The organism is uncultured Tateyamaria sp., from assembly GCF_947494755.1.
In the GTDB taxonomy this organism is placed as follows: domain Bacteria; phylum Pseudomonadota; class Alphaproteobacteria; order Rhodobacterales; family Rhodobacteraceae; genus Tateyamaria.
In genome coordinates, this window is sequence record NZ_CANLVZ010000007.1 from 111,474 (window position 1) to 169,144 (window position 57,671).

Here is a 57,671-nt window from a genome sequence, read left to right on the forward strand (position 1 = left end):
GAGGGTGGGATCGACGCTGAGCCCCGCCTCGGCCAACGCGCTGACATAGCCCTCGCGGCGACGGATCGCGAAATCAAGCGTCTCCTGACCGTTGATCAGGCCTATACGGCTGTGGCCAAGCGAGACGAGGTAGCGCGCAGCATCCTGAAACGCACGGCGGTTGTTCACATCAAGCCAAGAGTAGTCGAGGTCGGTGCCCGTTGAGCGCCCGTGGACCACAAAGGGCAGACCGATTTCGGTGAGCAGCGGCAGGCGCGCATCGGAATTGCGCGGCGCATGGACCACCAGCCCGTCGACCGCACCGCGGGCCTGCAAATTGCGGTAGGTGTCGGACTCATCCTGTGCGCCGACGCGGGTCATCATCATGTCATACCCGTGGGCGGCGTATGTCTCGCCCGCGCCAGCCATGAAGTCACCAAAGATCGGATTCACCATTTCACCCGAATCGTTCACCGAAATCACATGCCCGATACAGCGGCTGTGACCCGTCGCCAGACCCTGCGCGCGGGTGTTCGGGCTATAGTTGTGCGCTTGGGCGGCGGCGATAACCCGCGCACGCGTCGCCTCGGACACCTCTGGATAGCCGTTCAGCGCGCGACTGACAGTTGTCTGGCTGATCCCCAGAAGGTGAGAGAGTTCCTTTAGATTCACAGTAATTCCGGTTATAAGACGCGCGTATTCCACGCGACGCTACCCAATGCGAGGGCTGGCGTCAAAACCTTCACAGCGTTTTCCAATGCGCTTTGGAAAAATACGCGCCAGAGTCGCACAACGTTTGACAGACGGGGTTTTTTCAGCGACCGTTGCGCCATTCCAAAGCGCTTTGACATGAGAGCGCTGGCGACGGTGCACGCATCGATCGACCTTGGACACGAATGGGAGGAAGACCAAAATGACAAAGACACTTCTGGCCAGTGCAGCCGCACTGGCTATCACAGCTGCGTCGGCACATGCTGACGGCCACCTGACGTTCGCCCCCGGCGAAGGCCCCTTTAGCTGGGACAGCTATAATGCGTGGGCCGAGGGCGCCCCTGACCTGAGCGGTCAGACCGTCACAGTGTTCGGCCCATGGCTGACACCTGAGGACGGATACCTCAACAACGCGCTTGCCTATTTCGAGGAAGCCACCGGCGCTGACGTGATCTATACTGGCTCTGACAGCTTCGAGCAGCAGATCGTGATCGACGCCGAGGCCGGTTCGGCCCCAAACATCGCCGTGTTCCCGCAGCCCGGTCTCGCGGCTGTTATGGCTGGCAAGGGCCAGCTGCACCCCCTGCCCGACGGCAGCGCGGACTGGGTCAATGAAAACTACGCGGCGGGTCAGTCGTGGGTTGATCTGGGCACCTATGCGGATGCCGACGGCAACGACCAGATGTACGGCTTTTTCTACAATGTGAACGTCAAGTCGTTGGTCTGGTACAACCCCGAGAACTTCGAGGATGCCGGTTACGACATTCCCGAAACCATGGAAGATCTGAAAGCCCTGACAGACCAGATCGTCGCCGATGGCGAGACACCCTGGTGCATCGGTCTGGGTTCAGGTGCCGCGACGGGCTGGCCAGCGACCGACTGGGTCGAGGACATGATGCTGCGCACCGTGGAACCCGAAGTCTATGACCAGTGGACCACAAACGAGATCCCGTTCGATGACCCACGCGTTGTGGCCGCCATCGAAGAGTTCGGCCACTTTGCCCGTGACGACGCGAAAGTATCTGGCGGTGCAGGCGCTGTTGCTTCGACCGACTTCCGGGACAGCCCCAAGGGTCTCTTCTCGTCGCCCCCACAGTGCTACATGCACCGTCAGGCCTCGTTCGTGCCCGCGTTCTTCCCGGAGGATGTTGAATTCGGTGTCGACACCGGCTTCTTCTACTTCCCCTCCTACGCGTCCAAAGACTTGGGCAACCCGGTTCTGGGCGGCGGCACGTTGATGGCGATCACCGACCCATCCGACGCCACAAGCGCGCTGATGGAGTTCTTCCAACTGCCCCTCAGCCACGAGATCATGATGGCGCAGACCGGCTTCCTCACCCCCCACAAGGGTGTGAACACCGAAGCCTACAAGGACGACACGCTGCGCGCATTGGGTGACGTTCTGCTTGGCGCGACCACGTTCCGCTTTGACGGGTCCGACCTGATGCCAGGCGGCGTTGGTGCAGGGACGTTCTGGACCGGCATGGTTGACTACACCGGCGGCAAAGACGCTGCGGCTGTGGCCAGCGACATTCAGGCCAGCTGGGACGCCCTGAAGTAAACGCGACCACTCGCGAAAAAGACCGATCAGCCCGCATATTCCGCGGGCTGGTCCAAGACCACAAGGCCACAAGGTCGTAAAAAGACCATCAGGTCTCTGGCAAGGGAGACGCGCCATGAACCCCGCACTACTCGGTTTAATTACAATCATCGCCGGCGTTGGCGGATGTATTGGTTATTTCTATCTGTCCAACCAGTTTCTGGACAAAGTCCTGTTCCCCGCGAAGGGGCCGAACGCCGGGCAGAACATCAACCGCGCCAATATGATCCGGCCCTGGCTGTTCCTGTTCCCTGCGCTGTTCGCCCTTGGCCTGTATCTGGCCTATCCGGTGTTCGAAACGCTGCGCCTGTCGCTGACAGACCGGGATCAGGGTGGTGCGTTTGTGGGTCTTGAAAACTATCAGCAGATGTTCTCTGAACCGAAATTCTGGGAAGCACTCAGCAACAACATGCTTTGGCTGATCGTTGTTCCCGCTGCGGCCACCGCCTTCGGCCTGCTGGCCGCGCAGCTGACCGACCGCATCAAATGGGGATCGGTCGCGAAATCCCTGATCTTTATGCCCATGGCGATCTCGTTCGTCGGTGCGGCTGTGATCTTCAAACTGGTCTATGACACACGCCCCGTGGATCAGAACCAGATCGGCATCCTGAACGCCGTGTGGTTGCAGTTTGAGGGGGGCGTTGGGTCGTTCCTGTTCCTCAAGGCGCTGCCTGCGCTGATCCTTGCGTCATTCGCGGGCATCGTGGCCTATGTCGGCTGGATTTTCATTCAGCCCATCGCCAACCGCAATGACGAAGGGGGCGGAGTCGGCTTTGTCCCCTTGCGTCTCTTTGTCGGCGTCGCCGCGCTCTATCTTGTGTGGCTGTCCGTAAAATCGCTGGCGGGCCTGTTCGTCTTTAACTTTCCTTACGGTGAGCCGCAGACCTGGCTCACGATCCCCTTCTGGAACAGCTTTTTCCTGATGGTCGTGCTGATCTGGATTCAGACAGGGTTTGCCATGGTGATCCTGTCCGCCGCCCTGCGCGGCATCCCCGAGGAAACCATCGAGGCCGCCATCGTGGATGGGGCCAACCCGTTGCAGGTGTTCTTCAAGATCAAAGTGCCGCAGATCATGGGCACCATCGTGGTGGTCTGGACGACGATCACGCTGGTCGTGCTCAAGGTCTTTGACATCGTGTTCGCCATGTCCAACGGGCAGTGGGAAACACAGGTTCTGGCCAACTACATGTACGACAAACTGTTCCGCGCCGATGAATGGGGGGTTGGGTCTGCCAGCGCGATCATCATCATGCTGCTTGTGTCGCCCATCCTGATCTGGAACGTCTATAACGCCCGCAAGGAGATGAAATAATGGACAATATCGCTGGTTCCAAATCATCCCTTGGGTGGGTTGTTCAAATCTGTACCGTCCTTTTGGTCGCGCTTTGGATCTTCCCAACCGTCGGATTGCTGGTCTCGTCCTTCCGGACGGCTGACCAAATCTCATCGTCGGGCTGGTGGGCGGCGCTGTTTCCGTCCGAGCAATCCCAACGCTACCGTGTGGCCGACCCGGACGAAAACCGCAGCAACGTCGACGGCGTCTATGTTGTCGAGGGCAACTTCTTTGCCGAAAACGGCGGCGGCGGCGATATCAAAAGCTGGGGCACATCCAGCCGCGAGATTGGCGCATATGCGCCCGGCGAAGTCGCCGACCTGGGTGATGGTGAGACGTTCAGTGTGGATGCCGAAGGCAACTATGTTTGGACCGGTAATGATGAACAGATCAGTGGTCGGGGCCAGCGCGCCTTTGTGACGGCGGTATCCCCACCGGAATTCACCTTCGAAAACTACAAGACCATCCTGTTTTCTGGCACCGCCGGGGACAATATGACCAAGGCGTTTTTCAACACGCTGACAGTGACGATCCCCGCGACGGTCATCCCGATCGTGGTGGCGGCCTTTGCAGCCTATGCGCTGGCGTGGATGGACTTTCCGGGGCGTGCGCTGCTGATCGCGATCATCGTCGGGCTGCTGGTTGTGCCGCTGCAACTCGCACTTATTCCGCTGCTCTCGCTGCATGTGGGCATCGGAATCGGCAAGGGGTATCTGGGCACCTGGCTTGCCCATACGGGGTTCGGCTTACCGCTCGCGATATATCTCTTACGCAACTACATGGTGGGCTTGCCTAGGGACATCATCGAAAACGCCAAGGTGGACGGGGCGACGGACTTCCAGATCTTTACCAAGATCATCCTCCCACTGTCGTTCCCGGCCTTGGCGTCCTTCGCGATCTTCCAGTTCCTGTGGACTTGGAATGACCTGCTGGTGGCCAAAGTGTTCCTGATCGACTCGACGGGGCAAACAACGGTGATGACCGACCAGATCGTGAACCTTCTGGGCACACGCGGAGGCAACTGGGAAATCCTTGCCACGGCGGCCTTTGTGTCGATCGCGGTGCCGCTGGTCGTGTTCTTTGCGATGCAAAAGTATCTGGTGCGCGGTCTGCTGGCCGGCTCTGTAAAGTAAACTGCGGAAACTAGGACCGTAAGATGAATACGAAAGCGGACTTCGATATGGGCACGACCCTTGCGGCGGACAAAGACTGGTGGCGTGGGGCCGTGATCTATCAAATCTACCCCCGCAGCTTTCAGGACAGCAATGGGGACGGCATTGGCGATCTGAACGGGATCACCAGCCGCCTTCCTTACGTCGCCTCTCTGGGCGTCGACGCGATCTGGATTTCACCCTTCTTCACCTCGCCCATGAAAGACTTCGGCTACGACGTCAGCGATTATTGCGGCGTTGATCCGATGTTCGGCACGCTGTCGGATTTCGATGCGATGGTGGAAACGGCCCATTCGCTTGGGGTCCGGGTGATGATTGATCTGGTGCTGTCCCACACGTCGGACCAGCACCCGTGGTTCGTTGAAAGCCGGGCCAACCGCGACAATCCCAAGTCGGACTGGTTTGTCTGGGCCGAGCCAAAAGACGACGGCACGCCGCCAAATAATTGGTTGTCGATTTTCGGCGGCTCAGCGTGGCAATGGGACGCGCGGCGCGAGCAATATTACCTGCACAACTTCCTTGTGGAACAGCCCGATCTGAACTTTCATTGCCCTGCTGTGCAGGACGCGCTGCTGGATGTGGTCCGGTTCTGGCTGGATCGGGGTGTGGACGGGTTCCGGCTCGATACGATCAACTTCTATGTCCACGATCAGGAATTGCGCAGCAACCCGGCCCTGCCCAAGGAGCAACGCGACGCAACCATCGCGCCAAGCGTGAACCCCTACAATCACCAACTCCACGTCTATTCCAAGAATCGGCCCGAAAACCTAACCTTTCTGGAACGCTTCCGCGCTGTGCTGGATGAGTACGACGCCACCACGGCTGTCGGCGAAGTGGGCGAAGCGCAGCGCGGGCTCGAGATCATGGGCGAATACACTGCAGGCGATGACCGGGTGCACATGTGCTATTCCTTCGAATTTCTGTCCGGCACGGCCCCAACGGCCGAGCGATTTGCCAAGGTGCTGCACGATGTCGACAAACACGTATCGGACGGATGGGCCTGCTGGGCCTTTTCCAATCACGACGTGGTGCGTCATGCGAGCCGGTGGAACCTGAGCGATCCTGCCAAGCGGGCCCTGTGTACGTTGCTTTTGTCGCTGCGCGGCTCTGTCTGCCTCTATCAAGGCGAGGAATTGGGGCTGAACGAGGCCGACGTCGCCTTTGAGGACCTCCAAGACCCGTATGGCGTCGAATTCTGGCCCGAGTTCAAGGGCCGCGACGGGTGCCGCACCCCGATGGTGTGGGAAGCGTCGAACCAGAACGCGGGCTTTACCAGTGCGACGCCCTGGCTGCCCATCAGCACCGAGCATCTGCATGCCGCCGCCGGGGTGCAGGAACACGATCCTGCCGCCTTGCTGCACCACTACCGCAAGGCTTTGAATTTCCGGCGGACGCATCCGGCGCTGATCAAGGGCGCGCATGAAAAAGTCACCGCGACCGGATCGGTCCTGCATTTCACCCGGACGCACGGGGATCAGACGATCTATTGTGCCTTCAATCTCAGCGACGATGTGGTCAGCCATGATATGCCTGACGGCAATTGGGTGACAATCGGAGCCGAACTTGGCAGCACGCAACCGGGCATCGACGGCAAACTTCACTTGGGCGCGTGGCAAGTGTCACTGTCGCTGAAAACGTAAGAGACAAAGGAACGACGCCCGACCCAGCGGGCGTCTTTAGGGAGGGACAACAATGGCTGATTTAAAACTCACAGATGTCGGCAAGACGTATGGGGGCACGGTCAACGTACTCAAGGATATCAATCTTGACATCACCAAGGGCGAGTTGATCGTCTTTGTCGGCCCGTCAGGCTGCGGCAAGTCCACGCTGCTGCGCATGATTGCAGGTCTTGAAAGCATCACGGACGGCACGCTCGAGATCGACGGCACGGTCGTCAATGATGTCCCCCCTGCCCAACGCGGCATCGCCATGGTGTTCCAGTCCTACGCGCTGTATCCGCACATGACGGTGCGCGACAACATGACGTTCGCGCTGAAACTCGCCAAGAAATCCAACGAGGAAATCAACGCCGCCGTCGAAAAGGCCGCGCGGATCCTACAATTGGAACCCTACTTGGACCGCCTGCCCAAGGCACTGTCCGGTGGGCAGCGTCAGCGTGTCGCCATTGGCCGCTCGATTGTGCGGGATCCCAAGGTCTATCTCTTTGACGAACCGCTTTCGAACCTTGATGCGGCCCTGCGCGTTGCCACCCGGATCGAGATCGCGCAGCTGAAAGAGTCGATGCCCGACAGCACCATGATCTACGTCACCCACGACCAGGTCGAAGCGATGACGCTGGCCACCCGCATCGTGGTTCTGGCCAACAAGGGGATCGCGCAGGTGGGCTCCCCCCTTGAGCTTTATGAACGGCCCGAAAACGAGTTCGTGGCACAGTTCATCGGGTCCCCTTCGATGAACCTGTTGCCGGGTGAGATCGTCGAAACCGGCCCTATGACCAAGATCAAGATGGATAGCGGATTGATGATGACATCCGCCGTGCCCACGACGGATGCGGACAAGGGTTTGAAGGTCAATGTGGGCGTGCGTCCAGAGGACATGACTGTGACCACAAGCGATGACGCCGTCTATGAGGGTGTGGTTGATTTCACCGAAGCGTTGGGCGAGGTTACGATCCTCTATTTCCATGCCGAGGGTCTGGCAAATGCGGTGCTGGCCAAGATGCCGGGCATCCACCAGAACCTGCGCGGTCAGACGGTCAAGGTCACGGCAGCACCGGACAAGGTCCAGTTGTTTTCCAACGGGCAGTCGCTTTACTATCGCTAAGTCGGCAAGGCGGACAACACGTCCGCCTTACGCCCAGATCTCAGGCACGCGGCATCTGCGCAGATGATCGGCCCAGCAAGAACTGACTGATCATTGGCCCAGCCGCTGCGCCGATCCCCCGCGCATCCGCCCCGATATTTCCAGCAACCGTGACAGGCGCGATCAGTCCGCGCATGTCTTTGGTCTGAAGGGCTGTGCGCGTCATATCGACCAGCCGGGTCCGTATGTCAGCAGGCAGCGCGCCGTCGATCACAACGGCTTCGAAATCCATCACCGCACAGGACGACACCACAGCCCATGCCAGCCCATCGGCGGCCTGTTCCAGCCAAGGCTGCACATGGCTCTCAAGGTGAGACCAGTCCTGCGGCTGCGCCCAAAGCTGGCGGGGGTCTTGCCCGGCCCGCTCCAACCGCCCTTCAAGCGCGTGGATCGACGCAAGATCAATCAGTTGAGCGGGTTGGCTTTGCAAATCGGGCACGGGCATCGACCCAAAGGCGCCCGCATTGTCCTGATTGCCCTGGAACACTGCGTGATCCAGAACGATCCCGCCCCCGATGAATGCACCAACGTAAAAATAAACATAGTCCCGATATTCCCGCCCGATCCCAAACACATGCTCGGCCCGGCAGGCGGCGGTTGCGTCGTTGACCATGTGCACGGGCAGCCCGGTGATCTGCGCGGCTTGGACAGCAAAATCCGCGTCTTTCCATGCGGCAAACAGATCAGCAGGCGCGCCAAGCAACTCGTGCCAATGCCACAATTCGAACGGGGCCGCGATGCCGATACCGGACAGCCGAGCGCGCATGTCCTCGGACATCTTACTGATCAACGTCGCAAACCCGTCGCGCAGAAATCCGAACACGGTGTCGGGCAGCGGATAGTCATAGGTCACGCGCACTTGGTGGCGAATATCGCCCAGCATGTCGAGCACCACCATATCCGCACTGCGCCGTCCCACCTTGAGGCCAAGGGTAACGACCCCATCGGGGTTCAGCGCAAAAGGAACAGATGGCTTGCCCACCTTACCCTTGACCGACGCGCCGCGGCGCAACAGGCCATCATGTTCAAGCTTGCGCAGGATCACCGAAGCGGTCTGTGGTGACAGCCCCGTGCGACGGGCCAGATCACTGCCTGGCAGCGCGCCATTGCGCTGCAACACCGACAGCATCAGCCGCTCGTTATAGGCCCGCACACCTGTCTGGTTGATCCCCCCCGACAGGCTGCGCACATGATCCGCAGTCACGATGACATCTCTCCTTACCAGCATAATGCCGCCTGTGATTAATAAATCAAGTTGAGTTATTAATTGACAGGTTCACAGAATCGCGTTTCCCTAAGGGCTGTTGGCAGGGGCTTGGCCCGTCTGCCGCAAAATTCTTTGGGAGGACACTATGAAAAAACTGCTTTTGAGCACTGCTTTTGCCATCTCCGCCATGGGTGGCGCTGCCTATGCTGATGGTCACGCCGTTTCCGCGTGCCTGATCACCAAAACTGACACCAACCCGTTCTTTGTGAAGATGCGCGAAGGCGCGACGGCCAAAGCCGAAGAGTTGGGCATCACTCTCAATTCCTATGCCGGCAAGATTGACGGCGACCATGAAACCCAAGTGCAGGCGATTGAGACCTGCATCGCCAATGGTGCCAAGGGCATCCTGATCACGGCCTCTGACACAGCTTCGATTGTGCCTGTTGTACAGCAGGCGCGCGATGCCGGTCTGCTGGTTATCGCGCTCGACACACCGCTCGAGCCGATTGACGCGGCCGACATGACCTTTGCCACCGACAACTTTCTTGCCGGTGAGTTGATCGGTCAATGGGCCGCTGCGACCCTGGGGGATGCGGCCGCGGACGCCAAGATCGGCATGCTTGATCTGGCCATCAGCCAACCCACTGTGGGCGTGCTGCGTGACCAGGGCTTTCTGACCGGCTTTGGCATTGACGTCAAAGACCCCAGCAAGTGGGGCGACGAGGATGATCAGCGCATCGTGGGCAACGACGTAACGGCCGGTAACGAGGAAGGTGGCCGCCGCGCGATGGAGAACCTCTTGGCCAAGGACCCTTTCATCAACGTTGTCTACACCATCAACGAACCTGCCGCTGCGGGGGCCTATGAGGCGCTTAAAGCAATTGGGCGCGAGAATGACGTGCTGATCGTGTCCGTCGATGGCGGCTGCCCCGGTGTGCAGAACGTCGCTGATGGCGTAATCGGGGCCACATCGCAGCAATATCCGCTGCTGATGGCCTCGCTCGGGATCGAGGCGATTGCGAAATGGGCCGAAGATGGCGAAAAGCCGACCGCGACAGACGGAAAGGACTTCTTTGACACGGGCGTGGCCCTCGTCACGGACAAACCTGCCGATGGGGTCGAAAGCATTTCGGTCGCCGAAGGCACTGACCGGTGCTGGGGGTGACACCCTGAACCAGCAAAGCTGGCAAAAGCCCTGGCGGGGCGTTTGAGGGTGCCACGAGCGGAGCCCTGAGGCCCGCTCTTCAGCACAACTCATCGGGGCAGGTCCATCACCTGCCCCGTTTCTTGACCTTCGGGAGGGGACCCAGATGTCGAATTCGGACAATTACGAATCCGCCGCCACCACGGCAGATGCGCGCGTCGCAGAATTTGCCGACACGCGCACCGGGCTGATCGGACGGATGCAGCACACCCTGCACCAGACACCGTCGCTGGTGCCGCTCATCGTGTTGGTCTTTTCGGTCGCATTGTTTGGTATCCTGCTCGGATCCCGCTTTTTCTCGCCCTTCGCGCTGACGCTGATCCTGCAACAGGTGCAGATCGTGGGCGTGCTCGCAGCGGCACAAACGCTTATCATCCTAACGGCAGGCATCGACCTTAGCGTCGGGGCCATCGCTGTGCTGTGCACCGTGGTGATGGGCAAAGCCTCGTTCACCTATGGCGTTCCCCCCGCTATCTCGGTCGCCATCGGGCTGACAGTTGGCACCACTTTGGGGGCCATCAGCGGCTGGCTTGTCAGCCGGATGAAATTGCCGCCCTTCATTGTCACTTTGGGGATGTGGCAGATCGTGCTCGCGGCCACCTACCTTTATTCAGCCAACGAAACCATCCGCTCACAGGATATCGAGGCGGAGGCCGCCTTCCTCCAATTCCTTGGCACAAAACTGCAATTCGGCGGGGCCACCTTTACCCTTGGGGTCATCCTGATGATCCTGCTGTTCATCGGATTGGCCTATGCGCTGCGCTCGACCGCGTGGGGGCGGCATGTCTATGCGGTGGGCGACGACCCCGAGGCCGCAGAACTGTCGGGCGTCGACGTTCACAAGACCTATATGAGCGTCTACATGGCCGCCGGTCTGATTTGTGGCCTTGCAGGGTGGGTGATGATCGGGAGGTTCGGCTCCATCTCACCCTCAGCCACCACCGGGGTCATCGGCAACATTCAGGCCATCACCGCCGTCGTCATCGGGGGCATTTCCCTGTTCGGCGGGCGCGGTTCCATCGCCGGGGCGCTGTTCGGCGCGCTCATCGTGGGTGTGTTCGAACTCGGTCTGCGCATGGCGGGGGCCAACCCGCAATGGACTTTCCTGCTTATCGGCACGCTCATCATCGCAGCCGTCGCCGTCGACCAGTGGATCAGAAAGGTATCAGCATAATGGAACCGATCCTGAAGGCGCGCGGCCTCGTGAAACGCTATGGTAAAGTCACGGCCCTTGATCACGCCGACTTTGACCTGATGCCCGGTGAAATCCTAGCTGTGATCGGGGACAACGGGGCCGGTAAATCTTCGATGATCAAGGCCGTGTCGGGGGCCACGATCCCGGATGAAGGGCAAGTCTGGCTCGAGGGGCGCGAGATCAGGTTCCGCTCGCCCATCGAAGCGCGGGCCGAAGGGATCGAGACGGTCTATCAGACCCTCGCGATGTCCCCTGCCCTGTCGATTGCGGACAACATGTTCATGGGCCGCGAAATCCGCAAACCCGGGATCATGGGCAAGCTGTTTCGCCAACTCGACAAGCCCGCGATGCAGAAATTCGCGCGGGACAAGCTGAACGAACTGGGCCTCGCCACGATCCAGAACATCAATCAGGCGGTCGAGTCCCTGTCGGGCGGGCAGCGCCAAGGGGTCGCTGTGGCCCGCGCCGCCGCCTTTGGGTCCAAGGTCGTGATCCTTGATGAACCCACTGCGGCACTCGGTGTCAAGGAAAGCCGCAAGGTGCTTGACCTTATTCAGGACGTGCGTGCGCGCGGCATTCCGATCATCCTGATCAGCCACAACATGCCTCATGTGTTTGAAATTGCGGATCGCATCCATGTGCATCGCCTTGGACGGCGGCTCTGCGTGATCGACCCCAAGGACCACTCCATGTCGGACGCCGTCGCCTATATGACGGGGGCCGCAGAGCCCGAAGTTGCAGCCTGACATGACACGCGACGAAATCTGCGCGCGGATCCTTGCAGCACCCCTGCGGCCCAACCGCCGACTGATCGCCGTCGTCGGGCCGCCGGGCAGCGGGAAGTCGACGTTTGCCGCGCAACTGGCCGATGATCTGGCGCATGGGGGTCAAACAGTGCAGATCGTGCCAATGGACGGTTTCCACCTCGACAACCGCCTGTTGGACGCCCGCGGGTTGCGCGCGCAGAAAGGCGCGCCGCAGACCTTTGACGCGGCTGGCGTGCTGCGGCTGATACAGGCGCTGCAGGGCGCGGAGGGCGTCGTCTATCCCCTGTTTGACCGGGCTCACGACATCGCGATTGCCGGCGCTGGCTACGTGCCACCGGACTGCGACACGGTGCTGGTCGAAGGCAATTACCTGCTGTTTGATGCGCCCATTTGGCGCGATCTCGCAACGCGCTGGTCGCTTTCGATTGCGCTGACGCCACCACCCGAGGTATTGCAGGCGCGGCTTGTACAACGCTGGCTGGACCACGGGTTGACAGCCCAGGACGCCGCCCGCCGGGCCAATGACAACGATATGAAAAATGCGGAGTTGGTGGTGCAACATATGCTGCCCGCCGATCTGACCTTAAGTGAGACACCACCATGATCCTGTGCGCGGGCGAGGCCCTGATTGATATGATCCCCAATGCTGACGGGGCCTATGTGCCCCATGTGGGCGGGGCGGTCTTGAACACCGCCGTGGCGCTTGGGCGCTTGGGCGAACCGGTGGGGCTGGTGACCGGGCTGTCCTCCGATCCGTTCGGGGCGCAGATCGAACAGCACATGATTGACAGCCACGTCAGTACGGACCACGCCGCACGCAGCGACCGCAATACGACGCTCGCCATGGTGCATCTGGATCAGGGCCAGGCGACCTATTCATTCTACGATATCGGGACCGCCACCCGCGACATTGAGGCGGCAGACATTCCCGCAATCCCCGATACGGTCGAGGCGATGTTCTTTGGCGGCATATCGTTGTGCAATCCGCCCGTGGCCGACACGTTGCTGGACCTCGCGCTCGCGCAACCAAGCGATCGGCTGATCATGGCAGACCCGAATATCCGCCCTGGCTTTGTGTCCGATCACGCAGGCTATCGCACGCGGCTGACCAGGCTGATCGGGCGCGCAGACATCGTGAAGCTGTCGGATGATGATATCGGCTGGCTTGTGCCGGAGGGCGACTTGGCTGCCAAGGCGCAGGTGGTGCTGCGCATGGGCCCCCGCATGTTGCTGCTGACCGAGGGCAGCAAGGGCGCGACCGCGCACCTCAATAACGGCACGCAGGCCCGAGCCGAGGCGGTGAAGGCACAGGTCGTCGACACGGTCGGAGCCGGAGATACCTTCAACGCCGGATGCCTTGCCGCACTGCGCCGGGCAGGCGCGCTGACGCCGGATGCGGTGGACACACTCGACGTGCCCGCCCTGACCGATATGCTGACCCTCGCAACCCACGCCGCCGCCGTGACAGTATCGCGCGCAGGCGCAAACCCGCCCTGGGCCAAGGAGCTGGACTAATGGATCGATCCCGCGTCAACGACATCCTCGCCAACGGGGCAGACTTCTTTGCCCGCCACGGCTGGACCCCACCGCCATTTGCAAGCTGGACCCCGGACGAGATGCGCAGCGAAAAGGCCGCCATGATCCGCGACCGACGCCTTGGCTGGGACATCACCGATTACGGGCAGGGCAGGTTCGACGAAATGGGCCTGTTCCTGTTCACCCTGCGCAATGGCGATCTGTCCGAGATGGGGCAACAGGGCGCGATGCTTTATGCGGAAAAGCTGATGATCTCGCGGCGCGATCAACTCTCGCCCATGCACCGGCATGTGCTCAAGACCGAGGATATCATCAATCGCGGGGGGGCGACGCTGGTGCTGGAACTGTTCACCTGCAACACCGAGGGGCAGATCGATCGCAAAGCGGACGTGCACGTGATCAGCGACGGGGTGGCCACGACCCTGCCTGCGGGTGGGCATCTGAAACTGCCTGTTGGCGCCTCCGTCACCCTGACCCCGACCACGTGGCACGCATTCTGGGGCGAAGGGGGCGATTGCCTGATCCACGAGGTCTCGACCGTGAACGACGACCTGACCGACAACATCTTTGAAATGCCCATCGGGCGCTTTTCCGACATCACCGAGGATGTCGCGCCAACGCATCTGCTGGTCAGCGACTACTGATCCGACCCCGCAGAAAGTCGATCACCGCCCGCACCTTGGTCGGCAGATAGGCCCGGCTCGGATAAAGCAGCCAAGCCCCCGTGTCATAGGTCGTCGCGGTCACGTCGTGATCCGGGAACAGATCGATCAACCGCCGTGCGTCGATATCGCGGTCGACCATCCAATCGGCCAGCAGCGCCGGGCCCAGCCCCGCCCGCGCCGCAGCACGCAAGGCGAGCGCGTTCGAAATCAGCAACGGCCCCGTCACACCCACAACCCGCTCGTCTCCGCCTTTGCGAAACCGCCATTCGGTCCGGTAATCGGGCAGTGTCATGCGCAGGCAGTCTCGCTGCGCAAGCGCATCGGGGGTATCAATCAATCCAAGCGCTTGCGTATAGTCAGGGGATGCGACAACGCGGTACCGGGTGCGCATCAGGCGCGCGCTGATCAGGTCGCCCTTGGGCGCGGGGGCCAGCCGCACAGCTATATCGACTTGGGCGGCGACCAGATCGACGGTCTGATCGCTCAGCACCAGTTCCAGCTCTATCTCGGGTAATTCAGCGCGCAAGTCGGCCAGATGCGGCACGATCACCTCGTGCCCGAACGCGACCGAGGCCGTCAGGCGCACCCGGCCAGATGGTTTGGTGCCAACCTGCGCGGCTGCATCTCGCGCCTGATCAAGCTCGTCCAGCAGCGGCGCGATGCGCGCCAGATAAAGCGCCCCGGCCTCGGTCGGCGACAGTTGCCGGGTGGAGCGTTGAAACAGGCGCAGGCCCAACTGTGCCTCGATCCCCGCGACGACCCGGCTGACCGACGACGGATCGACATCCAGCACACGGGCGGCCCCGGCAAAGCTGCCGTGATGCGCGACAAGTTGCAGGGTGCGGAGGGCTTGCGTGTCCATTCGTGTATTCTTGGCATGAGTTAGATGTGATGCAAGCCGTTTTTTGCGCTTATTGCACGGATTAGACAACCGGCATCACCAACCCCAACAGGAGATCACCATGATCCGCACGCTTCCCCTCGCCGCACTGCTTATGGCCGCGACGACCGCACAGGCCGCACCCACCGAATGGACTCTCGATCTGGGCCACGCCCATATCGGGTGGGAAATCAACCACATGGGCCTCAGCCGCACCGTGGGCCGCTTCAACAGCTTTGACGGCACCTTTCTGATCGACGAAGAGGCGCCCGAGAACTCGCAAATCACCTTCACCATCGATGCGGCCAGCATCGACAGCAACCACGAGGCGCGCGACACCCACTTGCGCCACAGCGACTATCTGGATGTCGAGGCCGCCCCGCAGATCACGTTTACCTCGACCGATATTCTGATGCTGACCCCCACCTCGGGCAAACTCACGGGCGATCTGAGCCTGCGGGGACAAACCGCGCCCGTGACGCTCGATTTCAAGATGATCCGCGACCGGACCTATCCCGATTTCATCCCCGATTATGACGAAGTGCGGGTGGTAGGCTTTGAGGCGACAGGCGAGATCCTGCGGCTGGATCACGGCATGGACTTCATCGCCTTTCTCGACAGCCCCACAGGACTGAGCGTCGATGTCGATCTGCATTTCGACCTCGTCCAATGCGCAGGCGTGCCCGACAGCAACATCCCCTGCACGTGGGGGCGTTGAGCCATGAAGCATGTCGCCGGAAAGACAGTCGTGATCACCGGGGCCAGCAAAGGCATCGGCGCGGCAACGGCCCGCGTGCTGGCCAAACAGGGCGCGCAGGTGGTGCTTGCCGCCCGGTCGGTCGATGCGCTGAACGCGCTGGCGGACGAAACCAATGGGCGCGCCTTCTCCTGTGATGTCAGCGACTTTGAACAGGTCCGGGCACTAATCGACTTTGCAGGACCCGTCGATGCGCTGATCAACAATGCCGGGCTGATCGACCCCATTGCACGGATCGCCGACAGTAGTCCCGCCGCATGGGGGCGCGTGATGGATGTGAACATAAAGGGCGTCTATCATGGTCTGCGCGCGGCCTTGCCCGACATGATCGCGCAAGGGCACGGCACGATCATCAACATCTCGTCCGGGGCCGCGACCTCGGCGCTTGAGGGGTGGAGCCACTATTGCGCGAGCAAGGCGGCCGTCTTGTCGCTGACCCGTGTGGCCGACAAGGAGGCGCGCGAGCATGGCGTTCGGGTCATGGGCCTGTCGCCCGGCACCGTGGCGACCGACATGCAGCGCGACATCAAGGCCAGTGGGATTAACCCGGTGAGCCAGTTGGACTGGTCCGCGCATATTCCACCAGAATGGGTCGGGCAGGCGATTGGCGTATTGATGGGCCCCACGGGGGATGCCTATCGCGGCACCGACTTTTCTCTCAAGACCGACGAGGGGCGACAGGTTGCAGGCCTGCCGCCTCTGTGAAGCGGGGCGGACGACACGTCCGCCTTACGCGGCCATCATCGCTTGCAACCCGGCTTCGGTCGCGCTCAGGATTTTTTGCACATGCGTCGCCTTGATCACCAGAGGCGGCGAGAAGATGGCGTTGTTGCCTGACACCCGGATCATCACGCCATCTTCATAGGCCGCCTTTTGGAAGGCCAACGGCATCGCCTTACCGACGGGGGTCTTGGCCACGCGGTCGCTGACAAGTTCGATGGCGCACATCAGCCCTTCACCGCGCACATCGCCGATCACGTCATAGCGGCGCGCCAGCTGCTGCAAACCCGCCTTGAGCTCGGGCCCGCGCAGGGCTGCATTCTCCCACGGGCGCAGGCGCATGGTTTCCTCGACCGCAGCCACAGCCGCCGCCGCGCCGACCGGATGGCCAGAATAGGTATACCCGCTGTCGACCGATCCAAGCCCGCTTTCGTCCTCCTCAAACACCGAGGCAACCCGATCTGCGATCATCACGGCCCCAAACGGAAAATACCCGTTGGTGATCGCCTTGGCCGTACACATCAGATCAGGCTGCACCCCCCAGTGGCGCGCGCCCGTGGGCGCGCCTGTGCGGCCAAAAGCGGTGATCACTTCATCCGCAATCAGCAACACCCCATGTCTGTGGCAAATATCGCGCACCATCGGCATGAAGCTGGGATGTGGCACGATCACACCTCCCGCCCCCTGCACCGGCTCCATCACGAAGGCGGCGACCGTGTTGGCCCCCTGAAAGGCAATCTCGCGCTCGAGCATACCCCCGCTCAGGCGGGCGAGTTCGGCGGGGTCATCCGTGCGGAAGGGACTGCGATAGAGATAAGGCCCCGGAATATGGAAACATCCCGCCATCAGCGGCTCATAGGCGTTGTGAAACTTGGCATTACCGTTCACTGACGCGCCCCCGAAATGGGTGCCATGATAGCCCCTGTCGAGGCTGATGAACTTGGTCCGCACCCCCTCGCCCCGGATCCGGTGGTACTGGCGGGCGAGCTTGAGCGCGATCTCGATACTGTCCGACCCGCCCGAGGTGAAAAAGCTGCGGGTCATGCCATCCGGGCCGAAGAAGTCGGCCAGCAGATAGGCGAGCTCGATCGCCTTGTCATTCGACGTGCCCCGGAAGGTCGAATAGTAGGGCAGCGCCGCAAGCTGCGCGGCAATCGCGTCTTTGACGGGCTGACAGGAATAGCCGAGGTTCACGTTCCACAAGCCACCGACCGCATCAATACTGCGATGCCCGTCCACATCCGTGATATAGACCCCCTCGCCCCCGGTCAGGATCGTGGGCGGGTTCGCCATACTGTCGGCAGGGTGCGCCATCGGATGCCAGAACTGGCGCGCGTTGTTCTCCTTAAGGAAGTTGCTGTCTTTCACGATGCCGTCCTTTCGTGAGCCTGCGTCCAGATCGCTTGAACCGAAGACGGCACATGGCCCCCATCGCCTGGGTGATGTCGGCACCGTGGTGCACCAGAAAACCCGCCAGGCGGGCCTCGACCTCTGCCCCGCCACGGCTTGTGGGATATGCGATGGAACAGGCGGCGACTGCCGCCCCCTGCGCGTCAAAAACCGGGATCGCGACCGACGAGACACCAAGGCGCAACAGGTCGCGGTTATAGGCATAGCCCCGGGCCGCAATGTCATCCAGCTCTGCGGCCAGCACGTCCGCATCCGGCACAGGGGCCGACGCAAGGCGGGTGCGCGGATCAGCCAGCGCGCGCGCCCTCACATCCGCGCCTGAGAATGCAAGGTAGGCTTTGCCTGATGACGTGGCCAATAGCGGCGGCAACCCATAGGCATCAAAGCTGACGCGCACGGGATGGCCGTGATGTTCGGCATGATAGATATCGACCAGATCGACCCCTCGCAAACAGCTCAGGTGCACCAACTCCCCCGCCACATGCCTGAGGGCATCGACAACGGCGCGCACCATCTCGACTTCGGGCACGGTGCGCGCCCGCATTGCGGCCAACCGGGTCACGGCGGGTCCAAGACGATAGGCGCGACTGATCGGGTCCTGTTCGAGAAACCCGACCTGCTCCAGCGCACTAGGATGGCGATGCACGGTCGCCTTGTCGCGCCCCGTCAGACGGCGGACATCCGACAGCCCCAGACGACGGCGCGTGTCCGAGAACAGGTCCAACAGACCCAAGGCCTTGGCAACGGTCGACATGCAAATCAACTTGACGCACCTGCCATCCGCAGACAATATATTTGCGCCCATAGGTTCATTATTTGAACCAATCCCTAGGGCTCCCATGACCGGTCTCGCCACCCAAGACACATATATCCCACGACCCGGGCTCTGATGCTTCCTTTCGCAGAAAATACCTTCGGGGAGTGTAAGGGGCAGACAGCCCCTCATTCCAACATCGCCATTCTGCGGTTATCGTCCGACCAGCCGCGTAAGGCGCACGTGTCGTGCGCCATGACACACCACCCGGAAGGATCAAAATGAGCTGGGATGACTTTGCCGAACACGCGTCGGAGGCGGCCAAATGGGGCGCGCGCTATCACAAAAGCCTGCGCCACAGACCGGTGCGCGCACAAACCGCGCCCGGTGATATCGCCGCACGATTGGACACACGCGCCCCCGAGACCGGCACTGATCTGGGCACCATCATGGCGGATTTCGACACGGTCGTGATGCCGGGGATCACCCATTGGCAGCATCCCCGCTTCTTCGCCTATTTCAACTCCAACGCCGCGCCCGCCTCGGTGCTGGCCGACTTTCTGGCCGCGATCATCGCGCCGCAATGCATGCTCTGGCAGACCTCTCCGGCAGCGACCGAGATGGAAACCCGGATGATGGAATGGCTGTGCCAGGGCCTTGGCCTGCCAGACAGCTATCAGGGCGTCATTCAGGACAGTGCAAGCTCGGCAACTCTTGCCGCTGTGCTGACCATGCGCGAACGCGCGCTGAACTGGGCGGGCAACGAACAGGGGCTGTCCGGTCAGCCGACCTTGCGCATCTACTGTTCGGATCAGGTGCACAGCTCGATCGATCGCGCCATCTGGGTCGCGGGGATCGGGCAGGACAATCTGGTCAAGATCCGCTCGATCGGCGCGTTGCGCGGCATGGACCCCATCGGCCTTCAGGACGCGATCACAAAGGACCGCGCCGCCGGGTTCGTGCCCGCCGGCATCATCGCAGCAACTGGGGCCACGGGCATGGGCGCATGCGATGATCTGGAGACGGTGGCAGCTGTGGCGAGGGGCGAAAACCTCTACACGCATCTGGACGCCGCATGGGCGGGCACGGCCATGATCTGTCCTGAGTTTCGCGCGCTTTGGGCCGGGGCCGATCAATTCGACAGCATTGTCTTCAACCCACACAAGTGGCTCGGCGCGCAGTTCGATTGCGCCGCCCACTTCCTGCGCGACCCCAACCTGCTGCGCCAAACCCTCGCTATCCGACCCGAATACCTCAAGACCCATGCCCAGGGTGACATCACCGATTATTCCGAATGGTCCATCCCGCTCGGGCGCCGCTTTCGCGCGCTCAAGCTGTGGTTCCTGATGCGCCATTACGGGATGGAGGGTTTGCGCACCCGCATTCGCAATCACGTGAGGTGGAGCGATGCGCTCTGCGCCCGCCTCGCCGCCGAACCCGATTTCGAGATCGTGACCCAGCCGATCCTGTCGCTCTGGACCTTCAAGGTGACCGGGGCCAGCGACGACGACACCCAACGTCTTGTGGATGCGATCAACGATGATGGGCGCATTTACCTCACCCAGACACTGGTGGACGGGCAAAAGGTCATCCGCTTCACTGCCGGTCAGTTTGACTGCGAAGAACGCGATTTCAACACGGCCTTCGACACCATCACCGAGATCGCGAGAGCGTTATGAAGTTCACCACCTACACCACCGATGGGGCGACCTATTACGGGGCGGTCAGCGATGACGGGATGATCCCCCTCTCGCCCAACTTTCCCCAATGGCCAAGCCTGCGCGACGTGATCGCCGCCGATGGCCTGCACGATCTGGCCCGCGCCGCCGAGGGGCGCAACGCGACGCATAGCAACGTCACCTACCAGATCCCCGTCCCCGACCCGGAAAAGATCATCTGCGTCGGCGTGAACTTTCCCGATCGCAATGCCGAATACAAAGACGGGCAGGACGCCCCGCCCAACATGTCGCTGTTCCCCCGTTTCGCGCGCAGCTTTACCGGGCACAATCAGCCCATCCTGCGCCCCGCCGAAAGCCACAAGCTCGATTATGAGGGTGAGATCGCCATCGTGATCGGCAAGGGCGGGCGGCGTATTTCCGAAGAAGCGGCCTACGACCATATCGCGGCCCTGACCCTGTGCAACGAAGGCACGATCCGCGACTGGGTGCGCCATGCCAAATTCAACGTCACCCAGGGCAAGAACTGGGAGGCTTCCGGCGCGATAGGGCCTTGGCTTGTTCCCTTCACCCATGCCGCCCAGCTCGATGACATCCGGCTCACCACCCATGTGAACGGCGAATTGCGTCAGGATGATCGCACGGCCCGCATGCTGTTCCCGATCCGCCGCCAGATCGCCTATATCTCGACCTTCACGACGCTTGTGCCCGGCGACATCATCGTCACGGGAACGCCCACGGGGGCGGGCGCGCGCTTTGATCCCCCGAAGTTCCTCGTGCCCGGCGACGTGGTCGAGGTCAGCGCCGAGGGCATCGGCACGCTGCGCAGCGAGGTCGCGGATGAAACCTGAGGACCACGCAAGCGCCGCACGCGCCCTGATCGACGCCGAACGGACGCACACGCAGACGGGCCTGCTCTCCGTCGCCTATCCCGACATCACCATGGACGATGCCTACGCAATCCAGGCGCAGGTCGTGGCGGCCAAGGTCGCAAGCGGTGATCCGGTCATAGGATGGAAAATCGGGCTGACCAGCCGCGCTATGCAGCAAGCGCTGAACATCGACATTCCCGACAGCGGGGTACTGACCCGCTCAATGCACTTTGACAGCGGTGCCACCATTCCGGCAGGCCGTTTCATTCAGCCGCGTGTGGAGGCCGAGATCGCCTTTGTCATGGGCGCGGACCTTGGTGGTGAAGATGTGACGCGCGACAATGTTCTGGCGGCCACGGATCATGTGGCCCCTGCGCTCGAAATCCTAGACACGCGGATTTTGCGCGCCGACCCTGAAACCGGCCAGCCCCGCAAGGTCTTCGACACGATCGCGGACAATGCCGCCAATGCGGGGATCGTGCTAGGTACGGCACGCCACCAGCCCAACGACCTGCGATGGGTCGGAACGATTGCGAAAGCGGGCGATACGGTCGAGGAAACCGGCCTTGGCGCGGGCGTCCTGAACGATCCGGTGGAAAGTGTTGTCTGGCTTGCGCGGCGCATGGCGACTTACGGCGCCACGATCAAGGCGGGGCAGGTCATCCTATCCGGCAGCTTTATCCGGCCCATCGAATGCCCATCCGGGACGCACATCCATGCGGACTTCGGCAGTTTCGGAGAGGTGGCTTTGACCTTCGCGTAAGGCGCATGCGTCATGCGCCCAAGGGTCGCTACACGGCAACCGCCAGATAGCGCGCGCAACCGTGCAAGGCCGAAGCATCGTCGGTCAGCAGATAGGTCGGAATGCGCGCCATGCGTCCGTCAAACAGGGTATCGGAGGTCAACGGCGCAAGGGCAGCCGCGCGGTTTGGCCCGGTCAGCAAGGTGCGGGCCAGACTGCCGTTGAAATAAATCCCACCCTCGGGCAGATACAGATACGCAACCTCACGGGTAAGCGCCCCAAGTGCGCGCGCCATGATCGCCAGCGTTTCAGGCCCCCCCGGTGCGGTGCCCAACTCTTCGGGGGCACATGTGAGCCCCGTGCGGGCGGTGTGAAACTTGGCCAGACCTTTGCCCGACAACAAATGCTCGACCGTGTCAAAGGCGCGGGAATCCTCAACCTCGGCTTCGATGATCGAGGCCACAGGATGGGGAAGCCGCGCATGGCCCATCTCGGCGGCATAAACGACGCCGGACGGGCGGTGCGTTACACTAACGTTGAAACCGGTGCCGAGGCCCACGACCATGGCCTGAGGTTCTTCATCAATGGGCGTCCCGCTCAGGTGTTCGAACGAGCTGTCAGGCAAGATGCTGATCGCGTGGCCAAGCGCCTCAAGATCATTGAGCAGATGGACAGCCGACAGCGACAGATCGCGGGCCAGACCGACAGCATCAAAGTGCCAGTCCCGATTGGTCAACCGCCCCTCGCCCTTGCCCACTGGCCCCGCGATGGCAATGGCCGCCGCACTCAGCGAAGGCTGCTCGTCGATATAACCACGCGCCAGATCGGCGAAACAGGAATAATTGTCATTGCGAAAACGGCGCACGGTCTCTGCGCGCACACCGGTTTCGTCTGCCAAAGCCAGACGGCAATTCGTACCACCTACATCTGCTACTAGATACAGCATCGCCGCCTGGTCCCGCATGTTTAGGATTCGCCCGGTTTCTTACCCAGGATGATCATTCCAAGCAGGTCATCGTCGGTTACGTCATCGACGTCAACCGTGCCCACCAATTGTCCGTTTTTCATCACCGAAGCCCGGTCGCACAATTCCATCACATCATGGATGTCATGGCTGATCAGGAAAATACCGATCCCGTCCGCCTTGAGCTGCTGGATCAACTCGGACACCATCTGTGTCTCGTGCGGACCAAGGGCGGCGGTCGGTTCGTCCATGATCAGGATGCGCGCGTTGAAATAGACGGCGCGCGCGATCGCGACCGACTGGCGCTGACCGCCAGACAGGGCCGACACCGGGTCCTTGAACTTTTTGAAGTTCGGGTTGAGGCGCGCCATGATCTTGCGCGTCTCCGCCTCCATCGCGTCATCGTCCACGAACCCGACAGCCGAGGTCAACTCGCGCCCCAGAAACAGGTTGGACGCCGCATCGAGGTTATCTGCCAGCGCAAGCGTCTGGTAGATCGTCTCGATATTATACGACCGTGCATCGCGCGGATTGGTGATCGTCGCTTTTTCGCCGTTCACATAGATCTCGCCCGAGTCCATCCCGTAGGCACCCGACAGGATCTTGATTAGCGTCGATTTGCCCGCCCCGTTGTGGCCCAGAAGGCCCACGACTTCGCCAGGGTAAAGGTCAACTGACACATGATCGACCGCGTGGACCCCGCCAAACGAGATGCAGATGTCGCGCATATCGACCAGTGGTGTGCCACTGCGGTCAATGGGTTTCTTTTCAACGCTCATTTCGAAGACCTCCGATACAGGTTGTCCAGATAGACGGCCAGCACGAGGACGGAGCCCACGACGACCTGTTGAATGGCCGCGTCAAATCCGATCAGGACCATGCCGGTTTGCAGGGATTGCATGACAAAGGCTCCAAGGACCGCGCCATAGATCGTGCCCACCCCACCGGCAAGCGAGGTGCCCCCGATGACGGCTGCGGCGATCACGTACAACTCATCCAGCGTGCCAAGTGCGTTGGTGGCCGACCCAAGCCGCGCCGAGGCGACCGAGGCCGACAGCCCCGTCAGGAACCCCATGAGCGCGAAGATCTTGACCGTCATCCACTTGGTGTTGATGCCTGCCAGCGCTGCAGCCTCGGGGTTGCCCCCGATCGCATAGACGTAGCGACCGAACCGGGTGCGGCTCATCACCAAGGTCATGATGATCGCAACGGCCAGCAGGATCAGAACCGGGATGGCAAAGCCGTGGCTGATGAACAGCCCACCTTCGGGAATTTCGATCCCTTCCGCAGCAGCATAGCGGCGCACAACCCCGCGCGGCCATGGATAGGCGTTGACCAGCAGGACAGCCCCGATCACGGCACCCGCACCGATGGCGGCAATAAACGTGTCGGCCCACATGGGACGCTGTGCGAACCCGTGCTTCTTACGCTGCGAGCGCCCGGCAAAGACCAGACCGACCACGACCACGGCAGCGATCAAACCGATGACCCAAGACCCGGTTGAGCCGACGGCGCCTTCGGGCGTGCCCCCAAGCAGGCGGAACGTGCTGTCCACAGGCGAGATCGTCTCGCCCCGGGCCACGAGAAAAGCCGCGCCGCGCCAGACGAGCAAGCCGCCGAGGGTCACGATGAAGGCCGGGATTTGCATATAGGCGATCATGTAGCCATGAAATGCGCCTACGAGCGTGCCGCAGATCAGCCCCACAATGACGGCGATGATCCAGATCGACCAATGCTCAAGCCCGACGATGGAGGGCAGGAACCAGACTTGGGTCACGCCCATGATGATCGCGCAGAACCCAAGGACAGAGCCGACGGACAGGTCGATATGGCGGGTCACGATGACCAGAACCATGCCGCAGGCCATGATCCCGATGGAGGAGGTCTGAACGCTCAGGTTCCAAAGGTTGCGGGGCGTCAGGAAGGCACCAAAGCCATTGACCAGCGCGCCGTAGAGGTGAAAGCCAACCCAGATCAACGCCAATGCGCCAATCATGCCAAGCAGGCGGGTGTCTAATTCGGTGGCCTGGATAAAGCGCGCAACCGGCCCTTTGGGCGCAGGCGGTGTCGGCTGTCCGGCGGAAGTGCTTGTATCTGTCATCACAGCGTCCCGGATAAAGGGCACCGTCACCACAAGAGAGATCTCGGGCGCGTGTGCACGGGGAATTGTAAGGAAATTCGAGAATTTGCACCGGCACACCCAAAGGAGCGCCGGCGCGGGGCATCAGCCCTTAGCTACAGCCATCAACACCGTCGAGGGCACCGGCACACACTTTGTCTTTCTCGATGTGGCCAGCGTCGATCACGGCGCTGATGTTGTCTTTGGTCACGGGTGTTGGCTCAAGGAAGATGGCGTTCATTTCAACACCGTTCGCGCCACCGGACCACTGCTCGGCACCTTCGACATCAGCCAATGCTGTGCCACCGGCCAGAGCGACAGCGATCTCAGCGGCTTTGCCACCCAGATCCAGCGCGTTTTTCCAGACCGACACGGTTTGCTCGCCGCGGGCGACACGGTTCAGCGCGGCGTGGTCGCCGTCCTGACCGCCAACGGGCACGGACAGACCCTGCGCCTGAAGGGCGGCAATTGCGCCGCCGGCCATGCCGTCGTTCTGGGACAGAACCGCGTCAACGTCGTTGTTGGCCGCTGTCAGGATCTGCTCCATGTTCTTCTGGGCGTTGTCTGGCTTCCAGCCATCCGAGAACGCTTCACCGACGATGTTGATTGTGCCAGCTTCGACTTTGTCGCCGATGACTTCCATCATGCCTTCCAGCAGGAAGCCCGCGTTTGGATCACCCTTGTCGCCTTTGATGATGGCATAGTTGCCTTCAGGCTGTGCGGCCATCACGGTTTCGGCGATGATGCGGCCGACGCCTTTGTTGTCAAAGGTCAGATAGAACGTGCGGTCGTCTTCGATCAGACGGTCATAGCCCACGACCGGGATGCCTTCGTTGTCGGCTTGGTCGATAGCGGGGCCGATTGCGTCTTTGTCCATCGCAAGGATGATCAGCGCGTCCGCACCTTGGGCGATCAGCGCCTCAACGTCGGTCAGCTGCTTGGCAGCCGAAGCTTGTGCGTCTGCGGAAATATAGGTCGCGCCCAACTCTTCGAGCTTGGCTTTGATGGCCGCTTCGTCTGTTTTCCAGCGCTCTTCCTGGAAGTTCGACCAGCTCACACCCACGGTGACGCCATGGCCATCGGCCAAGACGGGGCTTGTGAACATCGTGGCAGCCGCAAGGGCGCCGAGTATCGTGCGTCGTTTCATTAAGTGTCCTCCCAAAGACATGGCCCAGACATTCTTTTTCGACTGGGTTCCTCATTGTTAGCCAATTAAATTCGAAAAGCAAATTAAATTGGACAGCTTTGCAAAAAAGGGCCAGTATCCGCAACAAGGGAGTCGGGCCCAACTTGGCCTGCGGAGAGAAAAAGAGAGATATATCATGGCGTTCGGTCATCAAAAGGTCGAAAGCAGACGGCTGCTGCTGCGCGAAATCGCGCAACGTGGCCCCCTGCCCCGCATTGATCTGGCTGCCCGAACCGGCATCAGCAGGGCCACCGTGACGTCCGTTACGGGCGAGTTGCTGCGTGGCGGGCTGATCGAAGAGGTGCCGCGCGAATCACGCGCCGACGAGGCATCGCGGGGCCGGCCACGGGTCGACCTCAAGGTGGCTGGCGCGGCGCATCTGATTGCGGGTCTCAAGGTGTCGACCGCCGCCATCTCGCTGGTGCTGATGGATTTCGAAGGGGCCCATGTCGCCGATTTCGAACAACAGATCGCGCCCGGGCGTCATACGCCCGATGCCCTTGCCGAAGAAATCGCCACCGCACTGGAGGCTCTGACCGCTCAGGCCGGGTTGAGCCTTGGCGATGTCTCGGGTGTCGGCGTTGGCCTTGCGGGTGTGGTTGATGCCGATCACGGGCTGGTCTACTGGTCCCCCTCGCTGGATCAGCGCAATACGCCGTTCGGAACCGTATTGTCTGAACGGCTGGGGATCGATGTCTACCTCGACAACGACGCCAACCTGGTGGCGATGGCCGAACTGACCTTTGGTATCGGCAAGAACCATTCCGATTTCATCGTCATCACCATCGAAAGCGGCGTGGGGATGGGCATGGTCCTGGGCGGCCAGCTTTATCGTGGCACGCGCGGCTGCGGGGCCGAATTTGGCCACACCAAGGTGCATCTGGACGGCGCGTTGTGTCGCTGTGGGCAGCGCGGCTGCCTTGAGGCCTACGTGGCGGACTATGCCCTTGTGCGCGAGGCGGCCAGTGTGGGCGGTGTCAGCCTGACGATGCCGACCTCACAAGCGGTCAGCACAGTACTGCGCGCGGCCAAGGCGGGCGATCCGACCGCCCAGACTGTCATCGAACGCGCAGGCAAGATGTTTGCGATGGGTCTGGCCAATCTGGTCAACATCTTTGACCCCGAATTGTTGATCCTCGCGGGGGAGCAGATGCAATTTGACCACCTTTATGCGGACACGGTGATTGACGACATGCAAAAACTGATCGTCGAGATCGATAAACCCGCCCCTGCTGTTGTCGTCCACAAATGGGACAACCTGATGTGGGCCAAGGGTGCTGCGGCCTATGCGCTGGAATATGTGCAAGACACCGCCGTCGAGGAGTTGGCGGATGTTTAAGCCCGTCGCGCTATGCGCCGTTCTCGCGGGCCCGGCAGTCGCAGACGGGACCCCGCGCTTTGAACCTGTGACCGTCCCCAACCACGTCTATGATGGCGGGTGGGAGCATTTTGTGGGCGGTGGCCTTGCGGTGCTGGACTGTGATGGCGACGACCGGTTGGATCTTGTGGCCGCGGGCGGGTCGAACCCGGCGATGCTGCTGCACAATACGTCAAATGAAACCGTCGCATTCGAAGAGATGACCCCGGCTGCGCTGCGGATAACCGGGACCACCGGGGCCTATCCGCTGGATTTCGACGGTGATGGCACGCTTGATCTGGTCGTCTTGCGAGTCGGGCCAGACGTCATGTTGCGGGGCCTTGGGGGATGCGATTTCGAACCCGTCCCTTGGGCCTTCGACGATCGCTGGAGCACCGCATTCTCGGCGACATGGGAGGCCGGGCAGAGCGCGCCAACGCTCGCCTTCGGCCACTACGTCGACCGCGCCGACCCGGAGGGACCGTTTGAGGCCTGCGATATCAATACTCTGTGGCGACCCACTAAGAACGGATACGCTGCGACCCCGCTAGAGCCGGGTCATTGCGCGCTCTCGATGCTGTTCACCGACTGGGCCCGGACGGGCCGCGCCGATCTGCGCGTGTCCAACGACCGCCACTACTATGTGCGCGAGGGGCAGGAACAGTTGTGGGCGATGGAGGGCACACCCCGCCTCTATGACGAAACCGATGGCTGGGATCGCCACATGCTCTGGGGCATGGGCATTGCAACCCGTGATCTGGATCGGGACGGGCGTGACGAGGTGTTCTTGAGCTCGATGGGCGATCAGCGCCTGATGCGGCAAACGGACGATAGGCCCACCTATGTCGATGTGCCCTTCGGCGTCGGCAGCACGGCGCAGCGCCCCTATATCGGCGATGACGGGCGCCCCTCGACTGGCTGGCATATCGCGTTCGGCGACGTGAACATTGACGGGCGCGACGATGCGTTCATCGCCAAGGGCAACGTGCAGCAAATGCCCAGCAATGCGATGGAAGACCCCAACAACCTGTTGATCGCGCAAGAGAATGACAGCTTTGTCGAAGCCGGAGATACGGCAGGCGTCGCCTCCTTGCACCGTGGACGCGGCGCGGCGCTGGCGGATTTCAACGGCGATGGTCTGCTCGATCTTGCAGTCGTGAACCGGCGCGCGCCGCTTGAGGTCTGGCAGAACGTCACGCCGACCGAAGGCCACTGGCTAAGCGTGTCGCTGATCCAAAAGGGCGCCAATACGCAGGCCGTTGGGGCGTGGATCGAGGTGGATGACGGGACGTCCATTCAAGCGCGCGAGATCACGGTGGGTGGCGGCCATGCAGGCGGCATGTCAGGGCCGCAACATTTCGGGTTGGGCGACGTCGGGGCGGTGAAACTGCGGGTGCGCTGGCCGCATGACGGGTGGTCAGATTGGCAGGACGCAGATGCCGACCAGCACCTGCGTATCACCAGATAGCGGGCGCTTAGCGATCTATAAGCAACCCACTTGGCACACTGGCCGGAATGCCCAACGCCCCGCGCACGCTTTGCGGATCGGTCAGTGCGCCCATGAAAGCGATCAACTCCGCCACCTCCTCATCGCTCAACGCCTGTGGCGAGAGGCCGTTGGCCGCAGCGATGGCATCGATTTCAGCCGGGTCGCTCATCACGCGCAAATCATCGGCGTCGAAACCCGGCATGACCGCCTGTGACGGATCATAGCTGCGCAAGCTGGCCACCGGATCAAGATGGTGGCGAATGACCCCTTCGAGGGTCGCGTAGGCTCCGCTATGTCCATACGGAGCTGTCTGCACAACATTGCGCAGAGGTGGGGTGCGGAACGCGTAGGCGTCATTTGGGTCGCCCGTCACCCGCATCCGGCCTGTGTCCCGCGCATGGCTCTCAAACCGCGCCGCCTTGCCCGGCCCGATCTGGGGCATGGCGATGGCGTGAAAGTCGTGATCCGTCTGGAAGCGGCCTGAATGGCACGCAACGCAGTCCGCCTTGCCATAGAACAACTCCATTCCCCGCATTGCTGCGGGCTCCATTTCGGTGCCGTTGCGCAGGTAGAGGTCGAACGGACTTGCGACACCGCGCCATTCGAAATCGAGGAAGGCGGCCAGCGCATCAGAGATGTCCGTGAACCCAATTTCCGTTTGCCCAATGACTGCATCAAATCGCTGCCGGTATTCCGGGATCGCCGCGACCCGCTCGGACAGGATACTCCACGCCCCGCCTTGCCCCGTCAGCAGCCCTTGCCGGACGGCTTGAGCGACGTCGTTTTCAGCGTAATGCCCCGCCATCTCGTCCGGCGAAAGAACCGGGAACATGGATTGGGCGGAAAGGGCCGAAGCAAATCCCGTCTCCATCTCCGACCCCAATGGCGTGCGAATGCCCGAGGGTCGGTTCGCGTCCTCTTCCAATCGGCCATCGTGGAAAAAAACAGTGAATTCGCGCGCACCCAGATTGAACAAGGGCGGCGCATTGCGCGGGATGCGTTGTTCGGGGATGTTTTCGGTATCCGTGGCCCGGTCAGGCCCCAGACCGGTGCCACCATCCCCAAGCCCAAGCGACACACCATCCCCCGTTGCATGGTTGGGGTGGTGACATGTCGCGCAGCTCACCGTCTTCGACCCCGACAGGATGGGGTCATAAAACAGCAACTGGCCCAGCTCGATCAGAGCAGGATCGTGCGTTGGAAATGCCGGCTCGTAACGGGGGAGATCGCCCGCCAAGACAGGCGCAGCAATCAGCCCGAAAATCGCCGTCTTACACGAAACGTGAAACATAGTTTTCCAGGATTTCCTGACGCCCCGACTTGGGCTGTGGTTCGATTCCGTGGCCCAGCACACGTTCGGAAATGGTGCTCAGATCGCTCTTCAGCATCGCCTTGGCCTCTTTGCGGTCCCACCCGGCGTAGCGGGTGGCCAGCGCATCGCTCAGCCCCCCGTCCTCGATCATCGCCGCTGCCGCCTTGAGGCCCCGCGCACAGATGTCCATCGCACCGACATGGGCCGCAATCAGATCCTCCGCATCGAGGCTTTGGCGGCGCAGCTTTGCATCAAAGTTGGTGCCCCCCTGCCCCAGACCACCGGCTTGCAGGATATGGTAATAGCACAAGGCCACCTCGGGCACATTGTTGGGGAATTGGTCCGTGTCCCAGCCCGACTGATAGTCGTTGCGGTTCATGTCGATGGAGCCCAGCATCCCCTCGCTTGCCGCCACCGCGATCTCGTGTTCAAAGCTGTGGCCTGCGAGGATCGCGTGGCCCTGTTCGAGGTTCAGCTTCACCTCGTCCTCAAGCCCGTATTTGCGCAGGAAGCCGATGCAGGTGGCCGCATCATAGTCATACTGATGCTTGGACGGTTCCTGCGGTTTCGGTTCCACCAGGATCTGCCCCTTGAACCCGATCTTGTGCTTGTATTCGACCACCATGTTCAGGAACGCACCCATATGGTCCAACTCACGGCCCATGTCGGTGTTGAGCAGGCTCTCATACCCCTCGCGCCCGCCCCAGAGGACATAATTTTCACCGCCCAGCTTGTGGGTCGCATCCATGCAGGATTTCACGGTGGCAGCAGCATAGGCGAACACATCCGGGTCCGGGTTGGTCGAGGCCCCCGACATCCAGCGGCGGTGGCTGAACATGTTGGCCGTGCCCCACAACAGGCGCACCTTGGCGCTGTCCATCTTTTCGCCGAAATAGTCGGTCATCTCGTTCAGCCGGTCGATGCTTTCGCCCAACGTATCGCCTTCGGGGCGCACATCCGCGTCGTGCCAGCAAAAGAACGGCACGCCGAGCCGCTCGAACATCTCGAACGCCACATCCGCCTTCATCTTGGCGCGGCCCATGTCGTCCTGAGGGTGCCAGGGCCGGATAAAGGTCTGCCCGCCGAACGGATCGCCCCCTTCCCATGCGAAGGAATGCCAATAGGCCACCGCAAAGCGCAACTGGTCCTCCATCCGCTTGCCCATCACCTTTTCATCGGGATTGTAATGGCGAAAGGCCATGGGGTTCGTGCTGTCGGGCCCTTCGAAGGCGGCGGGCGGAACGGCGTCAAAAAATCCGGAGGTCATGGCATGGCTTTCAATTTTGGATAGGCAGTGGTGAACGCGTTGTAGGCGTCGTCATAGGCAGAGGTGAGGGTCGGGTCAGGCGCGATGATATCAGCAATCGGCGGTTTGGTCATGACGGTGGCCGGGTCATCACCCGTCACGCCGCACATGGCGATCCGCGCGGCACCAAGGGCGGCACCAAAGGCCCCGTCTTCGGGACGCTCCAGCGGGATATTGAGAGTGGTTGCCAGCATCTTGGTCCACAGATCGGACTTGGTGCCGCCCCCGATCGCAAGAGCCGTCTCAAGCGTGGCCCCCGTGCCTTTGAGCGCCTCGAAACTGTCGCGCAGTGCGAAACTGACGCCGGTCATGACCGCATGGGTCAGCGCAGTTGGGCCAGCCCCGATATCGAGGCCGGTAAAGCCACCTCTGATATCGGCGTCATTGTGCGGTGTTCGCTCACCGGACAGGTAGGGATAGAACTTCGCACTGCCCGGCGCGGTCAGGGTCGGCCCAAGCGCTTCGGTCAACGCGCCTTGGGTCTGCCCCGTGATGCGCGACAGCCAATTGAGGCTGTCGGTCGCGGCCAAAACAACCCCCATCTGATACCACCGCTTGGGCACAGCGTGGCAAAAGGTGTGAACGGCTGTCCCGGCATCGGGCGCATACCTGTCGCGCCCCGCCAAAACGACGCCCGATGTGCCCAAGGACACGAAACCGTCCCCTTGCCCAAGCGCACCCACACCACAGGCGGCCACTGCATTGTCGGCCCCACCCGCAACCACCTGACAATTGGCAGGCAAGCCAAGGTCGGCGCGCGCGGATTGCACTGCCCCAACCACGTCTGTCCCTTCGACCAGGTCAGGCATCTGATCGCCCCGCATACCACCAAGGGCCAACAGATCGTCCGACCACTTGCGTCCCGCGACATCCAGCCAGCCACTGCCCGCTGCATCCGACATCTCGGTCACATAGCGACCTGTCAGCCACCAGACCACGTAGTCCTTGGGCAACATGACCTTGTCGACTTTGGCAAACACATCGGGTTCATGGGTGGCCACCCACGCCAGTTTGGGGGCGGTGAAGCCGGGAAAGACGATATTGCCGCTGATCTTGCGGGCCAGCGGGTCCGCGTCCATCGCGGCAGCTTCGACGTGGCTGCGTGTATCATTCCACAGGATGCAGGGGCGCAAGACGGCCCCCGTCGCGTCAACCAGAACGGCGCCGTGCATGTGACCGGACAAGGCCACACCCCGCACCGCCGCAATGGCCTCAGGATGCGCGGCGCGCAACGCGGCCATTGCGGCCGTCATCCCGCCAATCCAATCGGCCGGGTCCTGCTCGCTCCATCCCGGCGCGGCATTGGTCACATCATAATGCGCATCCGCGCTGCCGATGGCCCGACCTTCATCATCCACCAGCAAAGCCTTCGCACCGGATGTGCCCAGATCAAATCCCAGGTACATGGCCGTCCTCCCTGATCCGCACAGTCGCGCGCTTTAATTCGATTGTCAAATTTAATGACGCGCGGTCGACGGATTGCATCGCACACGCGACACCTCTCTCCGCTTGACAGGCCCACCGCGACGGCCCCCTTTCAACATGGGCAACTCGGCGATATATCGCGGCTACGCACAAACAGGAGCAGACAGCCCGTGACCTTTGATCGTTCCATCAAAATTGCACCTTCCATTCTGGCGGCGGACTTTGCCAATTTCGGGGCTGAATGCGCCGCCGTCGAGGCGCAAGGTGCCGATTGGATCCACGTCGATGTGATGGACGGCCATTTCGTGCCCAACATCACCTTCGGGCCTGCGACCTGTGCCGCGATCCGCCCCCACATCAAGGGGGTGATGGATGTCCACCTGATGATTGCGCCCGTTGATCCCTATATCGAAGCCTTTGCGGACGCGGGTGCCGATGTCCTGACCGCCCATGTGGAGGCTGGCCCCCACATTCACCGCACGCTGCAAGCAATCAAGGGTGCAGGGATGAAGGCAGGTATTGCCTTGAACCCCGGCACGCCAGCAAACGCGGTGGCAGAGGTGATGGACATGGTCGATCTGATCTGCGTGATGACGGTAAACCCCGGCTTTGGTGGACAGAAATTCATCGACATGTCGGCCAAGATTGCCGAATTGCGCGCGATGATCGGGGATCGCCCTGTGCATATCGAGATTGATGGCGGCGTGGACCCGACCACCGCGCCTCTGGTGGCCAAGGCAGGTGCGGATGTGCTGGTCGCAGGCTCGGCCGTCTTTCGCGGCGGGTCCGTCAGCGACCCTGCCCCCTACGGCGAGAACATCCGCGCCATTCGAGAGGCCGCAAACGGGGTCTGGACCTGAGGCAATCACGCCAACTCGGCGGCAAACGTTTCGATCAGCTTGTGTTTCAGGACTTTTCCCGTCGGGGCCGCTGGCAGGCTCTGGGCCAGAACATAGCGCGCGGGGCGTTTGTATCCTGCCAGCCGGTCACGCACGAAGGCGCGCAGAATATCCGCGCTCAACCCGCTGTCTTTGGCGACCTGAACGAAGGCAAGGACTTCTTCATCCCCTTCGAACTGCCGCCCGACCACGGCGGCCTGCACCACGTCAGGGTGATCGTTCAGCGCGGCCTCCACCTCGGGCGGGTAGACGTTAAAGCCACCATGAATGATCAACTCCTTGGCGCGCCCCACGATGTGCAGATGCCCGCGCGCGTCAATCCGACCAAGATCGCCGGTGTGTAACCATCCTTGCGCATCGACGGTGCGGGCCGTTTCGGCCTCATTGCGGAAATATCCCAGCATCACATGCGGGCCACGGGTCAGAACCTCACCCACACCATCCGCCGCACTCGCCTGATCAATCGCGATCTCGATGTCTGGCAAGGCCGGGCCAACAGAGGTGTCAGGATCGCCGATCAGATTGCGCGTCGCAGCAGTGCCCGCGGTGCTTTCGGTCATCCCATATCCGTTCTGGATCGCAACGCCGTAGAACGCCTCCGCCTCCCGCTTCCAAGTGGGATCCAGCGGTGCCGCACCGGACGAGACATAGCGCAATGTAGCTGACCCCAGTACATCCAGACCATTCGCACGCGCATGGGCCATCAGCAACGCATGCATCTGCGGCACAGCCGAGAACAGGGTGATCCCGTCGCGCAACCCGTCATAGACCGCCCGCACATCAAATCGCGGCACAAGGCGCACTGGCGCACCTGCATGAATCGCCGCAACCACCACCGAGCATAGGCCAAACACATGGGTCGTCGGCAAAACCCCATAGATCAGGTCGGCCGGCGTCATCGCGCGCAGATTGGCCGATGTCTGCCCGCCAAAGCGCACATTGGCGTGGGTCAGCATCACGCCTTTGGGATCGCCCGTGGTGCCAGTGGTGTAGAGGATCACAGCAACGTCGCGGTCGATATCTGCCGGAGATACAGGCAGGCACAGCAGGTCAAGCGTTCCCCATGCTCCCTCTATTTCGGACGCATTCAGGCGGGCACTGTGCGCGACCGCATCCGAGGACACGGCGCTGGTCAGCAGCACGGCGCGCGGCGCGGCATGCGCGATGATCCGGTCCAGTTCATGTCCGGTCTGGCGGGCGTTCACCGGCACCGCCACCGCACCCATCAACCACGTTGCAAACAGGGCCGCCACTGCCGCCCCGCAGTTTTCCGAAACGATCAGCACGCGGTCGCCTGCCGTCACGCCCTTGTCGCTCAAGATGTCGGACAGGGCGTCAACGGCATGTTTCAGATCGGCGTAAGTCCATTTGGTCCCAAGGGAATCTTCAAGCGCAGGTGCTTCCGGTCGCGCCTCCACTTGCCCAAGCAGCAGATCGACGACCAAAGGGGCGCTCATTGCCCCTTCACCCGTTTGTAAACGCCCGTGGCTGTGGCCAGCACGCGACCTTCCTCATCCTGCAAATCCCCCTCGGCAAAGACGGTGGCCCGCCCACCGCCGGTAACAACACCCTTGGCCGTCACCCGACCTTGGGACGCGGGGGCGACAAAGTTCGTGGTCATCGACAGGGTGTGGACGCGGGTTTGCGTATCTCCCTCGAAACTCAAAGCGGCGGCATAGCCCATCGCGTTGTCGAGCATGCAGGCGATGATGCCGCCATGCAGACCACCGTGGCGATTGCCGTGTTGCGCCCCGATCTCAAGACGGCACAGCGCAACCCCGTCCCCGGTCGTCAGATCGACGACATAGCCAAGCAGCGTCTGCGCGCCGGTTTCGTCGCGAATGATGCCAGGCTCAGGCGGCGGAGAGGGCAATGAACCGCTCCAGATGGTAGTCCGTATCGCCAAAGCGGTGATCAGCCATGACGATCCGCTTGGCGATATGGGCCAGCTCGTATTCCTGGGTCATGGCGATGCCACCGTGCATCTGGATCGACTCCTCGGCCACCAGCCGTCCGATCCTTCCGATCAGGTTCTTGGTGGCGGACAGGTGCAGGTCCGCATCTGATGCCTCAAGATAGCCAGCCGCGTTGATCACCGCGCTGCGGGCTTGTTCCAATTCAATCAACAGGTCAGCCATCCGGTGAGCAAGCGTCTGAAACGTGCCGATGGGCCGCCCAAATTGGGTCCGCGTCATCAGGTAGTCCTTGGTCAGATGGGTCGCGGATTCCATCGCCCCAAGCGCCTCGGCACTGATCGCAACGAGCGCCAGACTGGTCGCGGCTTGCAGGTCGGTTAGCGACAGGTTCAACGGCTCGCAAGGGGTTTTGTCGAGCGTCACCTCACCTGCACGCCCACCGGCCAGCAAGGGGTAGCCTTGGATATCAAGGCCCTTGGCATCCTTCGCGACAAGGTAAAGCGCAATTGCATCGCCATCCCGCGCTGAGACGATCAGGTGATCCGCCGCTTCGGCGTTCATCACCACCGCTTTGCGCCCGATCAATACGCCACCATCCGCTTTCGTATGCACATGATCCATATCGTAACGTCCGCCGGGTTCACCGTGCGCGACAGCGAGATGCAGCGACCCCGCGATAACCTCTTCCACCATGTCGGACTTGCCCGCCGACGCCAGCAATCGCCCGCCCATCAGCGCGCTATCGAGCACGGGTTCCACGACGCCCGCACGCCCCAGTTCTTCGAACACCACGGCAAGATCAAAACCCGCACCGCCAAAGCCGCCCATCTCTTCGGTAAAGAGCGCGCCAAGAACGCCAAGTTCCGCCAATTCGGACCAAATGTCAGCGGACAGCCCAGCATCCGATGTCAGTATGTCGTTGCGCACCGCGGTTGTGTATTTCTCACGCAGATAGCGGCGCAAAGTGTCCTGCAACATCTGCCGCTCTTCGGTCAGTTCAAAGTTCATGCCCGGCCTCCGCTCATGGTGACCTTGGCGATGATGCCCCGCTGAATTTCGTTGGAACCGCCAAAGATCGAGAGTTTGCGGTTGTTGAAATACTGCGCCGCAACAGGCCCCGCGCCAAGCGGGTCGGGGATTGTGTCATTGGCGCCCTCCAGCGCTTCGGAAGCGAAGGGCATCGCATAAGGGCCCGCCACACGACGCGCCAAGTCATTGATCTCCTGACGGATAATCGACCCCTTCACCTTGAGCATGGACGCCTCAAGCCCAGGCGCACCACCCGCAGCCGCCTTTGAAATGATCCGCAGGTTCGAAGTCGCCATTGCGCGAAGATCAATATCCACCTGCGCCACACGGGCCGCAAAATGCGGGTTTTCGATCAGCGGCCTGCCGTTGTGATTCTCAGCGCGCGCCATCCGTTTGACAGCTGCCAAGCCAGCCTGCGAAAAGCCGACGCCCGCGATATTCGCACGCTCATGGGTCAGCAGGTACTTGGCATAGGTCCAGCCTTCATTCTCATCACCCACGAGATTTTCAACCGGCACCCGGACGTCCGTGAACCAGACCTCGTTCACCTCGTCACTGCCATCGAGCAAGATGATCGGCCGCACCTCGACGCCCGGCGTGTTCATGTCGATCAACAGAAAGGAAATACCTTCCTGTTGCTTTGCATCCGGGTCCGTACGGACAAGGCAGAAAATCATGTTTGCGTGCTGGCCAAGGGTCGTCCACGTCTTTTGCCCATTGACCACATAGTGATCGCCATCACGCACCGCGCGGGTCTTGAGCGAGGCGAGATCAGACCCGGCACCCGGCTCGGAATAGCCCTGGCACCACCAGTCCGACCCATCCAGAATGCGGGGCAACCAATGGTCCTGCTGCTCTTTCGATCCAAATTTCTGCAACACAGGCCCAAGCATTGACAGCCCGAAAGGCACGATCCGCGGGGCATTTGCGGCAGCTGCTTCGGTGTCAAAGATGTGACGCTGCACCGCGTTCCACTCCGCACCGCCAAAGGATTTGGGCCAGTTCGGGGCCAGCCATCCGCGCGCATTGAGGATGGCATGCCAGCGTTCCATGTCGTCCTTGCCCAACTCGATGCCCTTGGCCACCTTGTCCGCCATCTCCGAGGGCAGCTCATCACGCAGGAACTCCCGCACCTCGTTTTGGAAGGCCAGTTCGTCGTCGGTAAAGCTCATATCCATCGTGTCAGCCCTTTTTGTTCAGGTCATCAAAGGTGCGGTTTTCGGCCACCAATTGTTCAAGCAGGGGGGCCGCGGTCCAAAAATACGGGTCCGTTTGGGCATAGGATTTTATGTCATCGAGCAAACCGGCCAGCCCCTGCATATCCGCCCATTTCAACGGTCCGCCGCGATAGCGCGGAAAGCCATAACCAAAGATCAGCGTCATATCGACGTCAAGCGGTCGGCGCGCGATGCCTTCGCCCACGACCTTGGCCGCTTCGTTCACCATTGCCGCCATGTAGCGACGCACGATTTCGTCCTCGGTAAACGTGCGCGGGGTGATCCCTTGGGCCTTCCGCTCGGCCTCGATCAGCAGCACCACATCCGGGTTCGGCACGCGCGCCTTAGCCCCCGCCGCGTAGTCATAGTAGCCTTTGCCGGTCTTTTGGCCAAAATGGCCCGCCTCGCACAGCTTGTCCGCGTAAGCCGCATCTCGGGCGCGCGGATCAAGCCCCTCGGCCCGTTTGCGCTTACGCACGGCCCAACCGATATCGAGCCCGGCAAGATCCGCTACCGCGAAAGGGCCCATCGCAAACCCAAACTTTTCTAACGCCGCATCGATGTCGTAAGGGGATGCGCCATCAAGGATCATGTGATCGGCAGCCGTGCGGTAGGTCGACAAGATGCGGTTGCCAATAAATCCATCACAGACCCCGGCGCGCACAGACGTCTTGCCCAGCATCTTGCCAAGAGCAAAGCCTGTCGCGGCCACGGCGGGGGCGGTTTTGTCCGACACAACAACCTCAAGCAGCTTCATCACATGCGCGGGGGAGAAGAAGTGCAGCCCCAGAACATCGGCAGGACGCGACGTCGTTGCTGCGATCTCGTCAATGTCCAGATACGACGTGTTGGACGACAAAATAGCGCCCGGTTTGCAGACCCGGTCGAGTTCGCCAAAGACCTGCTTTTTGACACCCATATCCTCAAAAACGGCCTCGATCACCAGATCTGCGTCTTTGAGTGCCTCGTAGTTTGTGACGACATTCAGCGTCTGGGTGAGTATTGCCTCATGCTGCGCGGCACTGATCTTGCCCCGCTTCAACGCACCCGAAAGGTTGCGTTCGATCCGCTCGCGCGCGGCTTGCCCGGCCTCGGCGCTCATCTCGAGCAATGTCACCGACAGACCCGCAAGCAAAGCCGCCGTCGCGATGCCTGCGCCCATCGTGCCACCGCCGATCACACCGATCTGCTGCAAGGCGCGTGGCGCGACCCCTTTCAACTCAGGCAGGTTCGCCACAGCGCGTTCCGAGAAAAACGCGTGGATCATCCCCTCGCGCTGATCGGTCTGCATCAGGTCGTAAAATATCTGACGCTCGGCCTTGAGGCCCTCGGCAAAGGGTTTCTCGACCGACGCCTGAACCGCGCGCACGCACCATGCGGGTGAAATCTGGCCCTTGCTGCGGGCCAAGGTAGCCTCAAAGGCTGCATCCCAGTCAATCGGCGCAGGGGCGGGCATCCCGCTCACCGGGCGGCGGGGCGCGTCCTTGGCCAGCAATTTCTGCGCATACGCCAAACCGTTCTCAGCCGGATCGCCTTCTTGCAGCACGTCGATGATGCCCAACTTATGCGCCTCTTTCGCGCCCACGTGACGGCCCGTCGTCATCACCTCTAGCGCGGGTTCCACACCGCTCACACGGGGCAAACGCTGCGTTCCCCCGGCACCGGGCAACAGCCCCAGATGCACTTCGGGCAAGCCGACGCGGGCGGAGGGCACAGCGATGCGGTAGTGACAGCCCAAGGCAACCTCCAGCCCACCGCCCAGGGACACGCCGTGCATGGAGGCCACGACCAAGAGCGGCGACGCCTCAATCCGGTTGATCAGGTCAGGCAGATGCGGCTGCAACGGTGGCTTGCCGAATTCGGTGATGTCGGCACCCGCGAAAAACGCGCGGCCCTCTCCGACAATCAGCACTGCGCGCACGCCGGTATCAGCCTCGGCGCGGTCCATCATATCCCATAACCCTTGGCGCACCGCTTGACTCAGCGCGTTCACGGGCGGGTTCTGAACGGTTAAAACGGCGACGTCATCGTGACGGGCATAGGCAATCTTGTCGCTCATCGAAAACCTCCACTGATGCTGGCCACCGGGCAGGACAAATCCCGCACGCGGCCGGAACCTTCAGCGTAAGGGGCGCATCAAAAAGGGCAAGCCCTTCCCCGAAAGGACGCGACGTCCCGCTTCTTCCGTCCATCGATGTGCGCGCTTCAGTCCGTCATGCATCGCGACGGTAGATAAAGCATCGCCCTTCGACCGCGGCTGCGGGCAAGGGTTGCTCGACAAGCCTATCGAAATACATCCGGTCCGAGGACACCATCAGGCCGCCAACGGCCAGCAACGGCTCGACCAACGGCGAGATATTGCGCGCAAAGATGTCGTTTTTAGCCCGGTTGTGACCGCCAAGGTCCGCGTGGATCAACACAGCCGTCGCGCCGAAACGTGTCAACGCGGCGGGCAGCGTGTCATAGACATCGCCCAGCAACACCATATCATCGGGCGGAGTGCTGTCGGGATGGGACGCCACCGCGCGCTCAAAAACGAACACGTCGCGGTCGGGCAGAATATGGCGGATGTGGTGATAGGTGCGCCCGTTGCCCAACCCCAACTCAAAGACGGGGCCGGGCAGGGCTGCAATCGCATCGGCCGCATGATCAAGACAGGCGCGCTGAGACACCATACGGTCCACAAACAGATCAAGGCGGCTTTGGGGCATCACGGTATTCCTTTGTGTTTCCCATTAGATGGGTCAGAATTTCGCAAATGCCCAGCACGAATCCGCGAGCAGCGCGTGTATGGACCTATGCGCGGAAATCGGGTTCACTGAAATCCGGCATGCCACGGTGAAACGAAGGCTGAAACAACTAAGGACGGCACATGGCCCCCCTTCTTGACGTCAGAGACCTCTCTATCGGCTTTGGATCGGCACCGCCGGTCGTGGCTGGCGTCAATTTTTCCGTCAATGCGGGCGAAACACTGGCCATCGTGGGCGAAAGCGGATCGGGCAAGACGCTGTCGTGCCGTGCGGTGCTGCGTATTCTGCCCGGTGCCGCCCAATTGCGTCGCGGTGCCATCGAGTTCGGGACCGGGTCGGCGCGTACCGATCTGCTCAAACTGCCCTCGCGCGAGATCCGCGACATTCGCGGCGACCGCATTTCGATGATCTTTCAGGAACCTATGCGCTCCCTCTCGCCCTTGCACCGCATCGGCAATCAGGTGGCCGAGGTGTTGACCCTGCACCGCGACATGACGTCCGCCGAGGCCAAGAAAGACGTACTGGCCACCTTCGAACGCGTGGGATTTGCCGATCCCGAGCGCGCCTTTCGCGCCTATCCGTTCGAGATGTCCGGGGGTATGCGCCAGCGCGCGATGATCGCCATGGCGATGGTCGCCAAACCCGACCTGCTGATCGCGGACGAACCCACGACCGCGCTGGATGTCACGACCCAAGCCCAGGTGTTGGGTCTGATGAAGGATTTGCAACGCGACACCGGCATGGCGATGATCCTTGTGACCCACGACCTTGGCGTCGTCGCCAACATGGCCGACAGCGTTGTAGTAATGAGCAAGGGGCACGTCATGGAAAGCGGCCCGGCCCCTGCGGTGCTGGGTAATCCGGGTCATGGCTATACAAAAAAGCTGTTCGCCGCCGCGCCCATGATCCCCAAGGATGCAACCCCCGTCCCGCCGGTGGAAAAAGACGACCTTATTCTCGAGCTTGAGAACGTGTCGAAAACCTACACGGTTCGCGCCGGAGGCTGGCGGGCCAAGAAACAGGTCTTTGCCTGCCGCGACGTGTCCCTGAAATTGCCACGCGGCAAAACGCTGGCCGTGGTCGGCGAAAGCGGGTCGGGCAAGACGACATGCGCGCGCATCGCCTTGGGTGCCGAAATCCCGGACGAAGGGTCGCGCGTGCTGTTCCGCGCCAAGACGAACTCCGAAACGGTCTGCATCAACGATCTCAGCCGATCCGAAAAGATCGCCTTTCAGCGCCAGGCGCAGATGGTGTTTCAGGACCCTTATTCGTCCCTGTCGCCGCGCATGCGGGTGCAGGAGGCGCTGACCGAGCCGATGGAAATTCACCGCATCGGTGACAAGACGGCCCGCCGTGACAAGGCGGCGGAGATGCTCCGGTGGGTCGGGCTAAACCCCGATATGCTCAAACGCTACCCGCATGCCTTTTCCGGTGGGCAACGCCAGCGCCTGTCCATTGCACGCGCGCTGACCCTTGATCCGGTGCTGCTGGTCTGTGACGAGCCGACCTCGGCGCTGGATGTGTCGGTGCAGGAACAGATCCTGAGCCTGCTGGAACGCATCCGCGATGGCATGGGTCTGAGTTACCTGTTCATCAGCCATGATCTGGCCGTCGTGGCCCGCATTGCGGATGAGGTAGCAGTGATGCGACAGGGGGTCGTGGTCGAACAGGCCCCGCCCTCGACCCTATTCTACAATCCGCGCCACCCATATACCAAAGCCCTGATCGCGGCCCAACCCGAACCGGATGTGAGCCGCCCGATTGATTTGGCCCAGGTGGCACATGGGGCGGGATCCTCTGCATCCTGGCCCGAGCAATTTCGCTTTGAAGGGCGCGATGCCCCCGACCTCATCCAAGTTGAACCCGGACACAAGGTGCGTTGCCATGCTTGACCGACTGACACCCCTGTTGATCGCGGGGCTGATGGCTCTGCCCGCCTTTGCCCAGCCTGTCGTGCAGGAAAGCGATTTCTGGGCTGCCGAAGTCTCGAAAGGTCAGATGGATCCCGCCCCCGACCGTATCCCCGACACCCCGCTGGTCGTCGATCTTGAGGCCAAGGGGCGCGAATTCGGCAAGCAGGGCGGCACGCTGCGCACCATGGTCACCCGCTCCAAGGACGTTCGCCAAATGGTCGTTTACGGCTATGCGCGGTTGGTGGGCTATAACGAAAAGTACGAGCTGCGCGCTGACATCCTGCGCGACTATGACGAGGTGGACGGGCGCATCTTTACCCTGCACCTGCGTCCCGGTCATCGCTGGTCGGACGGCGCGCCCTTCACCTCGGAAGACTTTCGCTACTGGTGGGAAAACGTCGCCCTCAACGAAGAGTTAAGCCCCAATGGCGCACCCGATGTGATGCGCGTGGGGAACGACGTGGGCACCATGACCTTCCCTGATGAGCACACCGTTGTGGTCGAGTTCCCCCGCGCCAATCCGATGTTCCTGCAATCGCTGGCCCAAGCCAGCCCGCCCTTCATCTATCGCCCCTCGCACTACCTCAAACAGTTCCACGTCGACTACAACACAATGGAACAGATGGAGGAGATGATCGACGCCAAGCGGGTGCGCAGCTGGGCCCCGCTGCACAACAAACTCGACAACATGTACAAGTTCGACAATCACGAATTGCCCACCTTGCAGCCGTGGATGCCGGCCAGCACCGGTGGGAATTCGCGTCAGTTGTTCGTGCGTAATCCCTATTTCCACCGGATCGACGCGCAAGGCGTGCATCTGCCCTATATCGATGTGGTCGAGATGGGGATTGTCGGCTCGGGCCTTGTCGCGGCCAAATCGAACGCGGGCGAAAGCGACCTGCAGGCCCGTGGCCTCGATTTCCGTGACGTGTCGATCCTGAAAAAGGGCGAGACGGATGGCGCGCCCTACCGCACCTATCTGTGGGCCAACAGTGCTGCGAGCCAGATCGCGATCTATCCCAACCTCAACTTTGCCGATCCGGTCTGGCGGCAGGTCATCCGCGATGCCCGCTTCCGGCGCGCCCTGTCCATGGGCATTGACCGGCGCATGATCAACCGCGCGCTTTATTTTGGTCTTGGCAAGGAAGGGAATATGACCGCCCTTGCCGCAAGCCCGTTCTTTGAATCCGAGAACCTGACCAAATGGGCGCTGTATGATCCCGACACGGCCAACCTGATGTTGGACGAGATGGGGCTTGCCGAACGTGACGCCGCTGGCATCCGCAAGCTGCCCGACGGGCGCCCCATGGAGTTCGTCATCGAAACCGCCGGGGAACGGCAGGAGGTCGAGAACGCGCTTGCCATCATCACCGACACATGGCGCGATCTGGGCATCAAGCTCATCATGCGCCCACTTGATCGCGACATCCTGCGCAACAGGGTCTTTTCCGGCGTGACCATGGCCGCCGTCTGGTACGGCTGGGACAATGGCATCCCGCAGCCCTACACGCCGCCCACATATCTTGCGCCCACCGATCAGGTGTTCTTTGCCTGGCCGAAATGGGGGCAATATTACCAGACCCATGGCGCTGCGGGCGAACCGGTGGACATGCCCGAGGCCGAGCGGCTGATGGAACTTGCCGCCCTGTGGGAGCGGCAGCCCGATCCCTACGACCGCACGCGCATATGGCGCGAAATGCTCGCCATCCATGCCGATCAGCAATACGGCATCGGCATCCTGTCCGAAGCCCCTCAGCCCGTTGTCGTGTCTGACCGGCTGCGCAATGTGCCCGAGTTCGGCAAATGGGCATGGGATCCCGGCGCACATTTCGGCATCCACCGCGTTGACGAGTTTTTCTTTGCCGACGAAGAGTTGGCGCAGGTGTCCAAATGATGTTCATCCGCTATGCGGTGTGGCGGCTGCTGACGATGCTGCTGACGCTGGCAGTGGTGTCGGTGCTGGTCTTTGTGATCATCAACCTGCCCCCGGGTGACTATCTGTCCAACCAGATTGCCGAGCTGCGCGCCACCGGGCAGGCAGAAGGCGTCGCCAAGGCGGAATTCCTGCGCAAGGAATACGCGCTCGACCGGCCGCTCTGGCAGCAATACCTGATCTGGGTGGGTGCCATTCCCGGCCCGCAGGGCTTTTCCGGACTGATCCAGGGCGATTTCGGCTGGTCTTTTGAGTTTGACGCGCCGGTTGCGGACATTGTAGGCGACGCACTTTGGCTCACCGTTCTGGTGAACCTCGCTGCGGTCCTGTTCGTTTACCTCGTGGCCTTGCCCCTGGGCGTGCTGGCCGCTTGGAAATCGGCCACGTGGGTCGATTACACCACAGCTTTCGTGGGCTATCTGGGGCTCGCGACACCGAACTTTCTGCTCGCGCTGATCCTGTTCTATTACGGGCACAAATATCTCGGCCTGCCCATCGGGGGCCTGATGGCACCTGAATTCGAGGGCGAGCCGATGTCGCTGGCCAAGGTCCAATCCATCCTGATCCACCTGATCGTGCCGACCTTCGTGATCGGCACCTCGGGGGCGGCGGGGATGATGCAGCGGCTGCGAGCCAACATGCTCGACGAACTCAGTAAACCGTATGTCGAAACCGGCAAGGCCAAGGGGCTGTCGTCGACCCGGTTGCTGACGAAATATCCGCTGCGCATGGCCTTCAACCCCTTCGTGGCTGATATCGGCAACCTGCTGCCTGCGATGGTGTCGGGGTCGGTTCTGGTGTCGGTCGTGCTGGGCCTTCAAACAATCGGGCCAGCGCTGTTGACGGCGCTCAAGTCGCAGGATCAGTTTCTGGCGGGCTTCGTGCTGATGTTCGTCGCCCTGCTGACCCTGATCGGCACAATGATTTCAGATTTGCTGCTGGTGCTGCTTGATCCGCGCATCCGCTACGGCGCGCGGGAAGGATAGCAGATGAGCACATTGCCCGACGGCCGGTTTATCGATGACGCCCCTTATGATCCCAATGTGGATCTATCGGCCATTGATCGCACGGACATGGACGCACCCAACTGGCTGCTGGTCTGGCGCAAGTTCCGCCGCCATCGGCTTGGGCTGATCTCGGGGCTGTTTTTGTTGCTGGCCTATATGGCGATCCCCTTTGCGGGCTTCTTTTCGCCCTACACCCCGAACGAGCGCAGCGCCGATTACCTCTATCACCCGCCCCAAGCCATCAAGTTCTGGCACGAGGGCGACTATATCGGCCCCTTTGTCTATCCGACTGAAGCGGTGGCCGACCTCGAAAACTACCGCTGGACCTATATCACCGACGAAACCCGGCCCATGCCGTTGCAATTCTTTTGCAAACGCACCGAGTACAACCTGTTCGGCGTCATCCCGACAGAGCGGCATCTGTTCTGCGCGCCCGAAGGGGCGACGGTGTTCATCTTCGGCTCGGACCGCCTGGGGCGGGACGTGTTCTCGCGCATTTCCTACGGCGCGCAACTGTCGCTGACCGTGGGCCTGATCGGCATCACTGTCTCCTTCATCCTTGGCATCGGGTTCGGGGCCATCGCGGGCTACTTCGGGGGCTGGGTCGACTGGGTGGTGAACCGCGCAATCGAAATCCTGCGCTCTCTGCCAGAGTTGCCGCTGTGGCTCGCCCTGTCGGCGGCGGTGCCTTCGAATTGGGGGCCCGTTTCGGTGTTCTTCATCATCTCGATCATATTGGGTCTGCTCGACTGGCCGGGGCTGGCCCGGGCGGTGCGAAGCAAATTCCTGTCGCTGCGAGAGGAAGAATACGTGCGCGCGGCTGAGATGATGGGGGCCAAGCCGGGCCGGGTCATCCGCCGCCATCTGTTGCCCAACTTTATGTCCCATCTGATCGCCTCGGCCACCTTGTCGATCCCGGCGATGATCCTGGGGGAAACGGCGCTGAGCTTTCTCGGCCTTGGCCTGCGCGCCCCTGCGGTGTCATGGGGCGTGATGCTGAACGATGCGCAAAACCTCGCGAGTATCGAGATTTATCCGTGGACTGCGATCCCGATGCTGCCGATCATCATCGTGGTGCTGGCGTTCAACTTCCTCGGCGACGGTCTGCGCGACAGTCTGGACCCATACTCAAGCTGAGGCGGGCCAGGGACCGCCTTACGACTTGCGCCGAGGCGGTTGGCCGCCTCCGGTTGCGCCTACCGCGCGGCGGGCCTTGTTCTTTTTGCTGTTGTATTTGGCTGTCTTGGGCGCGGCCCCTGAGGCGTTGGCGCTTGGCTTGCCTTTGTGCGCGGATTTGTGGCGCGGCTTCTTTGGGGTGCTGACCGCCCCGTCCTGTATCGCCTTATCCATGGTGCTGGGTGCCTTGGCAAAGCGCGACTTGCCACTGGTCGGTTTCGCGCCCGGTTTGGGTTTGCGCGGTTTGGGGGTCGAGGTGTCATTCCAGTCAATCGGCGCGCCGTCGTTGTGCGCCTTGGGGGGATCGCCCCAGACCCGTTTGGCGGAGGGTTTGGGGGCGTCGGCGCGCGGCGGCTTGTCTTTGAACGCCCGTTTGGGCTTGTCGTCAAAGGCGCGTTTGGGCTTGTCGCCGAAGTCGCGTTTGGGTTTGCCATCGGGTTTGCTCTCGAACCGGGACTTGGGCTGGCTGGCCGCATCCGGCACGCCGTCAAGCTTCGTGACTTTCGCCCCGCCCTCGACTGTCATGTCCGCGCCAAGCGCCTTGAGAAAGCCGTCCACTGCTTCCGTTTTCAACTCGACATATGAGGTGTCGTTCTGAATGCGGATCGCGCCGATATCGTCCTTGGTGATATCGCCCGCATTGCACACGATGGGCAAAAGGCGGCGCACTTCGACACCCTGATCGCGCCCACCGGAGACGGAGAACCATGTGCTTGGGCCAAAGGGCGCGCGCTCTTTCGGGGCCTTGCCTTCGGCCACGGCAGAGAGATGTTCGGGTGCGGAATGGCGCAGCCCATGGATGCGCAACAGCGCGGCGGCGAGTTGTTCGGCGCTGAACCGATCCACCAGCTTGGCGACCATCCCGGCCTCGCCCTCAGCAATCGGGTCAGTCCACATCGGATCGTCCATCAGACGCACTTCGTCCTGCGCGCGCACATCCTCGGCAGAAGGTGCCGCGATCCAATCTGCATCCAGCTTGGCGCTGCGCAGAATACGGGTCGCTTTGGCGCGGACCTTGGCCGTCACGATCAACGCGCTTGTGCCCTTGCGGCCCGCGCGGCCCGTCCGCCCAGAGCGGTGCAGCAGCGTTTCGTGGTTCGAGGGCAGTTCGGCATGCACCACCAGATCGAGGTTGGGCAGGTCGATACCGCGCGCGGCCACATCAGTCGCCACACAGACCCGTGCGCGCCCGTCACGCATGGCTTGCAGCGCGTTGGTGCGCTCGCTTTGCGTCAACTCGCCCGACAGCGCGACCACCGGAAAGCCGCGATTGGACAGTCGCGTCGTGACCCGGTTCACCATGGCACGTGTGTTGCAGAACACGATGGCATTGGGGGCCTCGTGAAAGCGCAGGATATTGATGATTGCGTTTTCGGCGTCGTGATTGGCGACCGTCATGGCCTGGTAGGTGATGTCGGCGTGTTGCTTTTCGCCCGTAGTGGTTGCGACACGCACAGCGTCCTTCTGATAGGTCTTCGCCAGCCGCGCGATCTGGGCGGGCACAGTGGCCGAGAACATGAGCGTCCGGCGGCTCCCGGGGCACTCGCCAAGAATAAACTCAAGATCCTCGCGAAAGCCCAGATCAAGCATCTCGTCCGCCTCGTCCAGCACCACGCCGCGAATGGCCGTCAGATCAATCGAGCCGCGCATGATGTGGTCACGCAAGCGCCCCGGCGTGGCGACAACGATGTGGGCACCGCGACCAAGCGCGCGGCGTTCGTCGCGCATGTCCATGCCACCCACGCAGGAGGCCATGACCACACCCGTCTCACCATAAAGCCAGCCCAGCTCGCGTTTGACCTGCATCGCGAGCTCGCGCGTGGGCGCTATCACCAGCGCCAGCGGGGCGTCGGCGATCTGAAACAACTCTTCGTCGCCCAACAAGGTCGGCCCAAGCGCCAGCCCGAACCCAACGGTCTTGCCCGACCCGGTCTGCGCCGAAACCAGCAGGTCCGCGCCCACGAGATCGGGGTCGGTCACAGCCTCCTGCACGGGGGTGAGGTCGATATAACCACGGGCGGTCAGGGCGGATTGAAGTGGTGCGATCACGGGAACGGTCCTAGCAAAACGAGGGCGCAAGACGGGACGCTGCGCCAAGCCTGCGCGCCTATGCCCTTTACCGGGGCTTGTCTAGGTAGTTTATCGGTCGTCGCCCCCGTCCGTGGCGTCCTCAAGCAGATCCTCTTCGATGGAGGCCTGCGCCGCGGCGGTGATCGCCTTGCGGTCGTCTTCAGTCAATTCTTCGGCCTTACCATCGGCCAGCCGTACGGTCACCTCGCGATGGGCGAACTTAATGCCTTCGCGTTCGAACAGGGCGCGGATTTCCTCATAGACCTTCTTGCGCACCAGCCACTGATCGCCGGGCTTGGTCATGAACTTCACGCGAATAATCATCGCGCTGTCCTGCATTTCAATCACGCCCTGGGATTTCAGCGGCTGGATGAAATTATCACCGATCACCGGATCGTCTAGCAGTTCGACCCCCAGATTCTTGATCATCTTGCGCACCTTTTCGACGTCCGTGTCATAGGTGACGCGCAGCGGCAGCTTCATAATCACCCAGTCGCGCGAGTAGTTGGTCAGCACCTGAATTTCACCAAAGGGCATGGTGTGCAGCGCGCCAAGGTGGTGGCGCAACTGGAACGAACGCACGCTGATCTTTTCGACCGTGCCCTTGACCCCGCCCACGTCGATATACTCGCCCTTGCGGAAGGCATCATCGAACAGAAAGAACGCACCCGAAAAGATATCGCGCACAAGGCTCTGGCTGCCAAAGCCGACCGCGACGCCGATGATCCCCGCACCTGCAAACAGCGGGCCGACATTGATCCCCATCTCCATGAGAACGATCAGCGCGATGGTGAGGACGATGAGCAGAAGCACGAAGTTGCGAAACAGCGGCAGAAGGGTCGCCAGACGCGATGCAGACGAACCGCCGCCTTCGTCACCCAGCTCGGCCTCGACCAGATCGCCCTGTTCCTCGATGATCTTGTTGTCGATCCAGATGCGGAACACGTTGTAGATGATGTAGCCGATGAACACGATCACGATGATGTCGAGCAGGCGGTCCGTCCAGCTTTCGCCCATCATGTTCGTCTCGGGCGACCAGATCGCAACGAAAGCATAGGTGCCCGCCACGAAGGCGAGGATACCGGCGATGCGCCGCGCCAGTCCTTCGAACGAGGTGATGCGCGGGCCGTGAATCATATCGCTGCGGGTTTGCATCACCTCGGCCGTTTCCCCGGTTACCGCGTTGCGTTCCCGCACGGCACGCGCGCGCTCAAAACTGCGTTCGATGAAAAAGTTGATGACGCCGTAAACCACGATAATGGTGGTCAGGATTGCCCAACCAGCGGCCAGCAACGGCACGCCAAGCGGCTCGCCCAGCACCAGATGATAGGTCTGATCGCCCCATGCAAACAGGAAGTAGAGAACCGCCAAAGGCGCCCATGTCCGCGCCAGCGTGCGCACCACCCACGAGGCCTGCACCGTCGTCTTGCCATTCAGGATGGCGGTCGTGATCGTGCGCCCGTTGACGATGACCATCGCGATATTCAGCAGCATGACCCCGAAACTCATCAGCGAGAACAGGAACACGTAGACTTCGTAATTCAGCCCCAGTTCCTCGATCCATTCGCCGAACAGGATGGTGAAAAAGCCCAAGGCCGCCCCAACCGACAGCCACAGATGCAGCACACGCGCGGGGCGGTCCTCCATCAACGGAATGCGGTACTGGGCGAGGTAGGGCGACAGGATCATGCGCCATATCCCGGCGGCGATCCGGGCCAGAAAGTACCCGACATTGATCAGCGACACAGTGAACTGCATCGCCGAATCCTCGAGCGGGCCGAAGATAATCACGCCCAGCAGATAGGCCACCGCCATTGAAACGAGGATGCCCACCACCCCAAAGACGAAGCGGAACATCAGGAACGGCATCTTGCCGGAATAGCCCACCGGGTTTTCAAGGATGCGGGCGACGACAAACCGCTTGGCGATGCGTTTGCCGAAAATCTGGCTTTCGAACACCATGCCGGCGGCAAACAGCGCCAGACTGATGATCAGAGCCTCGACATAGGCGAATATCGTACCGTCCGGACTGGCCGCACGCAGGATGAACACCACCTCGTTGAATGCATCCGGCAAGTTGAGCAGCCGGTCAAACAGGGCTGAGCGGAAGGCCACCGCATCATCCTGTATCCCCATCAGGGTCGAGCCTGACGCGGGGGCCGCGCTGTGCGGCGCAGGTTCGCTCACCTGGGTCAGCACCTGACCGTCACTGTCGATGACAACCACGCTGACCCCGTTTTCGGCAGCCGTGCGCATGATTTCGGAGATGTCATTTTCCGCCGCTGGCGGAGAGGACGGCAGCAGACTGTTGAGCCCTTGCGCCTGAAGGGGCATCGGCAGCGCACAAATCATCCACAAAAAAGCACCTGAAATCAGCGCGATGAATGTTCGATATGTCACAATACGGGTGCCCCGGAAATCCATGCGGCAAACGCTACGCCAACCGCTGCCTCTTTGACAATCGGTGCGCTTTCCTTTTTGGCACACATCAGATCACATCTGACGCTGGCATTTTGCAAATGCGCGGCAATAGTGTCATAGCGGAGTGCAGCGGCGTGGACATCAACACATCACACGCGCCAGGATTGGGAAACCGTGGGCCACGGCCTTCGAATATGGGTGAGACTTTGGGCGCGGTGTGTCATGCGGCCAGGGGCGATACAGGAAACAAGACGACAACTATGGTCCATTCCACCTCTGCGACACCGGATCGATCCGGCATGCGCCGTCGGCGCGTCGTTCTCTACAGCCATGATACCTTCGGTCTGGGCCATTTGCGCCGCTCGCGGGCGCTGGCCTCGGCGTTGACGCAATCGGGTGTGGCCGAATCCGCGATCATCCTGACAGGCAGCCCCGTTGCCGGCCGCTTTACCTTTCCCGAAGCCGTCGATCACGTGCGCCTGCCCGGCGTCAAAAAGCTCGAAGACGGCTCCTATGCCAGCCAAAGCGCGGGCATGGACATCGATCAGACCACGGCCCTGCGCTCCGGTCTGATTGAATCGACTATTGCGCAGTACGAACCCGATCTGCTGATCGTCGACAAGGAACCGACCGGGTTCCGCGGCGAGTTGCTGCCTGTTCTCAACACGCTGGCCCGCGAGGGGCGCACCCGCATCGTGCTCGGCCTGCGCGATGTGCTGGATGAACCGGATGTGCTGGCCAGCGAATGGGCGCGCAAAGGGGCGGTTGAGGCCACAGAGTCCTTTTATGACGAGTTGTGGGTTTACGGTGTCAAGTCCGTTTATGACCCGACGCAGGGCCTGCCCCTCTCGGATGCGGTGCGCGCGCGCACCTTCTGGACGGGCTATCTGCGCCGCAGCATCGTGGATCCCGCCGAGACGCCTGACACCCCCTACATCCTGATCACCCCTGGTGGCGGTGGGGACGGTGCCGCCATGGTCGATCTGCTTCTCAAGGCTTACGAGCAGGACCCGACCCTCGCCCCCCATGCGGTACTGGTCTATGGGCCGTTCCTTTCGGGCGACACCCGCGATGGGTTCGAGGCGCGCGTGGCCGCCCTTGGGGGCCGTGTCACCGCCACCGGCTTTGACAGCCGCATCGAATCGCTCTTTGCCAGCGCCGAAGGGGTGATCTGCATGGGCGGGTACAATACCTTCTGCGAGCTGCTGTCCTTTGATCAGCGCGCCGTGATCGTGCCACGCACCAAGCCGCGCCTCGAACAATGGATCCGCGCCAATCGCGCCGAAGAGCTGGGGCTGGTGCGCAATCTCGACCAGTTCCGAGACGAGTTGAACGTCGAGGGCATGATCGCCGCCATCCGCGCCCTGCCCCGCCAACAGCGCCCGTCTGAAGCCGGTGCCGATGGTCTGCTCGACGGGCTCGAGGTCGTGAACCAGCGCGCCCGCAACCTGATGAACCAGACCCTGAGCAACGCGGCTGAATGAGCAGCGCCGCCCCTCGCCTTGCCATTGTGGTCAAGGGTTGGCCGCGCCTGTCCGAGACCTTCATCGCACAAGAGCTTGTGGCCCTTGAACGTGCGGGTATCGACTTTGCGATCTGGTCGCTACGCCATCCCACGGACAAGAAAACGCACCCGCTGCACGATCAGTTGAGCGCGGATGTGTTCTACTTGCCCGAATATCTGCATGACGCGCCGGGCCGGGTGCTGCGTGGGGTTCTGTCTGCCATGGCGCGGCCCGGGTTTTGGGGCGCAGCCTGGCAATTCGCCCGCGACCTCGCGCGTGATTTCAACCGCAACCGGGTGCGCCGGTTCGGACAGGCCTGCGTGCTGGCGCGCGAACTGCCCACAGGGACCGAGGCGCTATATGCCCATTTCCTGCACACCCCGTCCTCCGTCGCACGCTACTGTGCGATGATCCGCGGCCTGCCGTGGTCGTTCTCCGCCCATGCCAAGGATATCTGGACCTCACCCGACTGGGAGCTGCGCGAAAAGCTGAGCACGCAAAGCGTGGGCGCCGCCTTTGGCGCGACTTGCACGGCGTTCGGGGCTGAGCACTTGAACGGACTGGCCGCTGGCACGCCAGTTGATCTGGTCTATCACGGCCTCGACCTTGCGCGCTTTCCACCGCCCCCCGATCGGCGCGCGCGAGCACCCGGCGATCCGTTCGCGATGCTGTCCGTAGGGCGGCTGGTCGAGAAAAAGGGGTTTGACAACCTGATCGACGCGTTGGCCCTACTGCCCCCGGAAATCGAGTGGCACTGGACCCATATTGGCGGCGGGGAACTGGCGGACCAGATGCGCGCCCGCGCCCACGGCGCAGGTGTCAGCGACCGCATCACATGGCGCGGGGCCTGTGATCAGCCCGAAGTGATCGCGGCAATGCGCGCGGCAGACCTGTTCGTTCTGCCCTCTCGCGTGGCGGCAAATGGGGACCGCGACGGACTGCCCAACGTCTTGATGGAGGCCGCGAGCCAAAAGCTCGCCATTCTGTCCACGCCCGTCTCGGCCATCCCGGAATTCATTGACGATGGAGTTCATGGGCTCCTCAGCGAAGATGCCCCCGAGGCATTGGCCGCCCATATGGTCCGCGTCGCCGCGGACCCGACACTTGGCCCGGCCTTGGCCGAGGCCGCCCATGCGCGCCTGCACGCTGAATTCACCATGCAGCCCGGCATTGACCACCTTGCTGACCGTCTGCGCTGGATCATGCGCTCATGAAGGTTGCGTTCTATGCCCCGCTCAAGGCCCCCGATCATCCGGTGCCCTCAGGTGATCGCACGATGGCGCGGGCGTTGATTGCGGCTCTTGGTCATGGCGGGCACGAGGTCGATATTGCGTCCGGTCTGCGCATTTACGAAGGGACAGGCGATGCGGCCCGGCAATCGGTCCTGATGGCCAAGGCCGAACAAGAGATCGCCCGGCTGCGCATCAGTCCCGACGCAGCATCGTGGCGGGCATGGATCACCTATCACAACTACTACAAAGCACCGGACCTGATTGGGCCTGCGGTCGCCGATGCGCTTGGCATTCCCTATATCCAGATCGAAAGTTCGCGGGCGCGCAAGCGGCTGGACGGCCCGTGGGCCCCATTCGCAGCCGCCGCCGAAGCGGCCAGTGATGTGGCCCACACGATCCTTTATGTCACACAGCACGACGCTCAAACGCTGCGGCGGGATGCGCCACAAGGGCAGCGCTTGCGCCATCTGCCGCCCTTTTTGGCGCATGCTGAGTTGCCGCCAGCCAGCGATTTGACCGGCCCCATGATCAGTGTCGGCATGATGCGGCCCGGGGACAAGCTGGCCTCTTACGCGTTGATCGCCCAAACGCTGGCCATCTTGCCAGACGGGCTGAATTGGCACCTGACTATTGCCGGGGACGGAGAGGCGCGGGCCGAGGTTGCAACCCTGATGGCACCTTTTGGCGACCGGGTGCAGATGGCTGGCACCCTCGACGCGGATGCCCTTGGTGCGCGGTTGCGCACCGCCAGCCTGCTGCTGTGGCCCGGCGTGAATGAAGCCTTCGGGCTCGCCTATCTTGAAGCGCAGGCGGCAGGTATTCCCGTCGTGGCGCAGGACCGCACTGGCGTGCGCGAAGTGGTGACCGGCCCCCTGTCGGATATGGATGCCGGCCCCGCCGCGATGGCAGATTACATCATGGCCCTTTTGACCAACCAACAGATGCGCGCGCGGGCCGGAGCAGCAGCGCGCGCAATGATCCAAGCCCGCCACCTTTTGAGCTCGGCCGCGACAACCCTGACGGCCGTTCTGGATGAGGTCGCGCAATGATCCGCCTTGCCCTCTTGCGTCACGGCCATACTCATTGGAACCGCGCAGGGCGCATTCAGGGGCGCACCGACATCCCGCTTGACGACGCCGCAAGGGCGCAGCTTGGTGAGATGCGCTTGCCTGACGACTGGGCGCGCGCTGATCTGGTGGCAAGCCCCCTGTCGCGCGCGATGGAGACGGGAACGCTGCTCACCGGTCGCACGCCGCTGGCCGAACCCGCCTTGATCGAGATGGATTGGGGCACTTGGGAAGGACACCAAGGCGCTGACCTGCACCGCGATCCCGCCTCGGGCTTTCGCGATATCGAAGCGTGGGGCTGGGACTATTGCCCGCCGGGTGGGGAAAGCCCGCAGACTGTGCGGGATCGGGTCCTGCCCTGGGCGCAAACTCTGCGCCGCGACACGGTCGCGATCTGCCACATCGGGGTGATGCGGGTCTTGATGGCCGTCGCCACGGGCTGGGATTTCACAGGCCCCGCCCCGTTTCAGATCAAGCGAAACCGTCTGTTTTGCATCACGATTGACCGCACCGATTGGCGCGCGGACCCCAATGCCACACGGCTGATTGGGCGGTCGTCATGAAGGTGATGATCGTGGTCACTCACCTGCTTGGCACCGGACATCTTGCGCGGGCGCTGACCTTGGCCCGCGCCTTTGATGCCGCGGACGATGAGGCGACGGTTGTCAGTGGAGGACTGCCCGTCAGCCACTTTGACAGCGATGGGGTGACGCTGATCCAACTGCCTGCCATACGCTCGGACGGCGTGGAGTTTACAACACTGCTGGACCCTCACGGCGAGGTTGCGGACGCGCCCTATATGGCCGCGCGGTGCCGCGCACTTGTGGCCGCTCTGACCCGGATCCGCCCCGATGTGCTGATCACCGAGTTGTTCCCCTTTGGCCGACGCATCCTGCGCGATGAATTTCGCGCTCTGCTGGAAGCGGCGCTTGCAATGACCGCCCCTCCAGTGATCCTGTCGTCCATCCGCGATATCCTCGCGCCGCCCAGCAAACCGGCCAAAGCCCAGTTTGCCGACGACATGATCACACGGTTCTACGACGGGGCATTGGTGCATTCCGATCCGGCACTGATCCCTCTGGATCGGAGCTGGCCTGTGTCTGAGATGCTGGAAAAACGGCTGCATTATACCGGCTTCGTGGCCCCTGTCCCCCCTGCGCCAAGCACGCCAAACAACCAGATATTGGTGAGTGCAGGCGGTGGTGGCGTGGGTGATCGGATATTTGAGGCCGCCCGCGACGCCGCCCACCAGACACCTGATCTGCAATGGCGGTGCCTGATCGGTGGATCACCTGATCGCATCCCACCCCTTGCCGAGCGCGCACCTGCCAACATGATCTGCGAGGCCACGCGCGCCGACTTCCGCACGCTTCTGAGTGGGGCGGCCGCGTCGGTGTCGATGTGCGGCTACAACACGGCGATGGATGTCTTGCAGACCGGCGTTCCGGCGGTCTTTGTGCCGTTCGATGATGGGGGCGAAGTGGAACAAGGATTGCGCGCAGAGGCGCTGTCCACCCTACCCGGTGTGGGTGTGGTCACTCAGGATGCGCTGGACGGTGCGGCCCTGCTGCACGGGCTGGATCAGGTCCGCTCCGCCCCGCGCCGTGCAGCACGGAGTGACCACATGGACGGTGCCGCACACAGCGTGCGGATCGTGCGTGAGATATGCCACAAGAGGGCACGATGAAATGTGATTGGTCCCCTTTGCGCAACGCCCTCGCAGCCTGCCGTCGCGACGCGCTGAGCGTCCCGCTCTGGTGGCGCGACGACGATGCGGTTGCGCGCACGGCGGCGCTGGATCAGCTTGGCGCGTTGTCAATGCAATTGGAGATACCGGTGCACCTTGCGGTAATCCCTGCGCACGCGACCCCTTCGGTCGTCGGGGCGGTAGCAGATTTCGGCATGGTGCCGGTCGTGCATGGATGGGCGCATGTCGATCACAGCACGCCGGGTGAGAAAAAGAACGAGTTCATGACCCTCCGCGCCAGCGCCAGCGAGGACACCGCTACGGCGCTGAAGGTGATGACCCAACTGTTTGGGAACCGGCTGCGCCCCATGTTTGTCCCGCCGTGGAACCGGATCAATGATCAGGTCAGCGCGGGGCTCGCGCCCCAAGGCTACAGCACGGTGTCGACGTTCGGGCCGCGGGGCGACGACCACGACGCATCGGGCCTTGCGCATATCAACACCCATATCGACCCGATCTGGTGGAAGGGCGCGCGCGATCTGATCGACCCGGACAAGTTGATCGCGCAAACCGTGGCGCATCTGGAGTCACGCCGGACGGGGGCCGAGGATGGGAACGAGCCCTTGGGCCTGTTGACCCATCACCTCGTTCAAACCCCCGCGATCTGGTCTTTTGCCGAACAATTTTT

At 62.0% G+C, this 57,671-nt stretch carries 49 protein-coding genes (2 of these 49 cut by a window edge); 29 read left to right on the plus strand and 20 right to left on the minus strand.

The features are described 5' to 3' along the window. On the minus strand, nt 1-651 hold the 5' portion of the coding sequence (locus Q0908_RS10790) for a substrate-binding domain-containing protein (protein WP_299283851.1). Its footprint begins 390 nt before the window's first position; 651 of the gene's 1,041 nt are visible here — the first part of the coding sequence; it begins with the start codon at nt 649-651; the stop codon falls past the left edge of the window. Nucleotides 652-892: 241 nt separating this feature from the next. On the opposite strand from Q0908_RS10790, the gene Q0908_RS10795 reads away from it, so the two are divergent. From Q0908_RS10795 to ugpC, 5 genes are all read left to right on the plus strand, one after another. Beyond that, nucleotides 893-2,251: an ABC transporter substrate-binding protein gene (locus Q0908_RS10795; RefSeq protein WP_299283853.1), complete on the plus strand. Its 1,359-nt coding sequence runs from the start codon at nt 893-895 to the stop codon at nt 2,249-2,251. A 115-nt stretch (nt 2,252-2,366) separates the two neighbouring features. Continuing rightward, entirely contained in the window at nt 2,367-3,602 is a 1,236-nt protein-coding gene (locus tag Q0908_RS10800) for a sugar ABC transporter permease (protein ID WP_299283856.1), read from the plus strand. After that, complete coding sequence (locus tag Q0908_RS10805; RefSeq protein ID WP_299283858.1) at nt 3,602-4,756, plus strand: carbohydrate ABC transporter permease; 1,155 nt, start codon at nt 3,602-3,604, stop codon at nt 4,754-4,756. The genes Q0908_RS10800 and Q0908_RS10805 overlap by 1 nt, the downstream gene beginning before the upstream one ends. A 23-nt stretch (nt 4,757-4,779) precedes the next feature. Further along, complete coding sequence (locus Q0908_RS10810; RefSeq protein WP_299283860.1) at nt 4,780-6,435, plus strand: alpha-glucosidase; 1,656 nt, start codon at nt 4,780-4,782, stop codon at nt 6,433-6,435. A 52-nt stretch (nt 6,436-6,487) separates the two neighbouring features. Next, on the plus strand, nt 6,488-7,579 hold the full coding sequence (gene ugpC, locus Q0908_RS10815; protein WP_299283862.1) for a sn-glycerol-3-phosphate ABC transporter ATP-binding protein UgpC: 1,092 nt from the start codon (nt 6,488-6,490) through the stop codon (nt 7,577-7,579). Nucleotides 7,580-7,619: 40 nt separating this feature from the next. Here ugpC and Q0908_RS10820 read toward each other — a convergent pair whose 3' ends face one another. After that, the gene (locus tag Q0908_RS10820) at nt 7,620-8,822 is read right to left on the minus strand and encodes an ROK family transcriptional regulator (RefSeq protein ID WP_299283864.1); all 1,203 of its coding nucleotides are present in this window, start codon (nt 8,820-8,822) and stop codon (nt 7,620-7,622) included. 148 nt (nt 8,823-8,970) lie between these two features. Between Q0908_RS10820 and Q0908_RS10825 the strand changes: the two genes are divergently transcribed. The 6 genes from Q0908_RS10825 (at nt 8,971) to Q0908_RS10850 (ending at nt 14,171) form a co-directional block, all read left to right on the plus strand. Beyond that, a complete protein-coding gene (locus tag Q0908_RS10825) occupies nt 8,971-9,990 on the plus strand; it encodes a sugar ABC transporter substrate-binding protein (RefSeq protein WP_299283866.1) in 1,020 nt (339 codons plus the stop codon). Between the two features lie 145 nt (nt 9,991-10,135). Next, the gene (locus tag Q0908_RS10830) at nt 10,136-11,203 is read left to right on the plus strand and encodes an ABC transporter permease (RefSeq protein ID WP_299283868.1); all 1,068 of its coding nucleotides are present in this window, start codon (nt 10,136-10,138) and stop codon (nt 11,201-11,203) included. Next, on the plus strand, nt 11,203-11,970 hold the full coding sequence (locus Q0908_RS10835; protein ID WP_299283870.1) for an ATP-binding cassette domain-containing protein: 768 nt from the start codon (nt 11,203-11,205) through the stop codon (nt 11,968-11,970). Before Q0908_RS10830 ends, Q0908_RS10835 begins: the two co-directional genes overlap by 1 nt. Nucleotide 11,971: 1 nt before the next feature. Next, nucleotides 11,972-12,595: a nucleoside/nucleotide kinase family protein gene (locus tag Q0908_RS10840; RefSeq protein ID WP_299283872.1), complete on the plus strand. Its 624-nt coding sequence runs from the start codon at nt 11,972-11,974 to the stop codon at nt 12,593-12,595. After that, nucleotides 12,592-13,506 (plus strand): carbohydrate kinase, encoded by a 915-nt coding sequence (locus tag Q0908_RS10845; protein WP_299283873.1) that lies wholly within the window; start codon nt 12,592-12,594, stop codon nt 13,504-13,506. The genes Q0908_RS10840 and Q0908_RS10845 overlap by 4 nt, the downstream gene beginning before the upstream one ends. Further along, on the plus strand, nt 13,506-14,171 hold the full coding sequence (locus Q0908_RS10850; RefSeq protein ID WP_299283875.1) for a D-lyxose/D-mannose family sugar isomerase: 666 nt from the start codon (nt 13,506-13,508) through the stop codon (nt 14,169-14,171). The genes Q0908_RS10845 and Q0908_RS10850 overlap by 1 nt, the downstream gene beginning before the upstream one ends. On the opposite strand, the gene Q0908_RS10855 is transcribed toward Q0908_RS10850, so the two are convergent. Then, nucleotides 14,158-15,054 carry a LysR family transcriptional regulator gene (locus tag Q0908_RS10855; RefSeq protein WP_299283877.1) on the minus strand — a complete coding sequence of 299 codons (897 nt, stop codon included), beginning with the start codon at nt 15,052-15,054 and terminating at the stop codon, nt 14,158-14,160. The genes Q0908_RS10850 and Q0908_RS10855 overlap by 14 nt on opposite strands. A gap of 100 nt (nt 15,055-15,154) precedes the next feature. Between Q0908_RS10855 and Q0908_RS10860 the strand changes: the two genes are divergently transcribed. Continuing rightward, nucleotides 15,155-15,790, plus strand: a complete 636-nt coding sequence (locus Q0908_RS10860) for a YceI family protein (protein WP_299283880.1) — start codon at nt 15,155-15,157, stop codon at nt 15,788-15,790. Nucleotides 15,791-15,793: 3 nt separating this feature from the next. Next, complete coding sequence (locus Q0908_RS10865; protein ID WP_299283881.1) at nt 15,794-16,534, plus strand: SDR family oxidoreductase; 741 nt, start codon at nt 15,794-15,796, stop codon at nt 16,532-16,534. A 24-nt stretch (nt 16,535-16,558) separates the two neighbouring features. On the opposite strand, the gene Q0908_RS10870 is transcribed toward Q0908_RS10865, so the two are convergent. Next, the gene (locus Q0908_RS10870) at nt 16,559-17,917 is read right to left on the minus strand and encodes an aminotransferase class III-fold pyridoxal phosphate-dependent enzyme (RefSeq protein WP_299283882.1); all 1,359 of its coding nucleotides are present in this window, start codon (nt 17,915-17,917) and stop codon (nt 16,559-16,561) included. Next, nucleotides 17,895-18,713, minus strand: coding sequence for an IclR family transcriptional regulator (locus tag Q0908_RS10875; RefSeq protein WP_299283883.1), 819 nt, complete (start codon nt 18,711-18,713; stop codon nt 17,895-17,897). Before Q0908_RS10875 ends, Q0908_RS10870 begins: the two co-directional genes overlap by 23 nt. 281 nt (nt 18,714-18,994) lie before the next feature. Here Q0908_RS10875 and Q0908_RS10880 point away from each other — a divergent pair, with 281 nt between their 5' ends. The 3 genes from Q0908_RS10880 to hpaH are packed head-to-tail and all read left to right on the plus strand — an operon-like array spanning nt 18,995 to nt 22,024. Then, entirely contained in the window at nt 18,995-20,392 is a 1,398-nt protein-coding gene (locus tag Q0908_RS10880) for a pyridoxal-dependent decarboxylase (protein WP_299283884.1), read from the plus strand. Next, nucleotides 20,389-21,240 (plus strand): fumarylacetoacetate hydrolase family protein, encoded by an 852-nt coding sequence (locus Q0908_RS10885; protein WP_299283886.1) that lies wholly within the window; start codon nt 20,389-20,391, stop codon nt 21,238-21,240. Before Q0908_RS10880 ends, Q0908_RS10885 begins: the two co-directional genes overlap by 4 nt. After that, nucleotides 21,230-22,024, plus strand: coding sequence for a 2-oxo-hept-4-ene-1,7-dioate hydratase (gene hpaH / locus Q0908_RS10890; protein ID WP_299283888.1), 795 nt, complete (start codon nt 21,230-21,232; stop codon nt 22,022-22,024). Before Q0908_RS10885 ends, hpaH begins: the two co-directional genes overlap by 11 nt. A 28-nt stretch (nt 22,025-22,052) precedes the next feature. Here the strand turns inward: hpaH and Q0908_RS10895 are convergent, their stop codons facing one another. From Q0908_RS10895 to Q0908_RS10910, 4 genes are all read right to left on the minus strand, one after another. Next, nucleotides 22,053-22,949 carry a glucokinase gene (locus tag Q0908_RS10895; protein ID WP_299283890.1) on the minus strand — a complete coding sequence of 299 codons (897 nt, stop codon included), beginning with the start codon at nt 22,947-22,949 and terminating at the stop codon, nt 22,053-22,055. 20 nt (nt 22,950-22,969) lie between these two features. After that, nucleotides 22,970-23,746, minus strand: coding sequence for an ATP-binding cassette domain-containing protein (locus Q0908_RS10900; protein WP_299283892.1), 777 nt, complete (start codon nt 23,744-23,746; stop codon nt 22,970-22,972). Then, entirely contained in the window at nt 23,743-25,068 is a 1,326-nt protein-coding gene (locus tag Q0908_RS10905) for a sugar ABC transporter permease (protein ID WP_299283894.1), read from the minus strand. Before Q0908_RS10905 ends, Q0908_RS10900 begins: the two co-directional genes overlap by 4 nt. 130 nt (nt 25,069-25,198) lie before the next feature. After that, a complete protein-coding gene (locus Q0908_RS10910; RefSeq protein WP_299283896.1) occupies nt 25,199-26,233 on the minus strand; it encodes a substrate-binding domain-containing protein in 1,035 nt (344 codons plus the stop codon). A gap of 175 nt (nt 26,234-26,408) precedes the next feature. On the opposite strand from Q0908_RS10910, the gene Q0908_RS10915 reads away from it, so the two are divergent. Then, entirely contained in the window at nt 26,409-27,611 is a 1,203-nt protein-coding gene (locus Q0908_RS10915; RefSeq protein WP_299283898.1) for an ROK family transcriptional regulator, read from the plus strand. After that, complete coding sequence (locus Q0908_RS10920) at nt 27,604-29,097, plus strand: CRTAC1 family protein (protein ID WP_299283900.1); 1,494 nt, start codon at nt 27,604-27,606, stop codon at nt 29,095-29,097. Before Q0908_RS10915 ends, Q0908_RS10920 begins: the two co-directional genes overlap by 8 nt. Nucleotides 29,098-29,104: 7 nt before the next feature. Here the strand turns inward: Q0908_RS10920 and Q0908_RS10925 are convergent, their stop codons facing one another. The 3 genes from Q0908_RS10925 to xylB are packed head-to-tail and all read right to left on the minus strand — an operon-like array spanning nt 29,105 to nt 33,142. Further along, complete coding sequence (locus Q0908_RS10925; protein WP_299283902.1) at nt 29,105-30,409, minus strand: cytochrome c peroxidase; 1,305 nt, start codon at nt 30,407-30,409, stop codon at nt 29,105-29,107. Continuing rightward, nucleotides 30,390-31,697, minus strand: a complete 1,308-nt coding sequence (gene xylA / locus Q0908_RS10930) for a xylose isomerase (protein WP_299283904.1) — start codon at nt 31,695-31,697, stop codon at nt 30,390-30,392. The genes Q0908_RS10925 and xylA overlap by 20 nt, the downstream gene beginning before the upstream one ends. After that, nucleotides 31,694-33,142: a xylulokinase gene (xylB, locus tag Q0908_RS10935; protein WP_299283906.1), complete on the minus strand. Its 1,449-nt coding sequence runs from the start codon at nt 33,140-33,142 to the stop codon at nt 31,694-31,696. The genes xylA and xylB overlap by 4 nt, the downstream gene beginning before the upstream one ends. Before the next feature lie 189 nt (nt 33,143-33,331). Here xylB and rpe point away from each other — a divergent pair, with 189 nt between their 5' ends. Continuing rightward, nucleotides 33,332-34,021, plus strand: coding sequence for a ribulose-phosphate 3-epimerase (gene rpe, locus Q0908_RS10940; protein ID WP_299283908.1), 690 nt, complete (start codon nt 33,332-33,334; stop codon nt 34,019-34,021). A 5-nt stretch (nt 34,022-34,026) separates the two neighbouring features. Here rpe and Q0908_RS10945 read toward each other — a convergent pair whose 3' ends face one another. The 6 genes from Q0908_RS10945 to Q0908_RS10970 form a co-directional block, all read right to left on the minus strand. Then, the gene (locus tag Q0908_RS10945; protein ID WP_299283910.1) at nt 34,027-35,517 is read right to left on the minus strand and encodes a class I adenylate-forming enzyme family protein; all 1,491 of its coding nucleotides are present in this window, start codon (nt 35,515-35,517) and stop codon (nt 34,027-34,029) included. Then, entirely contained in the window at nt 35,514-35,933 is a 420-nt protein-coding gene (locus tag Q0908_RS10950; protein WP_299283912.1) for a PaaI family thioesterase, read from the minus strand. The genes Q0908_RS10945 and Q0908_RS10950 overlap by 4 nt, the downstream gene beginning before the upstream one ends. Further along, entirely contained in the window at nt 35,914-36,984 is a 1,071-nt protein-coding gene (locus tag Q0908_RS10955) for an acyl-CoA dehydrogenase family protein (protein ID WP_299283914.1), read from the minus strand. The genes Q0908_RS10950 and Q0908_RS10955 overlap by 20 nt, the downstream gene beginning before the upstream one ends. After that, nucleotides 36,981-38,183, minus strand: coding sequence for an acyl-CoA dehydrogenase family protein (locus Q0908_RS10960; RefSeq protein ID WP_299283916.1), 1,203 nt, complete (start codon nt 38,181-38,183; stop codon nt 36,981-36,983). The genes Q0908_RS10955 and Q0908_RS10960 overlap by 4 nt, the downstream gene beginning before the upstream one ends. A gap of 4 nt (nt 38,184-38,187) precedes the next feature. Continuing rightward, nucleotides 38,188-40,281: a 3-hydroxyacyl-CoA dehydrogenase NAD-binding domain-containing protein gene (locus Q0908_RS10965; RefSeq protein ID WP_299283918.1), complete on the minus strand. Its 2,094-nt coding sequence runs from the start codon at nt 40,279-40,281 to the stop codon at nt 38,188-38,190. A 154-nt stretch (nt 40,282-40,435) separates the two neighbouring features. Further along, nucleotides 40,436-40,933: a class I SAM-dependent methyltransferase gene (locus Q0908_RS10970; RefSeq protein ID WP_299283920.1), complete on the minus strand. Its 498-nt coding sequence runs from the start codon at nt 40,931-40,933 to the stop codon at nt 40,436-40,438. A gap of 161 nt (nt 40,934-41,094) precedes the next feature. Here Q0908_RS10970 and Q0908_RS10975 point away from each other — a divergent pair, with 161 nt between their 5' ends. From Q0908_RS10975 to Q0908_RS10990, 4 genes are read left to right on the plus strand one after another with little or no spacing between them, the layout of a single operon-like run. Beyond that, complete coding sequence (locus Q0908_RS10975; RefSeq protein WP_299283921.1) at nt 41,095-42,864, plus strand: ABC transporter ATP-binding protein; 1,770 nt, start codon at nt 41,095-41,097, stop codon at nt 42,862-42,864. A 31-nt stretch (nt 42,865-42,895) separates the two neighbouring features. Further along, nucleotides 42,896-44,779 carry an ABC transporter substrate-binding protein gene (locus Q0908_RS10980; protein WP_299284042.1) on the plus strand — a complete coding sequence of 628 codons (1,884 nt, stop codon included), beginning with the start codon at nt 42,896-42,898 and terminating at the stop codon, nt 44,777-44,779. Then, nucleotides 44,776-45,804, plus strand: a complete 1,029-nt coding sequence (locus Q0908_RS10985; protein WP_299283923.1) for an ABC transporter permease — start codon at nt 44,776-44,778, stop codon at nt 45,802-45,804. The genes Q0908_RS10980 and Q0908_RS10985 overlap by 4 nt, the downstream gene beginning before the upstream one ends. Nucleotides 45,805-45,807: 3 nt before the next feature. Next, on the plus strand, nt 45,808-46,962 hold the full coding sequence (locus Q0908_RS10990) for an ABC transporter permease (RefSeq protein ID WP_299283925.1): 1,155 nt from the start codon (nt 45,808-45,810) through the stop codon (nt 46,960-46,962). Between the two features lie 18 nt (nt 46,963-46,980). Here Q0908_RS10990 and Q0908_RS10995 read toward each other — a convergent pair whose 3' ends face one another. Both Q0908_RS10995 and Q0908_RS11000 read right to left on the minus strand, forming a co-directional pair. After that, on the minus strand, nt 46,981-49,050 hold the full coding sequence (locus Q0908_RS10995; RefSeq protein ID WP_299283927.1) for a DEAD/DEAH box helicase: 2,070 nt from the start codon (nt 49,048-49,050) through the stop codon (nt 46,981-46,983). 90 nt (nt 49,051-49,140) lie between these two features. Beyond that, a complete protein-coding gene (locus Q0908_RS11000) occupies nt 49,141-51,471 on the minus strand; it encodes a mechanosensitive ion channel domain-containing protein (RefSeq protein WP_299283929.1) in 2,331 nt (776 codons plus the stop codon). 281 nt (nt 51,472-51,752) lie between these two features. Between Q0908_RS11000 and Q0908_RS11005 the strand changes: the two genes are divergently transcribed. The 6 genes in view from Q0908_RS11005 to Q0908_RS11030 are tightly spaced (each overlapping or abutting the next) and all read left to right on the plus strand, a layout consistent with a single transcriptional unit that may run on beyond the window. Next, nucleotides 51,753-52,976, plus strand: a complete 1,224-nt coding sequence (locus Q0908_RS11005) for a glycosyltransferase (RefSeq protein WP_299283931.1) — start codon at nt 51,753-51,755, stop codon at nt 52,974-52,976. Next, complete coding sequence (locus Q0908_RS11010) at nt 52,973-54,211, plus strand: glycosyltransferase family 4 protein (protein WP_299283932.1); 1,239 nt, start codon at nt 52,973-52,975, stop codon at nt 54,209-54,211. Before Q0908_RS11005 ends, Q0908_RS11010 begins: the two co-directional genes overlap by 4 nt. Beyond that, nucleotides 54,208-55,278: a glycosyltransferase family 4 protein gene (locus Q0908_RS11015; protein ID WP_299283934.1), complete on the plus strand. Its 1,071-nt coding sequence runs from the start codon at nt 54,208-54,210 to the stop codon at nt 55,276-55,278. Before Q0908_RS11010 ends, Q0908_RS11015 begins: the two co-directional genes overlap by 4 nt. After that, on the plus strand, nt 55,275-55,859 hold the full coding sequence (locus Q0908_RS11020; RefSeq protein WP_299283936.1) for a histidine phosphatase family protein: 585 nt from the start codon (nt 55,275-55,277) through the stop codon (nt 55,857-55,859). Before Q0908_RS11015 ends, Q0908_RS11020 begins: the two co-directional genes overlap by 4 nt. Then, nucleotides 55,856-56,983: a glycosyltransferase gene (locus tag Q0908_RS11025; protein ID WP_299283939.1), complete on the plus strand. Its 1,128-nt coding sequence runs from the start codon at nt 55,856-55,858 to the stop codon at nt 56,981-56,983. The genes Q0908_RS11020 and Q0908_RS11025 overlap by 4 nt, the downstream gene beginning before the upstream one ends. Continuing rightward, nucleotides 56,980-57,671, plus strand: partial view of a polysaccharide deacetylase gene (locus tag Q0908_RS11030; protein WP_299283941.1) — the 5' portion only. The gene runs 70 nt beyond the window's last position; the window shows 692 of its 762 coding nt (coding positions 1-692); it begins with the start codon at nt 56,980-56,982; its stop codon lies off the right edge, out of view. Before Q0908_RS11025 ends, Q0908_RS11030 begins: the two co-directional genes overlap by 4 nt.

Bases quoted from the DNA above. Each gene is read 5' to 3' on its own strand.
- Q0908_RS10795 (WP_299283853.1), top strand. From the start codon at position 893: ATGACAAAGACACTTCTGGCCAGTGCAGCCGCACTGGCTATCACAGCT.
- Q0908_RS10800 (WP_299283856.1), top strand. From the start codon at position 2,367: ATGAACCCCGCACTACTCGGTTTAATTACAATCATCGCCGGCGTTGGC.
- Q0908_RS10805 (WP_299283858.1), top strand. From the start codon at position 3,602: ATGGACAATATCGCTGGTTCCAAATCATCCCTTGGGTGGGTTGTTCAA.
- Q0908_RS10810 (WP_299283860.1), top strand. From the start codon at position 4,780: ATGAATACGAAAGCGGACTTCGATATGGGCACGACCCTTGCGGCGGAC.
- ugpC (WP_299283862.1), top strand. From the start codon at position 6,488: ATGGCTGATTTAAAACTCACAGATGTCGGCAAGACGTATGGGGGCACG.
- Q0908_RS10825 (WP_299283866.1), top strand. From the start codon at position 8,971: ATGAAAAAACTGCTTTTGAGCACTGCTTTTGCCATCTCCGCCATGGGT.
- Q0908_RS10830 (WP_299283868.1), top strand. From the start codon at position 10,136: ATGTCGAATTCGGACAATTACGAATCCGCCGCCACCACGGCAGATGCG.
- Q0908_RS10835 (WP_299283870.1), top strand. From the start codon at position 11,203: ATGGAACCGATCCTGAAGGCGCGCGGCCTCGTGAAACGCTATGGTAAA.
- Q0908_RS10840 (WP_299283872.1), top strand. From the start codon at position 11,972: ATGACACGCGACGAAATCTGCGCGCGGATCCTTGCAGCACCCCTGCGG.
- Q0908_RS10845 (WP_299283873.1), top strand. From the start codon at position 12,592: ATGATCCTGTGCGCGGGCGAGGCCCTGATTGATATGATCCCCAATGCT.
- Q0908_RS10850 (WP_299283875.1), top strand. From the start codon at position 13,506: ATGGATCGATCCCGCGTCAACGACATCCTCGCCAACGGGGCAGACTTC.
- Q0908_RS10855 (WP_299283877.1), bottom strand. From the start codon at position 15,054: ATGGACACGCAAGCCCTCCGCACCCTGCAACTTGTCGCGCATCACGGC.
- Q0908_RS10860 (WP_299283880.1), top strand. From the start codon at position 15,155: ATGATCCGCACGCTTCCCCTCGCCGCACTGCTTATGGCCGCGACGACC.
- Q0908_RS10865 (WP_299283881.1), top strand. From the start codon at position 15,794: ATGAAGCATGTCGCCGGAAAGACAGTCGTGATCACCGGGGCCAGCAAA.
- Q0908_RS10875 (WP_299283883.1), bottom strand. From the start codon at position 18,713: ATGTCGACCGTTGCCAAGGCCTTGGGTCTGTTGGACCTGTTCTCGGAC.
- Q0908_RS10880 (WP_299283884.1), top strand. From the start codon at position 18,995: ATGAGCTGGGATGACTTTGCCGAACACGCGTCGGAGGCGGCCAAATGG.
- Q0908_RS10885 (WP_299283886.1), top strand. From the start codon at position 20,389: ATGAAGTTCACCACCTACACCACCGATGGGGCGACCTATTACGGGGCG.
- hpaH (WP_299283888.1), top strand. From the start codon at position 21,230: ATGAAACCTGAGGACCACGCAAGCGCCGCACGCGCCCTGATCGACGCC.
- Q0908_RS10895 (WP_299283890.1), bottom strand. From the start codon at position 22,949: ATGCTGTATCTAGTAGCAGATGTAGGTGGTACGAATTGCCGTCTGGCT.
- Q0908_RS10900 (WP_299283892.1), bottom strand. From the start codon at position 23,746: ATGAGCGTTGAAAAGAAACCCATTGACCGCAGTGGCACACCACTGGTC.
- Q0908_RS10905 (WP_299283894.1), bottom strand. From the start codon at position 25,068: ATGACAGATACAAGCACTTCCGCCGGACAGCCGACACCGCCTGCGCCC.
- Q0908_RS10910 (WP_299283896.1), bottom strand. From the start codon at position 26,233: ATGAAACGACGCACGATACTCGGCGCCCTTGCGGCTGCCACGATGTTC.
- Q0908_RS10915 (WP_299283898.1), top strand. From the start codon at position 26,409: ATGGCGTTCGGTCATCAAAAGGTCGAAAGCAGACGGCTGCTGCTGCGC.
- Q0908_RS10920 (WP_299283900.1), top strand. From the start codon at position 27,604: ATGTTTAAGCCCGTCGCGCTATGCGCCGTTCTCGCGGGCCCGGCAGTC.
- Q0908_RS10925 (WP_299283902.1), bottom strand. From the start codon at position 30,409: ATGTTTCACGTTTCGTGTAAGACGGCGATTTTCGGGCTGATTGCTGCG.
- xylA (WP_299283904.1), bottom strand. From the start codon at position 31,697: ATGACCTCCGGATTTTTTGACGCCGTTCCGCCCGCCGCCTTCGAAGGG.
- xylB (WP_299283906.1), bottom strand. From the start codon at position 33,142: ATGTACCTGGGATTTGATCTGGGCACATCCGGTGCGAAGGCTTTGCTG.
- Q0908_RS10945 (WP_299283910.1), bottom strand. From the start codon at position 35,517: ATGAGCGCCCCTTTGGTCGTCGATCTGCTGCTTGGGCAAGTGGAGGCG.
- Q0908_RS10955 (WP_299283914.1), bottom strand. From the start codon at position 36,984: ATGAACTTTGAACTGACCGAAGAGCGGCAGATGTTGCAGGACACTTTG.
- Q0908_RS10960 (WP_299283916.1), bottom strand. From the start codon at position 38,183: ATGGATATGAGCTTTACCGACGACGAACTGGCCTTCCAAAACGAGGTG.
- Q0908_RS10965 (WP_299283918.1), bottom strand. From the start codon at position 40,281: ATGAGCGACAAGATTGCCTATGCCCGTCACGATGACGTCGCCGTTTTA.
- Q0908_RS10970 (WP_299283920.1), bottom strand. From the start codon at position 40,933: ATGCCCCAAAGCCGCCTTGATCTGTTTGTGGACCGTATGGTGTCTCAG.
- Q0908_RS10975 (WP_299283921.1), top strand. From the start codon at position 41,095: ATGGCCCCCCTTCTTGACGTCAGAGACCTCTCTATCGGCTTTGGATCG.
- Q0908_RS10980 (WP_299284042.1), top strand. From the start codon at position 42,896: ATGGCTCTGCCCGCCTTTGCCCAGCCTGTCGTGCAGGAAAGCGATTTC.
- Q0908_RS10985 (WP_299283923.1), top strand. From the start codon at position 44,776: ATGATGTTCATCCGCTATGCGGTGTGGCGGCTGCTGACGATGCTGCTG.
- Q0908_RS10990 (WP_299283925.1), top strand. From the start codon at position 45,808: ATGAGCACATTGCCCGACGGCCGGTTTATCGATGACGCCCCTTATGAT.
- Q0908_RS11005 (WP_299283931.1), top strand. From the start codon at position 51,753: ATGGTCCATTCCACCTCTGCGACACCGGATCGATCCGGCATGCGCCGT.
- Q0908_RS11010 (WP_299283932.1), top strand. From the start codon at position 52,973: ATGAGCAGCGCCGCCCCTCGCCTTGCCATTGTGGTCAAGGGTTGGCCG.
- Q0908_RS11015 (WP_299283934.1), top strand. From the start codon at position 54,208: ATGAAGGTTGCGTTCTATGCCCCGCTCAAGGCCCCCGATCATCCGGTG.
- Q0908_RS11020 (WP_299283936.1), top strand. From the start codon at position 55,275: ATGATCCGCCTTGCCCTCTTGCGTCACGGCCATACTCATTGGAACCGC.
- Q0908_RS11025 (WP_299283939.1), top strand. From the start codon at position 55,856: ATGAAGGTGATGATCGTGGTCACTCACCTGCTTGGCACCGGACATCTT.